Origin of the sequence: Streptomyces sp. NBC_01723 (genome assembly GCF_036246005.1) — a bacterium.
Taxonomy (GTDB): domain Bacteria; phylum Actinomycetota; class Actinomycetes; order Streptomycetales; family Streptomycetaceae; genus Streptomyces.
This window is the reverse complement of sequence record NZ_CP109171.1, coordinates 113,432-170,427: the sequence shown is the minus strand read 5'-3', so window position 1 is coordinate 170,427 and position 56,996 is coordinate 113,432. Positions and strand designations below refer to the sequence as shown.

Genomic DNA, 56,996 nt, shown 5'->3' with positions numbered 1-56,996 from the left:
AGCACGATGTGATGGATGGGTGGTAATGCCGCCTGGCTTTGCGGGGGTCAGGGCGGGGTGCCTGGCGATTTACGCCTGGGTGTCCTGCTGGCGGTAGCCGCTCGCGATGAGGGTGCGGAGCCGGTCGAGCGACTCCTCTTCGGTGCCGGTGCCCTTGATCCAGGCGACGGAGCAGGCCGCGAGGAACAGGTCGTTCCCTCGCACCGACGCGCGCACGCGCCCCGCGAGCTGCGCGGCTCGCACGTACTGATCGGTGGCGGAGATGAGGATGTCGCAGGGAATCGTGAGCGGGTTGTCCGGCTCCTGCGCCCGGGCTGCCGCCATGAGCGGGTCCGGCAGCCCGCTGAAGGCGCTGAAGTACTCCTCCATCGCCCGCAGCCACTGCTCCAGCGCTTCGGCGGGATCGCCGAGCTGCTCGATGTCCGCCTGGCGGGCCACCAGTTCCTCGGAGCGCGTCTGCAGCACGGCCGCCAGCAGCGCTTCCCGGGTGGGGAAGTGCCGGTACAGGGTGCCGGGCCCGACACCCGCCTCCTTGGCCACCGCCTCAAGGGAGGTGCCGACCCCGTGCCGCAGGAAGTGACGCTGCGCGGTCTCCACAAGGGCTGCGCGGTTGCGCTGAACGTCCGCGCGAGGCTTGCGTCCCCGCTGTTCGCCGGCACTCATGCGCCCTCCTGCCTGCCGTGATCCTGCGGCCGCAGCAAAACGGATGCTGCCTCCGTACTTGGTCGAGAGTAAAACGGAGGCAGCGTCCGGTCAAATGGGAGGCCTGAGCGCGGAGCCCGGACATCGCAGGGGACCGACACATTTGGCCGTAATGCGCGGGGCAAAAGCCGATCGGACTGCACCATTTCAGGGTGCCCATGTCCGGCCCCTCCAGCGCCGAGCCCGGCCCAGTTGCCCGTCCCAGGACGTCAGGAAGTGAGCTGTTGGTGTCCGACGACGGAGAGCAGTTCGAGTTTGCTGTGGCTCTCCGTGCCGGGGCGAGTGGTCAGCACCACCAGGGACTGGGCGCGGTTCTCGGTGAACAGGATCTGGGCATCGACGTCGATGCGGCCGAGTTCGGGATGGAGGATGGTCTTGCCGTCGTCGTAGCTTTGTGCGACTTCCTGAAGTTCCCACATGCGGACGAACTCGGGGCTGTGTTCCTGGAGCTCGGCGAGGATCCGGGCGGCTCGCGGGGTGTCGCTGCCGGCTGTCGGCGCGGCCCAAAGGCGCGCTGCCTGGGCACGGCCGTAGCGTTCGCGGGCCTCCTCGGGAACCATCAGGTGCTCGGCCGGGTCCATGAACCAGCGGTAGCAGCCGCTGCGGGCCAGACCGGTGTGGCGGGTCTGGTCGCCGAGCAGCGCGACGGACAAGGGGGTCATCGCGAGGGTGTCGACCAGGTCGGTCTGCACCAGGGCCGGGGAGTCGTCCAGGCGGTCCAGGACCCGCATCAGTGGCGGGCTGACATGTTCGGAGCGGTGGAAGCGGGCCGGGGCGTTGTGGCCGATGAGGACGAAGAGGTGGTCGCGTTGTCGACGGCCACGGCTATTTGTCGGCGTCGACCTTGGCGGTGTCCAACTCGGCCTGCGGCGGCGTGGTGCTGCGGGAGTGCAGGACCTTGCGGGCCTGTTCCGTGTCGAAGTCGTTCTCCCACTTGCCGATCACGATGGTGGCGACGGCGTTTCCGAGGACGTTGATGAACACGCGGCCCTCGTTGAGGATGCGGTCGATGCCGACGATCAGGGAGAGGGCGGCGAGCGGGATGTGGCCGACCGCGGTGACGGTGCTGGCGAGGACGATGAACGCGCCGCCCGCGATCCCGGCGGTGCCCTTGCTGGTGAGCATCATGACGCCGACCATGATCAGCTGCTGCTGCCAGGACAGGTCGATGCCCACGGCCTGGGCCAGGAAGAGGGAGGCCATCGTGAGGTAGACCGCGGAGCCGTCCAGGTTGAAGGAGAACCCGGAGGGGATGACGATGCCGACGACGGGCCGGCCGATGCCGAGGATCTCCAGTTTGCGTACCAGCTGGGGCAAGACGGCCTCACTGGAACAGGTGCTGAGGGCGACGAGCAGTTCGGCCTTGAGGAAGCGGATGAGGCCGAACAGGCTCAGGCGGCAGGCCCGCATGATGGCGCCGAGGACGACCAGGACGTAGACGACGCAGGTCGCGGTGAACAGGACGATGAGGTAGCCGAGCTGTTTGAGGCTCTCGGCGCCGTAGGTGGCGACCACGGTGGCCAGGGCGCCGAAGGTGCCCAGGGGCGCGAGGCGCATCACCCAGCCCACGATGCGGAAGACGACGTCGGAGAGCGCCTTGATGCCGCGGGTCAGCGGTGCCCCTTCCTCGCCGGCCATGTTCAGGGCCGCACCGAAGACGATCGAGACCATCAGCGCGGACAGGATGGCGTCCCCGGTGATCGCGCCCAGCAGGGAGGCGGGGATGAGGGAGGAGACGAAGCCGGTGAAGGTGGCGTGCTCGGTGGCGGTCTTGGGCACGTCGTCGGCGTTCAGCGACGAGGGGTCGACGTGCAGGCCGGCGCCGGGCTGGAAGATGTTGGCGACGACCAGCCCGATCAGCATGGACACCAGGGACAGCACCAGGAAGTAGCCGATCGCCTTCACACCGATCCGGCCCGCCTTGCGCAGGTTGTCCATGGAGGCGATGCCGGTGGTGACCACGCAGAACACGACCGGGATCACGATCATCTTGACCAGCGCGATGAACCAGTCGTTGAGCGGCCTCAGGTCCTCCCCCAGCCCGGGCGCGAGGATGCCGACGGCGATGCCGAGGACGGCGGCCAGGACGACCTGGAACCACAGCTCACGTATGAGACGGCTCAGCCGTGACCGCTGCGGGCGGCCGGAGGTGGTGGTGCTTGTCATCGTTGGTGCTCCTTTGCACGACGATCGTGTGTAGCCCTGTCCCGTGGGGGGTGCGGGGACGGCGACGCGGCTCGCGCGCCCCCGATCTCGTGTGTGGCGCCCGTTTCCGCGGCGCCGGCCGACGGCGCCCGCCCGGTGGCGGGCGCGTCCGCGGTGGGGTGGCGGTCAGCTGTGCAGGGCGCGCAGCACCTTGTAGAAGGCGTCCTTGCTCTCGAAACCGATGCCGGGGGTGTCGGTCAGGCCGACGCGGCTCTTGTCGACGACGGCGTCGTCGGCGAAGCCACCGGTGGGCTGGAACTCGCCCGGGTAGGACTCGTTGCCGCCGAGCTTGAGGGCGGCGGCGATGTGCAGGGAGAACTGGTGCCCGCCGTGCGGGATGCAGCGGCGCGAGGACCAGCCGTGCTGACGGAGCATGTCCTGGATGCGCAGGTACTCCACCAGTCCGTAGGAGAGCGCGGGGTCGACCTGGATGGTGTCGCGGTCGGGGCGCAGGCCGCCGTAGCGGATCAGGTTGCGGGCGTCCTGGAGGGAGAAGAGGTTCTCGCCCGTGGCGATGGAGCCGGTGTAGTGCTCGGCGACGGTGGCGTTGAGATGGTAGTCGAGCGGGTCGCCGATCTCCTCGTACCAGAACAGGCCGTAGGGCTCGATGGCCCGCCCGTACTCCAGGGCCGTGTTGAGGTCGAAGCGGCCGTTGACGTCGACGGCCAGCCGGGAGCCGTCACCGTCCAGCACGTCGATGACGGCCTCGATACGGCGCAGGTCCTCCGCCAGGTCGGCGCCGCCGATCTTCATCTTGACGACGTCGTAGCCCAGGTCGAGGAAGCCGCGCATCTCGTCCTGAAGGCCGGCGAGGGTCTTGCCCGGGGCGTAGTAGCCGCCGGCGGCGTAGACGAAGACGGAGTCGTCGGGCTGCCCGTCGCCGTAGCGCTCGGACAGATACCGGTACAGCGGCTTGCCCTCGATCTTGGAGGCCAGGTCGAACAGGGCCATGTCCACCACACCGACCGCGACCGAGCGCTCGCCGTGCCCGCCGGGCTTCTCGTTGCGCATCATCACGTCCCACGCCTTGGCGTGGTCGAGGCCGCCCTGCTCGTCGAGCAGGCTGCCGGGCTCGGCATCGAGGAGGCGGGGCAGGATCCGGCGGCGCAGGATCTCTCCGGCGCTGTAGCGGCCGTTGGAGTTGAAGCCGTAGCCCACCACGGGCTTGCCGTCCCGGATGACGTCGCTCTCGATCGCCACGATCGAACAGTCCATGGAGCTGAAGTCGATCCAGGCGTTGCGGATCGAGGAGCTGATCGGAACGACGCCCTCGTAGACATTGGTGATCTTCACTGCGAGCCTTTCTCATATCTTATAAGATGCGACGGCTGTTAGGGTGAGCTGGTTCGCTGCGGGATGTCAAGGGGTGGAGCAGCTCCGGAAAGGGAACGGTCAGGGGCTATGGCAGGACAGAACCTGTTCTTCAGCAAGAGCGACCTCGCCTACGCAGAACTCCGCGATCGGATCCTCTTCGGCACGCTGCCTGCCGGGTCACGGCTCGCCCAGTACGACCTCGCCGAGTCCCTCAACATGAGCATCACGCCCCTGCGCGAGGCCATCCGACGCCTCAGCAGCGAGGGACTCGTCACCGTCGAAACCCACCGCGACGTCCGGGTCTCCGTCATGAACTCGAACGAGGCCCGCCAGCTTTTCGAAGTCCGCCTGTCCCTGGACCCGACCGCCGCCGAACTCGCCGCCCAGCGACGCACCGACGACGACATCGCCATCATGCAGGCCGCCGTCGACAAGCTCCTCCCCGTCACCCGCCAATGGGGGGAAGAGGCACTGACGGCCCACCGCGCCTTCCACCAGGCGCTGTACCGGGCCTCGCACAACGACGTCCTCATCCGTCTCCTGGACGACCTGTGGGACAAATCCGACCGCTACCGGCGCCTCGGCCTCGAACTCCCACCCGGTGACGAACCCCGGACCCGGGACCTACAGGAGCACCACCAACTCGTCTCCCACATCGTGGACGGCCGCGCCGCCGAAGCTGCCCAGCTGATGCGAGGCCACATCACCCACAGCCTCACCGCCACCGCCATCAGCGCCCTCGAAGACCGCGAGGGCCTTCGCGTGAAGTGACACGCGGCTGCATCGCCGCCGAGGCCGAGCCGCGCTGGTCGCAGCCCGACGCGCCGGCGCTCGTCGGCGTCGACCGGCACGGCAACGTCACCGGCGGCATGGCCCCGACTCCGTCACCCGGGCCGTGAAGCGGATCAGCGCCCGCGCTGGCATCCCGCTCGCCTGGACCGGCCACTCCTCCGCATCGGCCTGGCCACGACCGCCCACAAGAAGGGAAAGGACGCCGTGGCTATCACCGACCAGGGCGGATGGGCCCGCCACTCCCGCTCCATGAACGGCTACTTCCAGCGGGTCGACGGCTGGGAGGACAACGCCACGGCCGGCCTCACTGACCACTGGACGGCGAACGGGAGAGGGGCCGCTGACAAGACCGACAGCCCCGACCCAGTCGCTCCACCGCTCTCCCTTGGTGCGCCGGAGGGCGTACTCGTCACACCGGTCAGCCTTGTTCTTGTTCACCGGGGCGGGAGATGTCGGCAGATGCTGTACCAGTGGTCCTTCAGTCGGTCAGAGAAGCGGATCCAGCCCGCGTATCCAGGCACCGTGGATGCCGGTGGTGGGAAACGGGGTCCTCCACTGACCGGTGCCGTAGTAGAACGTCACGGTCGCGTTGCCGACGTAGCCTTCGGGCACGGTGAGCACGTCGCTCCAGCCGTCGCCGTCGATGTCTCCCGGGCCGATCATCTGGTACCCGCTCCAGCCACCGCTGATCCGTGTCCGGGGCGCGAAGGTGCCATCGCCCTTGCCCAGGTAGAGCCAGAGCACGCCGGACTTGTCCCGCGCGACGAGGTCTCCGGCGGGGGCGCCCGCCAGGTTGCCGGTGGCGGTCAGCTGGTTGTAGACGCTCCAGCCGCCGCCGACCCGCTTGCGCGCGGAGAAGGTGCCGTCGCCCTTGCTGGGATAGAGCCACAGCACGCCGGTCTTGTCCGTGGCGAGGAGGTCGTTCCGTCCGTCGCCGGTCAGATCGGAGCCGCTGGTGAGCTTGTCGTAGATCTTCCATCCGCCACCGACGCGCTTGCGTGGGGTGAGGGTGCCGTCGCCCTTGCCCTCGTAGGACCACAGGACGCCGGCCGTGTCGCGGGCGACGAGACCGGTGGCGGCGGGGACGATCCTGTCGTAGGTGTTCCACCCGCCGCCGATCCGGGCCCGGCGCGGCGTGTCGTCGGACGTCAGGTGCCGCAGATGCCCGACGTCGTACAGAGACAGAACGCCGGTCGAGGAGCGGCTGAAGATGTCCGGCGAGCCGTTGTCGTCGAAGTCGTGCGGCCGGGGTGCGCGGGTGACGGTGAACGAACCGGTGCGCTCGAGGGCCGGGCCGATGCCGTTGGCGGGTTCGGCCCGCATCGTCCATGTGTACGCGCCCCGGTACGCCGGGAACTTGCCGAGGAGGCCGTCCCAGTTCAGGCGGAACTCCGTCGTGTCCGGCTCGGGTGACCATGCCGACACGGTGTGGGACGTGCCCGTGGCGGTGTGCACGAGCTTCAGGTGAACACGCGCGTTGGCGCGGCTGAGTGTCCAGGCGACCGGTACGTGCCCGTCGGCCTGGTCGAGGTCGATCACGCCGGACGGCGCCAGGGGCTCGGACAGGCCGGTGACGGCGGTGGGGACTCCGGTGGTCGCCAGGACGGACACGGTGGGCCGCCCGCCGTCCGGGCCCGGCGTGATCCGGTACACCCCCTCGCCGTGTTCGACCGTGCCACCGGTGGCGATCAGACCGCCGTCGGCGGTCGGGACAAGGGAGGTGGCGTGCGCGAGGAACTGGACGGTCTCGCCCGTCGTCAACGACCGGGCGGTCGGCGCGGGCCGAACCTCCGGGCCCAGGGCGGTGAAGGCGTGAGGGTCGGCGGACACGGCCCAGTCGCCCGCCAGGCCGAACGTCCCCGGGGACCCCTTCACCATCCCCTCCCACGTGCTACGGCTGACTTCCCGAGAACCTGGCCGGGTCACAGCCAGGACCGCCTTTCCTTCGGCGTCCCGGTCCTGCCAGACCACGTGGGTCCGCGACCCGCTGACGGGACGGACCTCATTCTTGTTGTTCAGGACGTCATACGTTGCCGTCACCGAAGCCGAGGCCAGGTCCACCAAGGCCAGCCGCTGCTCCCATACGCCGTCCGTGTGCTTGAAACCGTGGAGCAGCAACGTGTCCGGGTCCGAGTTGTCAGGGGCCCGCCACGTCATGCCCTGGGGCAGGCCGGTCAGCGTCCGGTCCACGACCCGGCCTTGGGCGTCCTTGTCGAGCAGGTGCAGCTCCTGCCGGTTGTCCACGCGTTTCGAGGCGATGAGCGTGGTTCCCTGGAATCGGAGGGCGACGTACACCCCGCCGAGGTCGTAGGAGACCAACTCCTCGCCTGTGGCCATGTCGAGGAAGGTGCGGTTGGTGCCGTCGGTCCGCACGACGGTGTCCGTGCCCGGGTTCGCCCCGTACGGGCCACCCGGCAGTGTGGTCCGGGTGCCGTCGTACCGCGTCCACGTGTAGACGTCGCTCCCGTCCTCCTTGTGACGCGAGAGGAAGCCAGTGGGCCCGCCGGAGAGGGCCACTGCGCCGGGCGGCAAGGAGGCCGCCCGCTGCAGGGACGTGGCGGGTGCGGTCACTGCCGGGCCGGCCGCGAGGGCCGGGGCGGCCAGGCCTCCGGCCGTCACGGCGAGGACGACGGCAGTGGCAACGCCGAGGCGCAGACCGGCGGAGTTGAGGCGGTTCAAGGGGAGTCCTCCTGGAAACTGTGGTGGCGCGTCCCAGCGCCGTGATCACAGCGACTCGTGACAGCCGTTCAAGGTTGTACGGTCATTCGGAATGAGCAATCGCGTCCGTCACGCGGCCGGTCCGGCTCGCATGACCGGACGCTGCCGCCGACTAAGTCGGCGGCAGCGGTGCCCCACACGGAGGCGACATCGACGCGGCGGGCTGGCCGCGGCGGAACGTGGTCACCAGGTGTGTGCCAGCGGGGCGCGGCCCGGGCCCGACGGGCAGCGTCTCCGTGCTGATCCAGGCAAAGTCGGCCTCGTCGAGGAGCGTGGTCCACACCTGTTTCTGGAGGACCAGCGGTGCATCGTGGCGGCTCCGCCTTCGGGGGTCTTCGCTCCGATTTCGGTGTGCTGCACGTCGAGGTGGGCGGGCTCGCCGCCGAGGTGATGGGCGAAGGCGGAGAACACGAGGCGGCCGCCCGGGCGCAGCGCGGCGGCGGTCGCAGGCAGCAGCTCGCGCGGCTCGACGAAGTCGACGGCGCCGAAGACGCTGTAGAGCACGTCGTAGGTGCCAGCCGTCGCATGCAGGTGCCGGAGTACGCCGGAGCTGACCAGTCGCAGTCGGGAGGCGGGGTGGCCGTACAGGTCCTCGGCCATTGTGTGCTGGGCGGGCGAGGTGTCGACGGCGATGATCAGGGCTGGATGGTGGTCCACGGCGACGTGGGCGCCTGCCGGGCTGCGACGGCACCGAGGTCGCCGACGCAGCGGCCGCTGATCTCGCCGAGGGCTTCGGTTCCGGGCCCTGTCTTGACCTCAGCTCCAGAAGAAGCGGTCGGGCACGGCGCGGTCAGTGGCGTGACGGGTGCGACCGTAGTGATGCCAGGGGTCGGTAGGGCGGATGGACATCTTGCCTATCCTGGCGGGCCCCACCGCATGGCGGGCCGGTCACGGGCACCTCGACCCCGGAGGGGCGATGACGGCGATCGTGAAGGGTTGGATCGTCCGGCGAGCGACCCGGACTCCGCCGTACGGTCTCCGGAACGTCCGGAGATGTGCCGGACGGGTCTTTGCTCTCCGAGAGTCAGGGTCATGAACGAGATACTGTTCTTGCCCGCATTCCAGCAGTCGCCGGCGTGGACGTAGACGGGCGGGGCTTCCCATTCAGGCCCTGTTGCAGGAGCCAGTCGGGCGGGGCGGGCCGTGCCTCGATGCCGCGCTGCCGTTCGGCGGCGCGGCGTTCCTCGTCGTGGACCCACCGTCGGGTGCGGGCCGGGTCGCGCAGCTGCACGCGCTCGAGGAAGCGGAGCACTGCTAGGACTGTCCGGCGGATCACGTGACTAGGAACCGGAACGGCATCCTGCCCGGCACCGGATGGCACGACAGCCCGTTCAGTTCTTGCGGATGCGGCGGGCCTTGGCAACGAGTCTGCGAGGCAGCTTCGGACCCGCACATGCGTAGTCGATCAGCAGGTGCGCAGGTGCAGGTGCAGGTGCAGGTGGACGGTGTAGAGGAGGGGAGCGGCGTCGGTTTTGTTGGTGTTGAGGTGCGGGATTCGTCGGCCGGCAGGCTCCAGCGCAGCTTCGTTGCAACCCATTCGGCGATGTACCGGCACACCGACCGTCTGGCTGGCCGCAGGCTCGACATCATCACTCCTGCGGCGGCGGACCGCGCTTTCGTCCCCTAGGTCATTTTCAGCGGAAGCACCCGGAGGTGTGCGTCAAACCAGGCGGTTTGGGTGTTGTCTCAGTCCGGACGAGGGAATATGCGCTCGACTGCGGTCACCAGTGCGGCGCGGCGGGCGGTGATAGAGGGGTCCACGGCCTGGTCTGTGGCGGCGGCGATTTCGGGCTGACCTGCCCAGGTCATGGCGATCTGGTTGATCAGGGCGAGGACGTCGACCGGGTCCCAGCCCGGGTCGAGCAGCCCGGTGCGCTGAGCGTCGCGGAGTTTGTCGAGCTTGCCGGTGATCGTGGCCTGGAGGGGGCTGGTGGTGCTGTCTGTGGACTCGGCCAGTTCCAGGCGGCCCCACGTGATCAGGCGGTAGTGGTCCGGACGGGCCGTGAAGTGGTCGAAGAGGATGCCGGCATAACCGGGCAGGTCGGCCGGATCCAGCTGAGTCGCCTCGACGAGTGCGGTCGTCTCGCGTTCGGCGACGTGCGTGTAGAGGGCTTCCTTGCTGCGGAAGTAGGCGTAGACACGTTCCTTGCTCGTCCTGGCCTGCTTGGCGATGCGGTCCACGCGGGCGCCAGCGATCCCGTGCCGGGCGAACTCATCCTTGGCTGCGGCGACGATCCGTTGGCGCGTGGAGTCGGTGGACTCGCCCGAGGCGGCGGCGTCCGGGGTCTGGCCAGGGCTGGTGGAGCGAGGCATGAGCCCAGGATAGGCCACCGAACCGTTCGGTTTTGCGCGGCGCTCGGACAGGCGTAGGGTCACACCAAACAGTTTGGTTTGGTCGGCCACGGGCTGCCGACATGACACGAGGAGCGATCTCATGCAGTACCGCACTCTGGGACAGCAGGGACTGCGCGTCTCCGCGCTCGGACTGGGCGTGATGGGGATGTCCCTGGCCTACGGCCCCTCGAACGACGAGGACGGCACCTCCACCATTCACCGTGCCCACGAACGCGGAGTCGACTTCTTCGACACCGCAGAGCTGTACGGCCAAGGCACCGGCAGCAACGAGACGCTGCTCGGCAACGCAGTCCACGACTTCCGCGACGAGGTCGTCCTGGCCACCAAGTTCGGCTTCGACATGACCAGCAAGACGTTGGGGAGCGGCGTCAACAGCCGCCCGGAGAACATCCGCGAGGTCGCCGAGAACAGCCTGCGCTACCTCCAGACCGACCGCATCGACCTCTTCTACCAGCACATCTCCGACCCCGACGTACCGGCCGAGGAGGTCGCCGGCACTGTCGGTGACCTGATCACCGAAGGCAAAGTGCAGTACTTCGGCCTGAGTAACGTCGGCCCGCAGTACATCCGCCGCGCCCACGCCGTCACCCCGGTCACAGCCCTTCAGTACGAGTACTCGATCTTTGAACGCGAGGTAGAGGACCAGATCCTGCCGGTCCTACGGGAGTTGGGGATCGGCCTGGTGCCGTACGCGCCGCTCGGACGCGGCTTCCTCTCCGGTGTGGTCAAGCCCGCCGACGAGTATGCCGAGGACGACATGCGCCGCTGGGACGAGCGCTGGCAGGGCGAGAACTACGCCTACAACCTGAACGCCGCCGAGCAGCTCCGAAAGCTCGCCGCCACCAAGGGCATCACCCCCGCCCAGCTCGCCCTGGCATGGCTGCTCGCCCAGGGCGAGGACGTCGTCCCGATCCCGGGCACCCGCAACGCCACACGTCTGGAGGAGAATGTCGGCGCCACCGACGTAGAACTCACCGAGGCCGACCTGGCCCGTATCCGGGAGGTCCTCCCTCAGGGATCCGCAGGCAGCCGCTACCCGGCCTCGGTGATGGCCGGCTTCCGCACCGACTGACAGCCCGTACTCCAAGTTGGGCCGTCCTGGGCAAGCGGCGGCGAGCAGCGGCAGCGTGTCCTCCCGGGTGGAGCTTTGACCGGGAGGACACGCCGACGCGCGCACCAGCCACAGCGCGCCCTGCTCCTCCCGGTCATCCTCGGGGTCCACCACTGACGGAAGAACCGGCGGGGTTTCCGGCGATGCGACAAGCAGGCCCTCCCAAGATGCGGGCAAAAAGGGCCTGCGATAGCCCCGACCCCCGCCGAGCGCGAGCGGCTGAAGAGAATGGCCTACGGTCAAAAGCCGAGCACCGGCTGCGCATGCGGGCTCAAGTGGCCCTGCACGCGGCGCGTGGGCGCTCCAACGCGCGCATCGCCCGTGAGACCGGATTACACCTGGACACCGTGCGGACCCGGCGAAACCGATTCGCTGCGCTGGGACTCACTGGTCTAGCCGACCGCAAGCGCTCCGGCCGTCCGCCCCGCTTCACCGCCTTGCAGGTCGCCCCGGTCAAGGCTCTGGCTAATCCACTGCGCAGCGCCGGGTTCTTGCACCGAACGATATGGGGCTGTGCGGAGCTGAGTGCGTTCCTCGAGGGGAACGCCCCTGAAGGCGGGCATGCGCCACAGCTGCTGATCGGTGATCATATGGTGGCGTTCGTTGCCGACCAGCGTCCCGTGCCGCCAACGGTCTCCCGCCGTTGGGCCGCCGGTGCAGCACCCGCGGCCCTCACGCGCGCCGTGCGACGGTGGGGACGGACGCGACTCCGGGCAGCCCGGACGCCCACGGGTGGCGCAGTTCGTCGGCGACGCGGGTACGACGCTGGCCTTCCATGCTGAGGGCGATGAGCTGGTCGTTGATTGTCGGGGCCGTCGAACTCGTGCACATCTCTCGGTCACTCGGCACAGAGCGTCACAAGCTCGATATGACGTCTGCTGACGACCTCAAAGAAAGCGCGATGGCTCACCGGACCGGCGTTCCCATCCCGCCGCCGAGGCGGCGGACCGCGGCTGGGCGAGTACGCCTGTACATGCTGCTCCGCGGCGCGGTGCACCGCCGCCTATTGGCCCTCTACGCCCTGTGGGGGGGGGCTTACCATCGTGGTCGACCTGGCGGTCCTGCAAGTCATTCTCCTCTGGGCCGTACGAGCGGGCCCCGGCCCGAAGCCCTGCCTTGCATGGCTCACCATGCAAGGCACCCAGCTCGCCATGTCCTTCAGCACCTTCAACTTCGGGCTGCGGCTCAGGTCTCTGCAAACACTGACCCGCTGGGAGAGCGAGTCGAGCTGGCTGCCCGGATGAGCCTGCGCCCCGCCGACCCAACCGCCGGCCCCGGCCAGCTGTGGTCGGAGCCGCGCGCCGACGGGCAGAGTCTGGTCGGCTCAAGCCCCGTTCTGGTGCGGGCGATACGAAAATTTGTGGCGGCGGGCTCAGAACACAGCCTGCATGGCGTGGAACAGGGCCCCACTGGCGCGTTCGCGGTCGAGTTCTGCGCCTCGGCGAACACGTCCACGATGCGGTGGCCAGCCCTGAGCAGGTCGTCCGCTTCGAGGCGCGTCAGCGCGCGGGACTTCAGCAGCGTACCGCCGCCGTGGACGGGGTCTCCCGCCTACCCCTCGGGGGCGACGGCTGTCAGGGGCTCGCCGCTGGCACGCAGGATGTTCCGGGCACCATGGATGAAGGTGTCGGCTGGGTGCGGCCCAGCTCCCGGACGGTCGCCGCGGCGGCATCCAGCACCCGGCTCGACAGCGTGTGCGTCAGCTCCCCGCAGGTGGCTTCCTGCCTCTGGCTCTTGAGGTTCAGGGGGGCGTGTTGTCGCGGGCGGCGAGTCGAACGCGTACCTCGGCTGCTTGGTTCATCGCGGCGCGTGCTTCCTCCTCCCGCCCTCGTTCGTGGAGGACCTGCGCCAGCGTGTCCAGCACGATGGCGAGGTTGGGCTCGTGTCTGGCCGGCTGGTCGCGTGCCAGCCTGCCCAGGATCTCGACGGCCTGGCGTGCAGGCTGCAGGGCATCCGCCGGGCGTAACCGCCGGAGGTTGACCGCCAGGAGGTGCCGCGTCGCTGCGAGGGCCGGCCCGTGCTTGGCGAAGTCGTCCCGCGCGAGACGCCCGTAGATGTAACCCGCCTCCTCTGCTTCGGCTGCCGCCTCTGTGTACCGGCCGCACCTTTCCAACTTCTCGGCGTGGTATTTCAGCGCGAGCGCGAGGTGATCGTGGTGCTCCGCACTTTTACCGAGTGCCAGCCGACGGCGGATCTCGACTGCCTCTGCACCAGCGGCCAGAGATTCCCTCGATCGGCCCAGGTTCCACAGCGCCTCGCTCAACAGCTTCAGCGTGACGGCCAGGCCCTGGTCACGGTTATGCGCGTCGCCGCAGGGCCGCTGACGGTACGCTGCCGCTATCCGGCTCAGCATGGCGACGGTCTTGTCCTGCGCCACCCCGTAGGCGTCGTCAGGCCGCTCGTCCTGCGCCAGGCTTGCCCCGTCGTTTGCCACCAACGCCAACGTCGCTCCCAGGCACGCTTCCAGCAGTCGACTACTGGCGTGATCCCGCTGGAGTTCCTCGGCAAGCTCGCCAACTACGTCCAGAGCCTCGTCACACCGGCCCAGCATCACCAGGATGCTGCCCCTGGCTGCCAATATGCCGGTGAGGTAGTCGTATCGAAGGGTGCCGTCGTCAGAGGATCGGAGCCAGCCGATGACATCACGCTGCCCGGCGAGGACAAGCTCCCATCGTTCCAACCGACGCAGCAACTCGTCAGTCACGAAGAAGGCGTTGAGCAGCGTCGGCCCGGTGGCAGCGGGGTTGGCCCGCGCCTCGCCGAGGAGCGCCTGCAGGAGCCCCTCCATGCCTACCGCCGTATCGTCTTCGGAGCCCTGCACCCAGACCAAACCGAGCGTCAGGTTGACCGTCTCGCTCCAGGCGTCGCTGTCATGCGGTCTCTCCCGCTGGTTGCGGAGGGTCCGCACTGCCTCGTCGAGAGCGGCAAAGGCCGGTTCGGCACGCCCGAGTCGCAGCAGCGTCGCTGTCTGGCTGGCCAGCGTGAAGTGAAGCACTTCTTCGTATTCCTGTTCGGCGGGGTTGTCTCGGGCCAGCAGCCGGGCGCCGTCAACCGCCTCGCCGGCGAGAGCCGCAGCCTGCTCCGGCTCCGACGCCGCCAGGTTGCTCGCGAGGTTCACCAGCGTCATCGGCATTGCGCTCGCGTACTTGCCCGGGTCCTTGTGCGTCAGTCGACGGCAGATGTCGGCGCACTCGCGTGCGAGGGCCAACGACTCGTCCGCCGCTCCCAGATGCGGACCGAAGACGGTGGTCACGGCAAGCGCGGCGGCGAGGGCCTCCTCGTGTTCGTCGCGGTTGTCGTGGGCCAGCCGGCGGAAGATTGCGACGGCCTCGTGGAACGCCGCCAGAGCCTCGTCCGGACGGGCGCGGGCGGGCCGTAACGCATCGCCGCCGACCGACAGGGGCATCGTGGCAAGCTCGTCCGGCAGGTGCACCATGCCCAACGTGACCAGGATCTGGGCGAGGGTCAGCAGCGACCAGGCGAGCCTCAGCTCGAATGCCTGCGGGTCGGCCTCGGCCAGTGGTCGGTACAGTTGTGTGGCCTCCCTGAGCGCGGCGGCTGCCTCCGTCTGCCGGTTGGCCCGGTCGAGCCAGTGACCCAGGACGTCGTGCAGCTTGGCGCGGTCGGCGGGGTCGGCGACCGTCGGCAGCCGGTGCCGGGTGAGGCGGTCGGTGAGATCTGCCGCGGCGACAGTGAGATCGCCGACCGCATCCCTCGGGTCCTGCGGGAGGAGGCGCTCAAGTCCCTCCAGGGTGGCGATCAGGTGGGGCCAGCGTTCGCTGGCGGCGGTGAGGAACGTGATCGCGCGGGCGGCATACGGCGGCAGCGCCCCCTCGCCGGCCGACGGGGTGAGCAACACCTCGGGGGCGCTGTCGGCCCAGGCGTCAGGTCTGTGGTGGGGCAGGTCATGGCCGGGCAGGCACAAGGCCAGGAAGTCCTCGGCGAGACGGTCGGGGTAGAGGGGTTCCAGTACTGTGCGGGGGTCGGTGGGCGGGTAACAGAAGGTGTGGTCCGTGAGCGCCCGGTCGACCTCGCCACCGATGCCGACGGCTTCCAGAGCGGCCCTGGCGTCCCGGTAGCCCAGAGGGCCGGTGAGGGCGGCGGTGAACACGGTACGGCGCATTTGGACTGGCGGGGTGTTGAACGCCGTGCGCCCGCCCGCCAAGGTGTCGTCGGTGCCGTGGAGGGTGTGCCAGTGCAGGCTCTCCCGCTCCAGCAGGTAGGCGGTCAGGGCCATCATGTCCTCGCGCGACGCCTGCGGCTGGGGCGCGCCGCGGGCGTGGCGGTCAACAGCGACCAGCGCCGCCATGTGCACGGTGAGGGTGAGGCCGAACTCTTCTCGGTCCAGCCATTCGGGAACGCCGATCGGCACCGTTTCCGGTAGCCCGTAGTGGCGGGCGAAGCAGTCGCGTGCGGCGACGAACATGCTGCTGCGAGCGTCCCGGGCGCTGGGCAGAGCGCCCAACGACTGGCTGGTGCTGGCCTCGGGCGGCCAGCCGGCTTGGGTGAGAGCGTGGCGCAGGGCGGGCCACACGTGCTCGTTGCGCGCGACGAGCAGCACCCGCACCGGCACGTTCTGGTTGAGTACCTTGTTGCTGAACAGCCATGTCAGGTGGGTCAGTGGCCAACGATCGGCGTAGTCAACCAGCATGAGCAGCCCGCGGGCGGACCCGACGCGCAGGTCGTGGTTGGTCGGCTCCTTGGCGTCGACCACCCGGGCCGGCGTGTGCTCCGCGACGATCACCTTCCACCCGTCATGGGCGGCTAACCCGGCGAGGTGGCCGGCCAGGCGGGTCTTGCCCTGGCCGCCGAGGGCGTGCAGCCAGCGGACCGCACGCCCACCGCTGTCCCGCCAGGCGGTCAGATCGCCGACCTCGCCGCCCCGGCCGGTGAAGTCCACGACGGCGTGACGGGCGTTGAGCAGGTGGCTCGGCTGGGCCGGCAGGCCCTGGCCGTCCGTCGCGAGTCTCAGGTCCGCCTGCCCACTTGCCTCTTTGAGCAGGTAGACCGGTCTGCCGTCGCCGAAGACATGCAGGTCCGCGCCAATCACTCCGTAGCCGAAGCCGCTTTCGACCCACACTTGCTGGTGTACGCCCTGTGGTCGCCCCATCGGGCCGAACGCGCCGTCCAACACAGTCACGGTTGGCTGTCCGAGCTGTCGTCTGCCGCACCCGGTTGCTGTTCGGAGTGTTGCCTGCCGAACGCGGAGGAGGGGGACTCGTGATAGATGATGTCGCCTCCTTGTACCGCGAACTGCCGGGAGTTGTCGCGGGCGATGTTGTTCTGCACCCACTGCTGCTGAGGGGCGGGCAGCTCATCACGTACATGGGTGATGAGTTCCTGCAGTTCGGCCTCGGTCCCGGGGTGCTCTTCCAGTAGCCGGTGCAGTTCCATCTGCCATAGCGGCACCAGCGCCTGCCGGGCCAGGTCTGGATCGTCGGCCCGCTCCACCAGGATGACGTTGCCGTCCAGTTGCGCCTCGATGGCTGTCTGACGCTGGGCCCCCTGGCGGCCGAACAGCCGTGCCGTGCTGTCGCGGGCAGTCTGCCAGGCATCGGTAGCCATGGCCCCTACCAGGGCCGTCCCGCCGCTGGCGGCCAATGCCGCTAGGGCTTCGGTCAACATCGGGCGCTCCTCTCGCTCTCATCGGTGATCTTCCGGTTTCGCCGAGTTCTCGGCAGCGGTCCTGCCGATGTCGACTTCCGTACAGTTCGGGTGGTCGGTCGACGTGGCTCAAGACCTTGCGTTCGTCGTCGGTGGGCTGGTTGCAGGCCCTCAAGTTCTCCAGCAGGCGTGGCCGACGAGCTCCGCGCCGGTGACGAGGTCTTCGCCGTCGCACAGCCGGGCCAGCACCCGGTTCTGGATCAGCTCGTCTTCATGGACAACACGAGCCACGGCACGTCCGCCTCTCTCGCACACCCTGCGACGACCACACCAGCACACTCAACAGGGAAACCAACGAAACTCACCCAATGCTGGACGCACACAATGCAACCCGTCCCGCAAACGACAAAAAATCCGTGAGTCTTTTCAGCCTTGCCTCTGCAGGGTGAGGACGGCTCTGGCGATGACGCTCATGCGGTTGGGCTTGATGCGGGACCGAGGAGGTTGTCGCGGATTTCGACAAGCCGGGGACGTTCTGTCGCGTGGACGATCAGGGCGGGGCACCGGACACAAGCTTCTCTGAACTATCGCTTGGTTTCCGCCGAATGAGCTGTCGAGCTCATCCATGCCGGTAGGCGCGGGCCTCACGACTTCAGCACATCTTCCCGATCTTCAATGCTCGCGCCCGCTCTCCACTGTTCTCCGGGCGGATGCGCTCGGCCAGGCAGTGCCGGTGGGAGATGATGGTGTGGCTTCCTGGACCGTCGCTGCTGCGCGAGTCCAGGACGAGGGCGTCTCCACCTGGGCCCAACGTGATCGGTTCACCACAGAAGTCGCAGCTCCAGACCAGCGACTCCAGGTCGGCAGGTCGGATGCTGAGCCGCACTGACACCGGCGGATGCCAGCGGTGGATTTGCTCGATCACTGCATCGATCTGTGAACCGATGGGTGGAAAGAGCGCGAGTAGTTCGTCGTGACTGCTCGTGGTCTGGGAGAACTGCTGGATCATGTCGACAGAGGCCGACAGGCCAGCGTTCTCGTAACCAACAATCTCAACGAGCACACCCCATGGGTGATGGCTGAGGACCCTGGCCTGCACCTTCTGGCCAGGCATGAGCGCCAGACTCTCTGTCTCGAATCTTCCCATGAACCGCTTCCCCATCCCTTAGCCCGGCAGGCCGCGCCTGGTGGCGCTCATGCGCGCGCGTCGTCGATGTCGGAGCCGATCACGGCGCTCAGGGCTTGCAAAGCGTCATCGTATTGGTGACGGCCGAACTGGAACGGACCGAATGCCGCATAGTCGCGGGCCTTGCGGTGAGGTTGCTCAAAGGTGTCCCAGGTCACGAAGTTGGCCGTCGCGGTGATGCGGGCCATGAGGGGCCAGCATCCCCACTCGCCGCATTCACAACCGAGACCGGGTGTCTTCGGCCCCATCGCGGTGGTGGACCGTCCGAGGAAGTGATCCTGCATCGGTCCGAACCGGCAGAACTCCGGGATCAGACCGCCGTAGGCGTCGCCTGCTGGCTGCATCCCGGCGGCGATCTCGAACCCGTCGATCAGCTCGGTCAGTGGTGCTCCGTCGATGCGGGAGACGATCACGAGCGGGCCGCCGTCGCCACGGTGCTGGCAGTCGAACCGGATGTCATGGCTGGTCATCCAGTGATTGTGTCAGCGACCCCGTTCCCTCCGCCTGGGTTGGTTGAGCTGGGGCAATGCGTGGCATGAGCCAGGTTCATAGAGCGGCGGCATCGCGCATGCTCTTCAGCACGTACAACTTGACAGAGAAACGGCTGGGTGGGGCAGCCGAGACGTCCTAGAGGTCACACTCGTCGCCCCGCAACTGGGGCGTACCGGGTGGCGCCACCGGCCGGCCGCATCGCGGGCGACGTCCACGGCGACTGCCACGCACCGGACACGCCCCGACCTGTCCGCAGGATCCGTGCCGCTGTTCGGCGCGTAGCGGAGGCGTGGTCAGGGTTGTGGTAGATGCTGCACGTCCCCGCGTGCTGAGCACAGGCCTGGATGATCCGGCGGGGGTGGCAAGACGGCCGATCCGGCCGATCTGTGGGATATGTGCAGCCATCCTCACGGAACGCTGAGGTCTCGGCCATGCGTGCTGGCTACAACCTCCCTGGGGGTCGTTCTCTTCAGGGGGTCGGGTGTGCTGACGGTCAACGTAGCGGTGCTCCTGGCGGTCATCATCGTGGTGCGGCTGCGTCGGCGGACTCAGGCCCGCAGCCGCATTGACGAGAAGCTGACCGTGCTGACCGTGCTGATCGTTCTGGTCTTCGGCATCCTCGTTGCCCCGACCGCGTTCGGGCAGGGCGTCTTGGGCATCGTGGGACAGCTCGCCTCCGGCATCAGCGACTCCAGCCGCTGACCGCCAGATCGGCAGCCGCACACGCTCGCCTCGCCTCATGCCCTTAAGGGGGTTTCATCCTTTTTCACGCGTTTTATCTCAATGTGGGATGCTATTGGCCCATGAGAGGGGCAGTGAGCCTTTCCCAACCTGACTGGGATGTCTGAGCGTTGGAGGTGGAGGCTCTACGCAACGACGAAGCTCCTGGTAGACGGGTTCTCGACCAAGATCACCCGTGTCGCCAGGAGCTTCCGTGCTTGTCTACCCGTCCTCGATCGGTCTGTCCAGCAGCACGCTTCGGCACCTGACCAAGCAACTCGCAGCCCGGCGACGGGAGATCGGTACGCGCTGGCGGCGACTGCCTGCCGGCCGCCAGGCCCTGCTGGCCTTGGCCCACCTGCGGTGCGGCGACACCTACGCCCAGCTGGCCACCTGGTTCAAAATCGGCATCGCGACCGTCTACTGGTACATACGCGAGGCGATCGAAATCCTGGCCGCTCTCGCACCAACCCTGGCCAAGGTGATGGAGGCGGTCCGGAAGAAGGCTTTCGTGATCCTGGACGGCACCCTGCTGCCGATCGACCGGATCACTGCGGACACGCCCTACTACTCGGGCAAGCACAAACGTCACGGCATGAACGTGCAGGTCCTCACTGATCCGTTCGGCCGACTGCTCTGGGCCTCGGCCGCCCTGCCAGGCTCCACCCATGACCTGTCGGCCGCCCGAAAGCATGGGATCGTCGACGCGCCCGCCACCGCAGGAGTGAAATGCCGGGCGGACAAGGCGTACCAAGGGGCCGGCCCGCACATCCGTGTCCCCTTCCGGGGCCGCCGGCTCAAGCGGTGGAAGCGACGTCACAACGGCAGCCACGCCAAGATCCGGTGCGTCGGCGAGCAGGTCATGGCCGCCCCGAAGAACTGGCGCCTGCTAGCGACAACTCTCTGACCAGCCCCAAAAGCCACGACCACGACCCATCCACTGACACCAACCCGAGGGATCGCATGCTGTCAGGCCTGGAGGAGCTTGAAGACGTCCTCGAAGCGGTCGAGGTCGCGTCGTCGATCTGGGCGAAGAACTCGTCCTGATCGCGGGTGAGCTGATGTGCCGGGCCGACGTAGTCGATGGGCCGGGGACCATAGGCTTCGCGGTTCTGCTGCGATGGTCCCAGTGGTCGCAGAGCCCCAGGCGGGCTCCGGTTGGCGACGAAGCTGCCAGAAGTAGCGGATGGGGAGTCGACCGTGCGTCTGGCAGGAGTGGCCGTCGCTCAGGCGCCGGAAAGTGTGCTGGGACCGCCCGTCAAGGTGATGTGCAGGCCGTCTGGTTGAACGTCTGCGACGCTGGCCTTGAGGCCGAGGGGGTAGGTCTGCTTGACGCCGGAGGCCCTACCGAGGTCGCCGTCCTTCATCCCGAGTCGGCTGGTGGGGACGGTGCGCCCGAAGACGGTGAGCCCGTCGACGGCGAGGGATGCCTTCCCGTCCTTGAGGACGGGGTGCAGCGTCAGCAGTCCGATGCCGCCTGAACCGACGGCGGCGGTAATCGTGCCCGAGCCGGGGTCGGTGGTGACGGAAGAGACGGGCACGGACGGGGCGGTGGCCTGGATCGCGTCCGCGATGGACTGGGTGGGGACGGTGACCTGGACGTGGGTGCTGTCGACGGTGGCTTTGCTGCTGTTGAGGCGGACTGCGTTCAGTTGTGCCTGCACGGCGACCTGGGACAAGGGCCCGAACTTGGCGCTGTCGCTGCTGATGTCGAGCTGCGGGATGTGCTGGTCGACCACCAGGCTCCACAGCGCCCAGTCGCCGCCCATGCTGACTGTCATGTTACCCGCCAAGCCGGGGGCGGCTTTCGCGACGCGATCGTGGATCACGCCACGGGCCGCGAGTTCGCCGGCGCCGGCGGTAATGGCGGCGGCGAGGAGGGTGCATGCGGTAATCGTGGCGGTGCGGTGTCGGCGCGCCATCGTCCATATCGTGGATGTTCGCTGGTTCATCACTTTTCCGCTCGGGTGGTGCGGGCTGCGGTTCGGGCGTGCGGGGTGGGGCTTTCTGGGGTGATCTCGGAAGGATCCGGCCTTCGACGACCGGCACTGGGCCCTGGAGAATCCGTCATCGCTGCCTCTCTCATTTGCTCATCGTCGGTTCCTTGTCGGGCGGCGGTGCGAGCCGTGCCTCGGTCGCGGACGCGGCGCCTCGGTCCGTCGGCACCTGGTGCAGGCTTTCGCCCTCGATGTCGAGGTCGGGCAGTCGGCGGGCCAGCCAGCTGGGGAGCCACCAGGCCGTGTGACGGGTCAGGGTGAGGATGGCCGGGACGAGGGTCATCCGGATCACGAATGCGTCCAGGAAGACGCCGGTGGCCAGGGCGAAGGCGGTCTGCTTGAGCATCTGGTTGTCTGTGGTGAGGAATGCGGCGAACACCGCGACCATGATCAGGGCCGCTGAGGTGACCACCCGCGCGCTGTGTCGGGCGCCGCTGTGCACGGCGCCGATCGCGTTCCTGGTGCGGACGTAGTCCTCGCGCATCCGCGAGACCAGGAAGACCTCGTAGTCCATGGCGAGTCCGAACAGGACGGCCAGAAGGATGATCGGCAGGAAGCTGCTGACCGGCCCGGCGCGGTCCACGCCCAGCAGGTGACCGAAGTGGCCGAACTGGAAGACCCCGACCACGGCACCGAGGGTCGCCGCGGTGGAGAGCAGGAAGCCGACCGCGGCCTTGAGCGGGACCACCAGCGAGCGGAAGACCAGAAGCAGCAGGAGCAGGGACAGGCCGACCACGACGGAGGCAAAGGGGATCATCGCCGAGTCGAGCTTGGCTGAGACGTCGATGCCGACGGCCGTGCTGCCGGTGACGCTGATGCTGGCGCCGGTCTTCTGCTGGATCGAGGCCTCGTCGGCGCGGATGGTGTTGACCAGCGTCTTGGTGGCCTCGTCGCTGGGCGCGCTCTTGGGGATGACCTGGATCAGTGCGGTGTGCGTGGTTGGGTTGGCGATCGGGTTCCCGACGGCGGCGACGTCGGGCAGGGCGCGGATCGTGGTGGCGATGTGGTCGGCGGCGGCAGTGGGGTCTGTTGTGTTTCCGGTGTCGGCCAGGACGAGGAGCGGGCCGTTGACGCCAGGGCCGAGTTCCTGGCTGATCTGGTCGTAGGCGAGGCGCTGCGAGGAGGTGGCGGGCGCGGTGCCGTTGTCGGGCAGTGCCAGGCGCAGGCTGTGTGCGGGCCAGGCGAGCGCGAGGAGGGCGGCAGCCACGGCTACGACGGTCACCAGCGGGCGGCGAGTGATCAGCCGGAACCAGCGCTCTCCGGTGTTGGCGGGCCTGCCGTCGGTGCGAGCCAGCGCCTGCTCGCGGCGCAGCGCGCGGGTGCCGGGCCTGGGGGTCAGGCGTGCCCCTGCGAAGCCGAGCAGCGCGGGCAGCAGGGTGACGGCGACCAGGACGGCGGTGAGAACGGCTCCGGCAGCGGCCAGTCCCATGACCGTCAGGTACGGGATGCCGACGACGGAGAGTCCGGCCATGGCGATGACCACGGTCAGCCCGGCGAAGACAACGGCGCTTCCGGCGGTGCCGACGGCCAGGGCGGCCGATTCCTCGGGCTCGGCTCCGTGCGCGAGCTGGGATCGGTGGCGGCTGACGATGAACAGCACGTAGTCGATGCCGACAGCCAGTCCGATCATCAGGGCCAGGCTCTCCGCGGTTGAGGAGATGGCTGTCAGGCCGGTGAGTGAAAGCATCCCAGCGATGGCGGTGGTCACCCCTGCCAGAGCACTGACCAGCGGTATCCCGGCGGTCAGCAACGAGCCGAAGGTCAGTGCGAGGATGATGAGCGCGACTCCGATGCCGATGAGTTCGGAGCTACTGGACTCCGACGTGGCCGAGCCGAGGGCCGTACCGCCGACCTGGACGTCCAGCCCGGACGTGTGTGCGCTGCTCACCGCGGTCTTCAATGCGTCGACGGAGTCGGTCTGCAGGCCGCTCTGCGGTACTTCGTACTGGATCTGCGCGACGGCGGTGGAGCCGTCGGCGGAGATGGTGTGGGCGGAGACGGGGTCGATGACCTTGGCGACCTGGGGTGCGGATTTGGCGGCGTCCAGGGCGGTGTTGATCGCGGCGAGGCTGGCGGGGTCGGTCACCTTCTGCCCGGCGGGGGTGGTGAACACGACCTGCGCGCTGGTGCCGGAGAAGGAGGGGAAGTCGGTCTTCATCCGGTCCAGTGCCTGCTGGGACTCGGAGCCAGGGACGGAGAAGGTGTCGTCGAGCTTGTCGGTACCGCCGAAGGCGATCATGCAGCCGACGACGGCGGCGATCAACGCGAGCCAGAGCGCGAGGACGCGTCGTCGATAGCGGAAGGCCAGGCGTCCCAGACGTGAGAGCAATGCGGGCATGACGGTCTCCGTAGCAGGGGTGGTGAGCCGGTCTCAAAAACTGGCAGTCCTGCCACATTAACAGAAGTGACAGGACTGCCAATTCTTGGGATCATCCGGGGATGGAGACGTCAGCAACCGACCCCGGACGCCGGGAACTGAACAAGCGGCGCACCCGCCAGGCCCTTGAACGGGCGGCGGCTAGGTTGTTCGAGGAAAAGGGCTACGAGGCAACAACCGTGCGTGATATTGCCGAGGTCGCAGGTGTGGGCGAACGCACCTTCTTCCGCTACTTCCCCTCGAAGGAGAGCCTGATCCTGCAGCAGGCTCAGGACCTCGTGCTGCTCGTCGGGGACGAGCTGCGCTCCCGCCCGGCGACGGAGCCGCCCCTGGTCGCCCTGCGCAACGCCATTTTGGAACTCGCTGCGCGCCGCGGGAGCGCCCCGGCGATCCTGTTCACCGGCGTCCAGCCGCCCGGCCCGCCCGGCCGCGGTGAGCGCTTCCTCCTGTTCGATCTGGAGGAGGTGCTCGCAGCCGCCTTCCTGGACCGGCTCGCCGCCGCCGGTTCTGATCCGGCGGATCGCGAGAGCCTGCTCCGAGCGTCCGTGCTGGCCCGCGCGGGTGTGGGAGTCCTGCGCGCGGTCCGGCTTGCCTTCAGTCGCCTGCCCGAGGCGGAACGCGACTCGGCCGAGGTTGTCGACCTGGTACGCAAGGGGTTCGCGGTACTGGAGAGGTAGCGCGTGCCGGGTGCCACGTGGTGGGAACGCTCTGCCGGGTAGTGCCGGATGCGGGTTGACGGCACCAGTCACGGGTTCAACCGGCGGGTTCCGCTGCTACCGGCCGGGAGTGCGCCTCGGCGAGGGGTGGACTTCCGCGTGTCCGGCTTCATGGCGCCGCTGCAGCACGGGCCCGCCCAGCGCGATCGCGAGGAACAGGCCGGCACCGATGACCAGATGTGCGTTCGAGGTCCACCGGTGCAGCAGATACTCCGCAGCGAGAGCGGCCACGACCAGCAGCAGCTTGCCAAGGACCAGCTGCCGCAGCGGCAATCGGAACGGCTGACCGCCTCCAGACCTACCCTGCCCCCGCCGGGAAGCCCGCCGCTGGAGCAACTGGACCACCGCCGACAACACCAGCATCTGGACCAGTACCCCGGCCGCGTGTTCCCAGGCCGGGCCGTGGGCATCGAAGGCCCAGCGCCAGCCGAAGTAGCCGCCGGCGAGGAGATAGAGAAGGCGGTATCTGCGGCTGGACCTCACCCGAAGCACCGGGTCCGTACCCGCCATGGCAACTCCTTCGTTCGGGACCGCGGGAGCGGGCGTGCACTCAGCCCACAGAAAGGTGGTCAGGAGACAGAACGCGGCATGACCGCCGCAGAGGCGCGGGAAGCCGAGCCGTGCACCCGAGGGAGAGGCCGACAGCCGGCTTCCCTGGCGAGCGCGGGTGTGGACTACTCGCCCGCCATCTCCCGGGCGGCACTCGCCGCTTCAGCCTCGAGGCTCACAAGCCGAGCAGTCGGAGCAGCCATCGTCCCGGGATCACCGACGCGTTGACGCGATTCAGCGGCGGCCCAGGTGAAGATTCCGCGCGCCATCAAAGAGGCCTCGGCTGCGGCGCGGGCCTCGTTGACCTCGGCGCGGGCGGCATGCACGGCCGGGTCGTCCGGAGCTGCCTGGACCGCCAGCTCGGCCAGGTGACCAGCCAGCCGGAGCTCACCGGCATCGGCGTAGCGGCGGGCGGCGTCAGTGAGGATTGCCGGACCGCCGGTCAGCTCGGCGACGGCGGCGGCGATCCGAGCGTCGGGCGCCGGCTTGAGATGGGCCGGGTTTCCGTCGTACCAGCCGGCATAGCGCCGCCACAGGTTGCGGACGATGAACTCCGGCTCGTCGTACTTGGCCTGGAGGTACACCCGGTCCGCGAGGTGCGCCGGCGGGCGCACTGAGTGGATGAGTTCGTCCAGCCGGGCACCGGAGTTGATGCCCGCGAGAGTCTGCTCTATCAGGCTCTCAAGCCACTCGGCGGTATCGGTGAGCGCCTGACAGATCCGGTCAGCGCCGAAGACGGGTGCGCCGTGTGAGGGCAGCATGATCTCTGCGCCCAGTGCCGCCATTCGGCGCAGTGCGAGGGCCCACTCGCGCGGGTAGCGCTGGACCTTCTGCGGGTTGCCGCAGTTCGGTGTCACCCAGATGAACATGTCACCGGGGCAGAGGATGCGCTGCTCGGGCAGCCAGGCGACGGTGGCGTCGTCGGTCTCGCCCCGGACATGGAAGAGCTCAAAGGTCAGGCCGCCCCGGGTCAGGGTCATCGCGTCCCGGTAACTGACGTCGGGCCTGCGGTACTCGCCCGGCCAGGTCAGTTCCGGCATCTGGAACTGCCTCTGGTTGATCACCGCGTTGTAGCCGTTGGTGAGCACATACCGATCAAAGCGTTCGCTGATCCTTTCCTGGGCGACCACCATCGGCCGGGCATGTTCCTCCGCGTCGAAGGGCGCCATGCCGAAGACGTGGTCTATGTGCCCGTGCGAAAAAATGGCGGCGCTCACCGGGAGCGTGCTCCACGCGCGGACAGCGCTGTGCAGCGCACCGGCGCCCAACGGGTTTCCACTGTCGAACAGAACGATCTCGCCGTCGCCCTGGAAGGCAATGACGTTTCCAAAGCCGGGGTGGAAGCCAACGCCGTCCATCACCTCCAGTATCCCGGCGCCAGCCAGCCCCGTGTGCACGATGCTTTCATCGGCAGTCCCACGCCAAACCTGGTCGGCGTAATTCGTGAGGGAGAGACTCATGCCACTTCCCGATGCAGTAGGCCGGGCAACCCCGGTGAATGTCCGCTTGGGCCCCCACCCTCACCCAACCGAGAGGCCCGGCCAACCACCCGGAACGACACCCGCTCCCACCTATCCTTGTGACATGTCACAACAGGTGCCCGAGGGGGTGGCCCGGCTGGCCGCCCGGATCGAACCACAGGTCAACCGCCTGGCCCGGCACATAGTCGAACGCCAACGAGCCGAAGTGCCCGGCTTTGACCGGCTGCCCAGCAGCATGCAGGATCTCGAGATTGCCGCGACCGCCCGCCACGCAGTCCGCGGATTCCTTGACCGCATCCAGGGCCAACCTGATGCCGACACCGAACTGTTCCGCAGGCGCGCCGTCCAACGCGCCGAGGAGGGCATACCCCTGGCCCGACTGCTCCGGACCTACCACGTGGGCGTCGAGGTGCTACTGGACGCACTGAGCGCGGAGACCCACCCCGGTGAGGAGGCCGACCTGCTGTGGCTCGTCCGGCACCTGTTGCGGGCACTCAACGTCACCGTCGAGGAGGTCACCGAGGCATATCTTGCAGGACTTGCTGTGGAACACGCCTCCATGCGGGAATTGGCCTGGGCGCTGATCCGCGGCGAGCAGCCCGAGGAGATGGCAGCGCGCTGCGGTCTGGCACTCGAACCCGCCTACCTGGTGCTCAGCATCCGCACCACCGAGCCTCCCGAACCACTGATCGCGCGACGACTGCTGCGCCAGGTTGTGGCACAGTTGGCTCCGCTGACCGATAGTCGCGTGCTGAGCCTCCAGAACGAGTTCGGCGGCCACGTACTGCTGCCGGCAGGCCTCCCACCGCAGGACATCGCACGGCGTCTGGCCACCGGGCCTGGGCAAGCCCCGGTCGTCGGCGCCGCACCCGCCGCCACTCCGGGCGACGTACCTGCCGCAACCGAACGCGCCGACCTCATCGCGACACTCGCCGGACGGCCCGGCGTGCACCAGCTCCAGGACGTCCTCCTCGACTACTGCATCGCCCGCCCCGCGGACAGCGCCACCGAACTGGCAGCGATTCTGGAACCGCTTGATCGCCATCCTGAACTAGCCGTGACGCTGGCAGCCTTCCTCGACTGCGATCTCGACCGACGCCGCGCCGCCCATGCACTAGGCGTGCACCCCAACACCGTCGACAACCGGCTTGCCCGAACCACCGAACTGACCGGCCTAGACCCGCGCACCACGCGCGGCGTCCAGCTCTTCGGAGCCGCCTTCGCCATCCGCCGCCAACCCCAGCCGAGACTCGAAGCTCCTCGCCACACAAACGTACGCTGAAACGCCGACGACGAGTCGCGGGCCCAGGTTACTGAGCCCTTTCCAACTTCACGTCGCGCTTCTAGGTCGGCACTCACCCCGTGGGTGGCGCTGTCGAATCTGTAGCGGGTTATGCAGGGGCCGCTGACTTGGGAGGATCCGCTCATGGGGGACAGTACGTTTGGGTCGGCCGGGGCGAACGCAGGCCTTGAGTGCCAGATCTACGTCGCCGCTCCCAACCGTGATCGGTTGATGGAGCGGCTGGCAGCGGCACTGAGCGTGTCGCTCGGACCAGATCACATGATCTCGTACGGATGCGTCGAGGTGGAGTGGGAGCATAACGACTACGAAGGCACTGGCGCTCACGTGGAGTTCCTGGACTGGCACTCGCTCCTTGTGTGCCAACCTCATCGCGACGCCACAACAACTGCTGTCGTGTCGGACACGGCAACGGTTCTGGAAGCGGGCCGGGGGGCCGGTTACCGGGCCGTCCCCGTTTGCGATTACGAAGATCTTCTGCAGAAGCCGGGCACTGAACCTCGGCCAACCTGATGGGTGGTTGGATCGGTGTCCCCGGCGGGGGCATGAAGAAAGCTCCTGGTAGACGGGTTCACGACCAAGATCACCGGCCCGCCAGGAGCCGTACTACTCGGGGAAGAAGCACCACGGCATGGACGTGCAGGTCATCGCCGATCCGGCCGGGCGTTTGATCTGGGCATCGGACGCGCTGCCGGGAGCCACGCACGATCTGACCGCGGCCCGGATCCACGGCATTCCCGCCGCTCTCGCCGCTGACGGCGTCAAGTGCTGGGCGGACAAGGCCTACCAAGGTGCGGGTGCTGCCTTCCGCGTCCCGTTTCGGGGCAAGAACCTTCGCGCCTGGCGCCGGCGTCACAACCGGGACCACTCTCCAGTATCCGCAGTCTCGGCGAACGTGCCATGGCGATCCTCAAGTGCTGGCGACTCCTGCGGAAGCTCCGTTGCAGCACCGCCCGAATCACCGCGATCGTCCGAGCGGTCGTCACCCTCGAACTCGCCAGCTGATCAAGATGGAAGAGGCTCAGTGACAAGATGTGCTTACGTTGACCCCCACGTCTACGACGATGAGATCAACCCTGGCGCGGCGGCATGGTTCAAGCCGTCGGCCACTCATCTCCTCGCTCGCGTCTCCGGTTATCTGGAGATCCTGTCCGCGCACGGCGTCGAATGCCGGGCTCTGCGTTCCGTAGACCCGGCGCGCGTCATCTACGAGGACGACGTGCAGATCGTGGTCGTGCCACATGCACTGGACGCGAGTGACGCCGATGAGAGCGCCAACACCCAGACGTGACGTGGCACGCGGCCGGGTTGTGCGTCTGTGTCGCGCCAGTTCGGGTGGATTCTCGGGTGAGTCTGCGGCTTATGAGGTCGATCATGGCGATGTGGATCATAGCTTCGGAGCGGTTGGGGGGTGGGTTTCGTAGTAGCGGGCGAGTCGGCGGTGGTGCATGAGCCAGCCGAAGGTCCGCTCGGCCACCCACCGTCGGGGGATCACCTTGAAGCCTTTGATGCCGGCCTCGCGCTGGACGACTTCGACGTCGATGCCAAGGTGGGCGCCGTGCTCGATGGCTTTGGTGCGGTAGCCGGTGTCGGCCCACGCCTTGGTCACACGCGGGTGGGTGGCGGCGATGTGGGACATCAGGTGCATGCCGCCGACGTTGCCGGAAACGCTCGCCGCGGTGACCCAAACGGTCAGGAGCAGGCCGAGGGTGTCTACCCCGATATGGCGCTTGCGGCCTGCGATTTTCTTGCCGGCATCGATTCCCTGGCTGGCCGCTTATTGCTGAAGGTCATCACGCTCGGCGCGTCCAGCACGCAGGCACTCGGCTCGCCGTCGCGGCCTTCGGCCCGACGGGCCAGGCGTCGCAGGAGACCGTTGAGCTGGTCGAAGACACCTTCCTTCTGCCATGTGGCGAAGTAGCCGTAGACGGCTTCCCAGGGTGCGAAGTCGTGCGACAGGTAGCGCCAGGGGATGCCGGTGCGGTCGACGTAGAGGATGGCATTCATGATGCGACGCAGGTCGTGGTCGGGCGGGCGGCCGATGTCCAAACCCTTGCCTCTCCGGTCGGCTCGCCAGGCGGTGAGTGTGGGGCCGATCAGTTCCCAGCGCGCATCGGACAGGTCGCTGGGATACGGGCGGTGTCGCGTCACGTTTCGGTAGTACCGTCCAGCAGGCCGCCGCCCCAGGGCGCAAACGAGGTCAAACGGGGGCGGGTTGGGATCAGACAGGAGCGGACGGAACGAAACGGGTTACCGACTGGCGACACGAACCCCCCAACCCCCATCAGGCACGTCTGCCCCAAAGGTCCCGTACCGGGGTTGACTCGAGAAACGTCACCAATCAACCCTGTCGGGACGAAACACTCTTTCAGTGCCTGTTCCATATCTCCGGTTCTGGGTGACGCTGGTGCCTATAGGCTGGGCCAGCGTCCGACGGTGCCGGGCGGCCCGGAGGGCGGGTGTGGGGGCTGTACTGAACGACTGAGGCCGGGAGCGAGTCCGCCACTGTCTACCTCGCCGGAGTCCACAGCGCCGCCATTTTCATGACTCTACGATCTTCGTATGAGCGAATGGGACCTGGCTGGCGATGAGCTGTCGACCGCCCGACTATCACTGCGGCGTCCGACCGAAGCCGACATCGATGCAATCTTCGCGATCCACAGTGACCCCGCAACCTGCCTGCACAATCCCTCCGACGCTCTCGCCCGGCCCGAAGAGGCCGAGGAGCTCTATCAGCGCTGGAACAACCAATGGCAGAGCTGCGGATACGGGTACTGGGTTGTCCGACGCCACAACTCTGCCCGGCAATTGGGGTTCTGCGGGGTCAAGTCCATGGACCTGAATGGCATGAACGTTCTCAACCTCTTCTACCGTTTCGCCACCTCGGCATGGGGCCAGGGCTTCGCCAGCGAGGCGGCGACCGCAGTGACCGACTGGGTATCGCGCCACGTTACCGACCTCCCGCTGATCGCCCGAGTCCGACCGGCTAACGCTGCCTCGCAGCGCGTGGCGGTACGTGCCGGCCTGATGCGGGCAGAACATCTCGACGGCCCCGGATACGACGGCTTCGACTGGATCTACGCAGCGAAACTGCCTGGCTGAGCGCACTCCGAGTGTGGTCCCTCGCCGAAGACCGTTCAGTGTTCCGAGCTGACCACGAGGTAGGCGGGCATCCGTTCTGCCGCGAGCGGTATCCGGCTAGGACGGGAAGCGTTATCCGGTCGCTGCCTGCCGACCGGCTCGCGAAGGCATGCGCTGATGATTCAGTCTGCGGACGCCGCGTCCTGGCCGCCTTCGACGACTGACCTGCGACAGGCTGAAGATCGCTTTGTCTGTCGTTGCGCGCCTGGCACACGTGCACCGCAACTGATCTACCGGCACGGCGATCTCCACGCCGCCGTACTGGCCCGCGCTGTGCAACCGTCGGCAGGCCCCTCGGGGCCCGAGGCCAGTCGCCGCTTCCTCCAGGCCGTACCTGGCTAACCTCGCCGACGCACCCGCCAGTTCCAGCAGTTCGTCGAGCTCGAACAACGGCTGTCCCATGTCCTCGGTCAGGAGGCCTGGCAGGCTGCTGGGCTCGGAGCTTTCACGACGCCGACGCTCTCGAGGAGAAGCTGACCCACTTCGAGCCGCGGGTTGCGGAGCTCAACTCGCGGCTTGGTGAACGCGATGAGGATCTGGCAGCCACTCGGGCCACCAACCGCGAGCTGATGTCCCAGCTCAACAGCACATCAGGCCGATGCCGGTGAAGCCAAGAGCGGAAGTCACCGGGTCGCAGGCGAGGTCTGGCTGCGATTGAAGATCCTGTCGAGGTGGTACTGGAGTGCCGCGGTGGCAGACTCCGGCGTGCGCTGTCCGACGAGGATGCTGGTGCCCAGGGTTGCCGTCATGGCAAGCAGGCTGATCGCCTCAGTGCGAGCGTCGGCTCCAGCATCGGCCCGGCCGGCCTCCTGTGCCTGTTGGATTAGTTGGGTGAGGGCATTCTCGGCGGCGTCAGGGTTGTCGATGAAGGGCTGGGCGGCGAGGGCCTCGTCGGTCACGGACAGGATCGAGTAGGAGCTGTAGAGAAGGTGGAAGATTCGGCTCTCCTCGTCGGTCGGCAGCGAGGCCAGCAGCAGAGCCTCGATAGTCGCGCGGGGGCCCGGGTCTTGGCCGGCAGCGGCGAGGCGGGCGCCAACGCGTGCGGTGAAGCGGTCGGTCAAGTGTTGGAGGCCGTGGAAGAGCAGCTTTTCCTTGGTCTGGAAGTAGTACTGCACCAGGCGCAGTGAGACGCCCGCCTCGGCGGCGACGTCACGCATGCCGACCGCGTGCAGGCCCTGCCGGCCTGCGACCTGGATGAGTGCTTCAGCGATCTGGGTGCGGCGTTCATCGTGGTCCACGCGCTTGGGCATCCGTGGTGTCTCCGGCCATGGTGGGTTGGTGGGATCCCTGTTCGCCGTCTGGTCCGGCTCAAGGGCTCCTTTTCATGGTACCGCCGTATCACTAATATGGTACGGTCGTATCATAAAGAGTGGATCGCACGGAGGTAGCCCATGTCCGAGAACACGCCCGGAACGCGCCGCGACATAGGGCGCTACGTCAACGACCAGTTGCGCGACCGCTACTTCGCCGCCTGCGACGTGCTGTATGCGAAGGGCGCACCGATCCGCTTCGAGACCGACGTGGAGACGAGCTTCGGGACGACTCACGTCTACCGGTACGGCCCCGCGGACCCGGCGGCCGAGTCCCGCACGCCGGTCGTCCTGATCCACGGCTCGGGCGGTTGCTCCGCGATGTGGTATCCCAACACGGCCGCGCTCAGCGCCCATCGCCCCGTCTACGCCCTTGACACCCCCGGTGACCCGGGCCGCAGCATCCACCGCGAACCGATGTGGCAACCCGAGCGGGCCGCCCAGTGGATAGACGAGGCCCTCGGCGCCCTCGGCCTCGACAAGGTCCACCTCGTCGGCTCCTCCTACGGCGGCTGGCTCGTCATCAATCAAGTCCACCGCCGCCCCGAACGGATCGTCTCTGTCACCGCCCTCGACCCGGGTGGGCTGGAGAAGGTGGGGCTCCGCTTCTTCGTCTGGATCTTCGCCAGCCTCTTCGCCACCTTCGCTCCCAAGCGGCTGCGCCCGGCTCTCGCCAAGTGGCTGGAACAGCCGGTCATATCCGATCCGGATCTGCGCGCCTGGATCCAGGCCGGCGTGAAGGCCTTCCGGATACGCCGTCCCGCTCCACTGCCGCTGTCCGACGCCGAGCTGGGCTCCATCCGGACGCCGTTCTACCTGATCATGGGTAAGCGCAGCCTGCTGGTGCACCCGAAGCGTCAGCTCGAACGCGTTCCCCGGGTGATTCCCGGCGCCCGCGCCGAGATCGTCGCCGCGACCGGACACGGGCCGCAGATCGACCACCCCGACCTCGTCAACGCCCGGATGTTGAGTTTCATGGAGGACATCGACTCCCTCCACCCGGTGACGCCCCGGGACGTCACCGATGCCTAGCCGGTGAGGAATTCGGAACCACTCGCGGAGCGTCAAAGGGAGACAGCAAAACCTGGACCTCTCGACAATCGCTGTGGGCCTTCGCCCAGGTCACGATGGCCCGTTTGCTGTGCCGCTGAGCATGGGGATCTCGATCTGGCGGGCGAAGCATTGGCCGAAGTGGAACGGATGGCAGGGCAGGGTCTGCGTGACCCCGCCCTTGAGATGTCAGGCGTTGCGTCGGTGCAGCCTGTCGCTGGCTGCGCGTTTCCAACCGTCCCCGGGTGCAGCAGGGGGAGCTACTTGTTCAGGCTGCTCGTGTGCGGCTTGGCGGGTGGTCTGCCCGTACCGGTCGCTGTGCCGGTGCACCAGATCCGGCTCTTGTTGCCCGGGCCATACCTGGAGGAGGTAGTCCTCCAGGGGCTCTGTGACGTGAGCGTCATACGCGTGGTCACGACCGCGAGCGTGGACGCGTATACGGTAATGGCCAGGCCCGAACGGTGTCAGCACCGGCAGTTCGGGACGGTCATCCATCAAAGCTGCAACTCTCATGTCGCCGGAGACGGACTCGACGCTGTACTCCACCACCTCGTCCCACGCCTCGACGGAGCCTGGGGGCGGAACGGCGCGCCGGAATACTTCCACGGTCAGACTGACCGGGCCGCCGTTGACACCCGTGAGAACGACGGCCAGCCCGGGCCTGGAGAAGATCAGTCCGTTCTCCGGTTGGAAGGACGGCTGTGCGTATTCTCCTGAATCAGCCAGGTGGAAGGCGTGGTACTCCGCTTGAACGTGCCCGGACGCCTTCGCGAAGAGTTCGCTCATAGCCGGCATGGTAGGGGCTGTCTGCTCAGGCGAAGATGCGGATGCGGATGCGGAACCGTTCGGCGGGCCTTGTCGTACGTCGTTCCTGCGCAGCGAAGACGCCGGGCGCGCTGCGGACGCCCATCACGCGAAGGCCGGCGCGGAAGCGCCCGCGTCCGGTGCGCAGGTCGTCGAGGAAGGCCTCCACGGCCTGGTGGAAGCGGCGGTGCTGCTCCGGGGTGAGGCGGTGAAGGTCGGCGGTCAAGCGCGGCAGGGTCTCGTAGGTGGGCACGGTGAACTCCTCCAGGACGCACGAAGCGCCCGGCCGGTGGTCGGGTAGCGGTCGTTCATCAGGTCGTTGAACCTCTGCACGTTGGGCAGGTCGTTGGCGCAGGCGGTGCAGTGGGGCAGGTAGTCGGTCCGGGTGGGGTACGGCACGTTCGAGTGGACGGTGACGGTCGGGCGCAGCGTGAGGGGCCTACCGCACAGCGGGCAGGGGGCTCCGTGAAGGGGGTTCGTGTTCATGCGGCGGACTGTGCACACACCGGCGGCTTACCGTCTCGGGCTGGCCCGGCGGCCCGCCTGGCGGGCGCTCCGGTAAGATCTGGTGATGCCCTCCCGCCCGGCGGGACGTACCCGGGATCGCGCTTTCTCGCAGGTCAGCGCCGGGTTTCCAGGGGTCGATGATCAGCATGTCGGAGGTCCGCCCGGGGAACGGGTGGCGCTACCTTTTCCGCGGTGTGATGGTCGGCGACGGCCGCCGCACGGCGGGCACGCCGCTGCGCGCCGCCCAGGACGAAGCCGGTGTCCCGCCCGGCGTGTGGAAGGGCCGGGGCCTGGCCGCGCTCGGCCTGACGGCTGGGGACGTGGTGACCGAGCGGCAGGCCGAACTCCTCCTGGGGGAGGGCCGGCACCCGGACGCCGACCGGATCGAGCGCGAGCTCCTGGCGCAGGGCAAGACCCCGGAGCAGGCGAGGCGGGCGACCGTGCTGGGCAGGCCCATCGAGCACAACCGCTCGCCGAAGACCGACAAGGCCAAGGAGCGCACCCCCTGGCTGGCCTTCGACCTGACGTTCCGGCCCCGCCGACCGCCCACATCGCGTGGGTCCTGATGGACGACCGGCACCGCCGGGTGCTGGAGCTGTGCAACGGCATCGCCCGCGACAAGACCCTGGCGTGGCTGGAGGATTCGGTCGCGGAGATTCGCTGGAAGGCCGGCGGCAAGGAACGCGACCAGGTCAAGGACGGGCTGGTCGTCGCGGTGTTCCAGCACTACGAGTCCAGGGCCACGGAATCGAGGCCGCTGCTCCACGCGCACGCGGCCGTGTCGATCCGCACCCATCACCCGCGCCTCCGGCAAGAAGCGGTTCGTCGGCCGCCGCTTCGTCAAGAACAACCGCCTCATCAACGCCGGCTTCCTCTGGGCCTTCGCCGCCCTCACCGCCTCACCCGGAGCCAACGCTCACTACCGACGCCGACGCGACCACGGAGACTGGCATGCCGCCGCACAACGGCACTTGCTGAACCTGCTACCTCGGCCAGCTCCATAACTGCCTCAAGACCCGGCAGTTCTTCGACGAACAGCACGCCTTCGCGCCGATGGCTCTGCCTCCGGAAGCATCGAACGCTCAGACATAGTCAGGGCCGCTGTCGGCTTGCCGCTCACCCGCCTGCCCTGTCCGCTCCGGTTGCCTTGCTCAACTGGGCGGCGAGACGGACGGCGGTCTTCTCCCCGGCTCGCTGCCTGATCAGACCCTCTTTGGCAGCTGTACGAAGCCAGACCTCAGAGCTGTCCCCATCGGCCTTCAGCACTCGCGCGGTCACCACTACAGGATTCAGACCGCCGGCACCGCCGCTGGCGACGATACGGATAGTTTCATCCTCACCCAGGCGAACTGGCACGGTCTCAATAACGTGACCGGCCCTCCCGAGCACACCGGAGACGCGCTTCACCGCATCGTCGAAAGGCAAGGGAACAAGCAGATCGACCTCATGGACGTTCTTCCTCATCAGCTTGGCCACCGACCGGACCAAGCGACCACTACCCCCACCCACTGCGCCGAGAGCAGCAAGCTCCTCAGCCAAGATCTGGTCTTCGCTCTGATCCACGGACCCCACCCTCACCGACAGACCGCTCCTACACGCGACTTCACCGCATCCCGCCCGAACGAGCGGTGGTTGCCGACTTCACCTACGTCGCCACCTGGTCCGGCATCGTCTACGTCGCCTTCGTCGTGGACGTGTTCTCCCGAACGAACGTCGGCTGGTCGGCCGCGACCAGCATGCGGGCCAAGCTCGTCCTCGACGCACTCGACATGGCCCTGTGGCGTCGCGACCGGGCTGGCATTCCAGCAGGTCCCGGGCTCGTTCATCACTAGGACGCGGGCAGTCAATACACGTCCTTCGCGTTCACCGCCCACCTGCTCGAGGCCGGCATCGACGCCTCGATTGGCACCGTCGGCGACGCCCTGGACAACGCACTCATGGAGTCCCAGATCGGCCTGTTCAAGACGGAGCTGATCAAGCCCCGCAGGCCCTGGCGCGGCTTGGCCGACGTCGAGCTCGGCACCGCAGAATGGGTCGACTGGTTCAACAACCAGCGCCTCCATACCGCTATCGGGCATCCCTCCCCACGAGCACGAGGCCAACCACTACGCTCAACACCGGCCCCAACCGGCGGCTGGAGTCAACGCATAGAGCCTCTACCGATCCCGGAGCGGTTCACCCACACGTAGTGCCACTTGCCGCGCGTGCGTTTGGGTTTGGTGCTGGCGAATTCCTGGATGGTCGGCCACAGGCTGGCGCCGCCGGCTGTGATCGTCAAGCTGGCGGTGAGCGTACTCTGGAGGGCCTCTGGCTGGACCGCGGTGAGTACAGCGCTTGCTGTACTCAGCACGGCACCAGGGCTGCTGAGGGCCCGAGTCCGGGCCGCGCTGGAATCGTTGCTGCACCGTGGCCGTCGGCGAAGCGATGTGCTTCCTGCCCGCGGCCGCCCGTGCCTACTTCCCTCGCCCGGGCGTCACGTACGTCGACGTGACCGACCTCGCACCTTCCACGTCCGCCCTCGCCTGGTTGACGGCGAGGCGGAACGAATCCGCCGTCATAGCCGTCCGTCAGGCCGCCCAAGAGGCCACGAGACGCAGCCGCAGTTAGGCGAGCACGATGCCTGCCTGATCCGCGCGCTACGCCTCTTCCAGCACGGCATCGGCCACCGGCTGGTCCAGCCAGCGCTAGTAGAAGTGTCTGGCGAGCTTCAGCACCCGCCACGCAACCGTGACGGGCACCCCGCCTCCGGCCAGCTCTTTCACGAGCGGGTAAATCCTCTTCCCGGCAGATCCGCCTGCGATGGGTAGACCGCGGCCCGCCGCACAACCTCGTTCTCCTGCTCCAACAGCTTGATCTGCCAGCGCCTGCATGCCGACCAAGTTTACAAGCGTGCTGACCTGCGCAGATGGCTGCGCGGGAAGCGGAGCGGCGTGCGCATCTCCCGTGAGGGAATCGAGTCCAGCGAGCGATTGGGGCGGCGCCGCTGGGTGATCGAGCCACGATGTCGTGGTTGTCCGGCTACCGCCGCTTGAGCCCTCGCTGTTGCGGGGCAGGAAGGGCGGCAGCGCGCGATAGCGAGCCGCCGGCAGCCAGTCCTTCTGTTACGGCACGCGGACAAACTCGGGTGAACCCGCGCCGGCCGAAGTGCCTCTTCCAGGGTGCAACGAACAACACACGGCCGAGATCTCAATAACCCGTAGGAGGTTTCCCTCATGACCACTCGCCGTACCGTACGTTTCGCCGGCCTGACCGCCCTCACCGCCGCCGCGGCCTTCTCACTGACCGCGTTCCAGGCCGGGAGCGCCGATGCCTCCGCCAGCCCGGCATCGAAGGACACCGTCTCCCTCTCCCACTCCACCGGCGACGGTGGTGCGGGCAGCGCGAAGATCCAGGCGGGATCAAAGGCCGACACAAAGACCCTGGTCGACGGAAGCACGGCCAGGATCAGCAAGCTCGGCGACCTGCACTACAGCGCCGAGATCGTCAGCGACGGCTCGGTGGTGGCCACGCTCGAGGCCGACCAGCACGACGCCGGGCTCGACGCCAACGGCATGTACGTCGTACTCGGCGTGGACGGCGAGATCCACTCCTGGATGGGCGGCGAGCACCACGGCCCGGGCACCTACGCGCTCGAGGGCGGTTGGACGGCCGAGGTCACGAAGCTCGGCGAGCTGCGCTACCACGCGGACATCCTCGATGACGAGGGCGCCGTGGTCGCCACGCTGGACGCGAACGAGCAGGACGCCGGACTGGACGCCAACGACTCGTACATCGTGCTCAGCACCCGCGGCGTGATCAGCTCCAGCATGTAAGCGCCGGCTCGGCTGCGGCGGCGGGGCCTCCGGCCCCCGCCGGGGACCCGTCCGCCAACGCGGCGATCTCCTGCACGGTCGTCGCGAAGTATCCCCGCTCGGCGAACAGGCGGCCGGCCGCGTGACAATCGCTTCGTGCGTGCTCGCCGCGAGCCTGGCTCGCCTCTGCTGTGAAGGCCACGCCATCCGGCCAACGCTACCTCCGCGACCTGCCGCGTTGTCCCGCCCCCCGGCCTCCTGGAGTATGACCCCAACTGACTGGATTGAGGCACCAGTTGGGGGGTAGCGGGAGCTGACCCCCCCCACGCGTCGCACAGAAGGCTCCCCCCATGATGAAGTTCCTCGTATCCGCACTCGTCGTCATCGTGGTGGCGACGCTCTCCTCCACGGGGTGCTCGTCGGCCAACGCGGGCGAATCAAAGCTCGGCTGGGGAGAATGCCCGAAGGACGTCGCCGCGCCGGGTGTCGAGTGCACGACCCTGAAGGTCCCCCTCGACTACAAGAAGCCGGACGGCAAGAAGATCGAGATAGCCGTGTCCCGCCTGGCGAGCAAAAACCCCGACAAGCGCCACGGTGTGCTGCTGACCAACAGCGGCGGCCCCGGCGGGCAGACGCTCACGATGCCCGCCACCCTCAAGAAGATCGGTGTCCCTCAGAGCGTCCTCGACACCTACGACGTCATCGGCATGGACCCCCGGGGTGTCGGCCACAGTACGCCGGTGACCTGCGGCCTCAAAGCCACGGACCACCCCACCAACATCCCGACGTACGCCCGCACCGACGCGGACGTCACCGCCGAGGCCAAGCGTGTCGCGGCCGTCGCTGACAAGTGCGGAAAGTCCAAGACCGCGGACATCCTGCCCTACATCACCACCGCGAACACCGCGCGCGACATGGACCAGGTCCGCGAAGCGCTCGGCGAGTCCAGGATCTCGTACTACGGGATCTCCTACGGCACCTACCTGGGCGACATCTACACCACCCTGTTCCCCGAGCGCAGCGATCGCGTCTTCATCGACAGCGTGACGGGCCCTGGAGGCTGGGACGAGTCGTTCGTGCGCGAGTTCGGCGAGGGCTTCCAGAACCGCTTCCCGGACTTCGCTGAGTTCGCCGCCGCCCAGGACGAGAAGTACGGCCTCGGCGCGACGCCGGAAGCCGTCGAGCAGAAGTACTACGAGATCGCCGAGAAGCTCGACGCCAAGCCGAGCCCGGAAGGGTACACGGGGCAGGTCTTCCGTCAGGTGACGTTCAGCAGCTTCTACTACGACAGCGAACTCCCGAACCTCGCCGAGATCTGGAAGGCCCTCGACACCGGCCAGCCGGTGCCCACCCCGTCGGGCGGCGCGGAGGGCGGGGCGGCGGCCGGCTCGTCCGACATCCCGGCGGACAACCACATCGCCAGCCAGATGCACGTGATCTGCAACGACTCCAACTGGTCGGAGGACGTGGCGACCTACGTGCGCAACGTCGAGCAGGACCGCACGCGCTTCCCGATGTTCGGCGCGGCCGGGGCGGACATCACGCCCTGCGCCTTCTGGCCCTCGGAGCCCGTCGAGCCTCCCGTGAAGATCACCGACGAGGGCCCCTCGAACATCCTCATGCTCCAGAACCTCCGCGACAACGCGACTCCGCTCTCGGGAGCGCGCGAGATGCGTGCCACCCTCGGTGACCGGGCCCGGATGGTGACGGCCGACCAAGGCGGCTACCTCGCCTACAAGTACCTCGACAACAAGTGCGCCGACGCCATCGTCACCAAGTTCCTCCTCACCGGCGAGCGCCCCGAGAAGGACACCGCCTGCGAGAAGAGCTGATCCGCACCCGGACCACCTCCGTAGCAGGTCGCCCATCAAGGCGTCCCTGCGCAGCCTACTCAATGGAAAGTGTGCCCGTAACGGGCGGGTTGTGACCTTCTTGTGCACGTGTATCCCATAAGTACATCAGGCGTGTCACCACCTCGTTACTGCCCTTCCCGCGCGATCACCGTGGCAGCCAGGGTGGTGATCGACCAAGCACACAGCCAGACCAACCGGCAGACCACACATCAGTAACACCCTCGGGGAGACACACCATGCTTCGCAGCCACCGCAAGACCGCCTTCACCGCCGCCGCCCTGATGGCGACGACCACGCTGCTGACGGCCTGCCAGAATGGCGACTCGGAAACCAAGAACACCAACCCGCCCAGCGCCTCTGCCTCAGCCTCGAGCACGAAGGAGGTGTCCGGCAGCGACGACAAGGCTCCGGATGGTGACGAGGCGCCGTCGGACAGCGCCACGGCGAGCAAGTCCGACAGCAAGAAGGTCACCGGTACCTGGTTCGGCACGGTCTCCTACCTCGCCCCCGGCAAGTACACCGTCACCGACCTCAAGGACACCAAGCAGCAGTTCTTCACCTCGACCGACACCGACATCCAGGGAGCCGGAAAGATCTGCGGCGATGCAGCCGGCCAGGCCGCCACGCCCTGCAGCGAGGATGAACTCGAAGCCGCCGCCAAGGACGGCGTATCCGCCACCGTCAAGCTCAAGAACGGCATCGCCGTCAGCGTCGTCGAAGACCACTCCAGCAACAACGACGACAAGACGTCCGGCCTCTGGACCGGCAAGCTCGCCTACCTGGCTCCGGGGAAGTACTCCGTCGCGAGCGACAAGGGCGAACAGGCATTCCTCACCTCCACCAAGACCGTCATCAACGGGGCGGGCCTGATCTGTGGCGATCGTGAACAGATCAAGCAGTGCAGCGAGGACGAGCTCGAGGCCGCAGCCAAGAAGAGCATCGACGTCGTCGTCAAGGTCGACCGCGGCATCGCCGTCACCATCGATGAGAACCACAACTGAGCTGTTCACAACAGCAGATGAGGGCTCGCTCTGCTGGTCGTCTTCTGGGCGTTCCGCCGTACGGGCAAGCGCCTGGTGGAGCCGGTGAGCGGCTGAGCGCGACATTTCAGGGAGGAGCAGAAGACGATGAAGAAGTTTCCCATGGCCGCAGCGGTCGCCGCGCTGGCGTTGGCCGGTGTGCTCGTCGGCCCCGCTGTCGCCAAGCAGTCCGAGGACTCGGCGGTGGCCACCGCCGAAGACGCGGTGGCGCACAAGGACAACGACCGCGTCCCCGAGGGCGCGGTCTGGACACAGCACTACTTCCCCTCCTCGGACGGCTCCGGCGCCGAGCTCCACGCCGACGTCCTGCGGCCGGAGAAGCTGCCCAAGGGAAAGAGAGTGCCGGTCATCCTGTCCGTCGGCGCCTACTTCGGGCACTCCGGAGAGCTCACGGACGAGAAGTGGTCACACACGGGCCCGTCCGACCGCTTCAAGGACCTCGTCGAGGGCGGCGATCTGTTCGACCGGGGTTACGCCCTGGTGATGGTGGACCTGCGCGGCTTCGGCGGCTCCACCGGCTGCCTCGACTACATGGGCAAGGGCGAGCAGGCCGATGTCAGGGCGGCGATCGACTGGGCGGCGAAGCAGCCGTGGTCCACCGGCTCCGTCGGCATGTACGGCAAGTCCTACGACGCGACGACCGGCCTGGTCGGCAACAATCTGGACCAGAAGGCGCTCAAGGCCGTGGTCGCCCAGGAACCGGTCTGGGACATGTACCGTCCCACACGCTCCAACCGGGTCCCGAAGCTGGGCGGAATCCTCGCACCCGACACGTACAACCGGATCGCTCAGCTCGAGCAGTTGCCGGACGACCAGGAGCGCTACCGCAAGAACTCCCGGTACGAGCAGAAGCACCCCGAGTGCATCGCCCAAAACACGGACAACAATCTCAAGGCCGACCCACAGTCGCCGTACTGGCAGCAGCGTGACCTGGCACGGCACGCCGAGGGCAGCGACACCCCGCTGTTCGTGACCCAGGGCTTCATCGAGTCGAACACCAAACCCGAGGCGATACAGGAGTACCTCGCCCGTCATAAGGGCCCCGAGCGTGCCTGGCTCGGCCAGTGGGATCACGTAAGGGGCAACGAACGCGCCGAGGACGGACGTCTCCAGATGGGGCGCGAGGGCTGGTTCAAGGAGGTGATGTCCTTCTACGACCACTATCTCAAGGGCATCGCCCCGAAGACCGGCCATCCGGCCTACGCCATCCAGGACAGCACCGGAACCTGGCGTGCCCAGGACACATGGCCGCTCTCGGACCGGTCCACCGACGTGGCACTGCGCGACGGGTCCTACGTGGACAAAGGTGAACCCGGGGCCTCTGCGGGCTTCTTCACCTGGTCTGAACCGGTCGAGCGCGACGTCCGCGTCACCGGGACGCCGCGGATCGACATGAGGACCGAGGGCAGCGGCAACGTCATGGTCAAGCTGTACGACGTCGCGCCGGACGGCTCGGCCGCCATGTTCGACGAGCAGGTGTCACTCGTGGACTCCTCCGGTCGCGTGGCCATAGATCTCAAGTCGACCGACTGGACCCTGGAGGCCGGGCACTCGCTTGCCGTCGAGATCGGCACGATCCAGGACGGCGCCTGGGTCGACACCCCGACCGGCGACCGGATCAAGGTGAAGGACGCCCGGCTGCACCTCGCCGTCGACTCTCCCGCCGACGACGTGCCCACCGCCGGCGAGCGCTCGCCGTATCTCGACACCTACCTGAAGGCCTACACAAAGAAGCTGAGCCCCGGCTCCCCGTCCTTTACGGTCCCCTCGCCCCGCACCTGACGCCGGGCAGCTGCATCGTGCGAGGGCGGTCCCTTCCGGCTCGTCGGGCTGGCGGGGACCGTCCGGCCGTGTCACCCCGAGCATCGTGGTGGTCGGTGCCACCCCGGTCCCCAACCGCGATGGCGGCGTGAGCGCAGGCACGTACTGGTACAGGCGGGCGTAGGCGCCGAGTTTGGCGGCGAGGCGTTCGGGTCCCATGGTGCCCCGGTCGACTTCGACGAACGCCCGCAGCATCGACCCGCTGTCCTCACCGCCGGTACCGCGGCTGCGGTAGTAGAGCAGAGCGTCGGGGACGACGGCCGTACCACTGCCGAGGGATGGTGGACCTCAGGGATCCAGTCCAGCGGCTGGCACGCGTCCCTACGCCGGCGGGCGTCCTGGACGAACGCCAGCATGGTCTCCGTCACCGTCAGCGTGTGCCCGACCCGCAGCCGGGCGGCGGTCCGGTCGGACACCGTCCGCGTGGGGGGCCAGTCCCGCAGCTCCGGCCACTCGGGGGGGCGACTTGTTTCTCAAGGCGGTCTCCCGCCCCCCCCGCAGCCAAGGGCTTCGTTGTCCTGCCCGCCTCTGGAAAGTCGAACGCACCCTCGACTGGATCATGAAAGCCGGCGCAATGTCTGCGACTAGGAACGTCTCCCTCAGCACTCCAAAGCGCACCTGACCTTGGCACTCATCACGCTGATGACCGCAGACTCACCCGGCGGGGACCTTATCCCCAGTGGGCGAAGACGAGTGGCATCAGCCCCGAATCTTGAGTAGGTACTGGGCAAGGGTTCGGCCAGGAATCGACCCGGAGGGGACCCGGCTGGCGAGGACGCCTCCCATGGCCTCATAGAAGGGCTCGGCGTTCGGGTCCGCATCGATGGTGAACTGGGTGAACCCCAAGGCCTGAGCAGTCTCGACAGCATGGGTGAACAACAGACGTCCGATGCCCTCTCCGATCGCATCCGGGTCGACGAACATCATGCCCAAGATGCCCTGCGGCGGCTCACCCTCCAAGGTCGTGAAGCCCACGACGCTGCCGTCTCGCTCCGCAACAGCCGTTCGGCGGGCGGCGAGCTCTTCGCGACTGAGCGTTAGTTCCCCCCGGCACGACGCGAGGAACTCAGCGTCATACCCCCAGTGAGCCTTCGAGCGGAGCGCGAGATCAGATAGAAAGCTTGCTTCCTCGGGCTGAGCAGGCCGGATCGAGATAATCACTCAGCACCTCCACGGTGTTGTCGTCATCACCTCATGATCCACCCACACGGTTTGGGAGGTCGGGCAATCCAGGGAACACGTCCGCAGATGTCAGACAGACACTAAAAACTCCTAACGGAATGACTCACAAGGCATCGTCGGGCCCTGGGGCAGTGGGTAGCAACCAGGTGCGAGGATGCTGTCGTGTTGGATGCGATCAACGCGGTGGACTGGGATGCCATACCAGGCCATCCCAACTGGTATGAACCGGCTCGTGCCGCCCACGGTCTGCGCGCGCTGGCGGATGCAGCGAATCTGGTGGAGGCGGCTGAGGCCAGCTCACTGCTCGGCGGCGGCGGAATCGTCCATGGCCACAGTGCCGCGGTGTTTCCGGCGGCGGCGGTCGCGACCCCTCTGCTCCTGGACATCGCGCAGCAGGGTCACCCGGCGGCGCGGGACGCCGCGTTGGGGCTGGTCGATGAGGCCCTGTCGTCCTATCCCCACGGCGAGTACTCGCGGGTGACGACGTCCTACGGCACAGCGGTGCCGATCTGCTGCGCCATCGCCCACCAGTTGCAGGCTCGCTCAGCTCTCCTTGCTGGACTGGGCAAGCGGGGCAAGGCACTGCTTGCCGATGCGGCCGAGCACTGGCGTTTCAAGATCCGAGAGTGCGTCGCCGAGAGCAATGACACGGCAGCCTTCGGGGCTCTGGTCGGCTGTTTCCCGAGCGGCGTACACGCAGCGGAACTACACGTCGGCGGCGAGATCGCCGTGCTGGACGAGGTTGCCCTCGAATACGCACCCGAAGACGGCTCTGCTGAAGCGTGCCTGCGGGTGACGGGACGGCGACCAGCCGAACTGCCGCCCGGCGCCGCCCTGTTCCCAGCAGAGTGCGGTGAACGCATGCACTGACCAGCCTCTACAGTTCACAGTCCATGCGGTACAGGGGCCGTCTGCCGGGCTGAGATGAGACGCCTCCAGCAGATGAGTGCGCATCCCAAGGTAAGGAATGCTTCGTGGATGTCGTCGCGTATCTCCCAGCGAATCCGTAGGCGGCGGAACCAGTGCAGGTGAGCGAAGGCGCGTTCTACGACCCAGCGTTGGGTGCCCAGACCGGAGCCGTGTTCGGTGCCGCGGCGGGCGATCAGTGGTTTCACTCCGAGCCCCCAGACCAGGCGGCGGTACTTGTCGTGGTCGTAGCCGCGGTCCGCGAGGACCGCGTCCGGGCGGCGCCGAGGTCGGCCGCGTTTGCCCCGCACCGGCGGCACTGCCTGGAGCAGTGGGATCAGCTGGGTGACGTCGTTGCGGTTGCCGCCGGTCACGGTGGCGGCGAGCGGGATGCCGGTGGCGTCGGTGATCAGGTGGTGCTTGCTGCCCGCCCTGCCCCGGTCAACGGGGCTTCGTCCGGTCTTGGAGCCCCTTTTAACGCGCGGATGTGGGAGCCGTCGACGGCCGCCCGGGAGAAGTCCAGGGCGTTCGCGCTGCGGAGCTTGGCAAGGAGGACCTCGTGCAGCTGGGACCACACGCCGGCTTCGGTCCACTCGGCCAGGCGCCGCCAGCAGGTCATCCCCGACCCGAAGCCGAGTTCCTGCGGCAAGTGTTCCCGGGAGATCCCGGTGTGCAGCACGAACAGGATGCCCTGGAGCACCAGCCGGTCCGGGTGTCGCTTGCGCCCAGGATGCCGGGTCCGGCGCTCGGCCTTGGGCAGCAGCGGCTCTATCACCGCCCACAGCTCGTCGTCGACTTTCCACGGCTTCGGACGAGCCACCCAGCACCCCCGGATCATTGGTCCCGGAGTGATCCAACCACCTCGAAGATCATTTTGTTAGGAGTTCTAAGACCGTGTCCTACGTGGTGAGGCGTCGTTGACCTCGGTATGGGGCGGGGTACGTGGAGTTGGATTGTTCCGGACGGGTGTGGGAGATCGCGAAGCCGCTGATCCCGCCCTCGAGGGTGCGGCCGCAGGGCGGCGGAACGCAGGACACCCCTGATGAGACGATGTTCGCGGCCATCATCTACGTCCTGGTCAGCGGCTGTGCCTGGCGCCAACTGCCGCCCTGCTTCGGTATATCGAAGTCGACCGCCCACCGGCGGTTCTTGATCTGGTCGAGAGCCGGCCTCTGGGGACGGCTGCAGGAGGCCGTGCTGCACCGGCTCGACGACGCCGGCCTCCTCGACGTCACCCGCGTCGTCCTGGACACCGCCCACGTCAGGGCTAAAAAAGGGGCGAACATACAGGTCCGAGCCCCGTGGACCAGGGCAAGCCAGGTTCCAAGATGCATATCCTGTCGGACACGAACGGACTGCCCCTCCTCGTCGGTGTCTCGGCCGGCAACACCCACGACAGCGAAGGGCTGAAGCCGATGGTGGAGGGTCACCACACGAGACACGACCCCCATCGCGGCCGGTACTTCAAGCCCCAGCGCCTGCACGCCGACAAAGCCTACGACCGGGCTGACCTGCGCAGATGGCTGCGAGGGAAGCGGACCGGCGTGTGCATCGCCCGTAAGGGAATCGAGTCCAGCGAGCGATTAGGGCGGCGCCGCTGGGTGATCGAACGCACCATGTCGTGGCTGTCCGGCTACCGCCGCTTGAGCCCTCGCTACGAACGCGATCCCCGCAACTACCTGGCCTTTCTCGGCCTCGCCGCTGCCCTCTGCTGCTACAAGCGACTCATCCGCCTCACCGCGTAGGACACGGTCTTAAGGATGTAGGCTGCTATGCCTTTCATGGGGTGGTGGGGTGTCTGGCATTGTTCTTTTTGTGCGCCTTTTGCGCTGGTCGTGGGCCGAAAGGAGAAGGGGAGGGGAGGGGGTGTTGGGGGGTTGGTGTGTGGGGTCGGGGGGTGGGGTCGGGTCTTGGTCTTGGTGTGTGTTGGCGGGTGCCTGGGTGCTGGCCTGGTGGGAGGTGGGTGTTGTTCTGGGCTATTCGCTGTTTGCCGATGCGGCTGTGGGCCTGGTGGGCGTGGTGGGTGTGGTGGGTGGGGTGGTGGTGAGGGTGGTGGTGAAGATGGGTTGGTTGTTTTGGTGGCCGGTGATGTGGATGGTGTGGGGTTGGTGGGGGTGGGGGTGGGCGTTGATGAGGCAGGGTTGGTCGAGTTCGGCGTATTTGGTGAAGTGGGTGGTGAGGTGGTGGGGTTGGGTGGTGGGTTGGCCGAGGAGGGCGGTGGCGGCTTGGCGGGCGGCTTCGAGCAGGAGCATGCCGGGGATGTGGTCGACGTGGTGGTCGAAGAGGATGGGGTGGCGGGTGTCGGTGCGTAGTTGCCATTGGTGGGGGTGGGGGGTGGGGGTGAGGACGACGTCGGCGGGGGAGTGGCGTCCGACGGTGTGGGGGGCGGTGGGGGTGGTGAGGGGGATGGGGGTGTGGTGGGGGGTGAAGACGTGTGGGGGGCGTAGTCGCCGGTATACGGCGGGGGTGACGACGCTGAAGGAGATCTGGCCGTGTCCGGCGGGCTGTCCGTGGCGCTGGAGGGTGGTCTCGTAGCGCAGGGCGGCCAGGCGTCGGCCGTGTCGGGTGATGTCGGTGCAGGTGATGTGGAGGTCGAGGTCGGCCGGTGCGTGGCCCACGTGCAGCTGGCCGGGTTCGACGGTGAGGGTGAGTTCTTCCAGCAGGAAGTGGTGTCCGAGGGGGACGCCGAACTCGGCGTGTGCGAGCAGGGCTCCGGCCTGGCGGATCGTTTCAGCGGCGATGAGGGGGTCGTGGTTTCCGTTGAGGGGGGTGAAGAAGCTGTGGCCGCGCGGCCATTGTGCGCGCATGGTGTAGCGGGTCTCGGTCAGGCGTTGCCAGTCGGTGAGCATCACCTCGGCGACGGCTGCCCGGTGGACCAGTTCGCTGGGGACGGTGGAGGTCCAGGGTCCGTGGCCCGGGACGGCCGGCAGGTGCGGCAGGTGCGGCAGGTGCGGCAGGTGCGGCGGGTGTGGCGGGGCTGTGGGTGGTGCCGGCTGTGCGGCCGGCGGTCTGACGGTGTCGAACGTGCTCGCGGTCATCGCTCCCCCAGAACGAGATCGGAGATGGTCTGCGGAGGCCCAAAAGATAGAGACCACCCGGTTTGATTTCCAGAGGAATCGCAGCCTCCGCCCGGGAATGTTGCGAGCCGGCGTCGAGGGCCGGTCCGGTGGGCGGCCTTGGGTGCCGGCCCGCTCGTGGGGGTCGTTGCAGTTCACGCCGTGCCGGTCCGGGCGGGTGTGGGCGGGTGGCGGGCCGAGTGGTTCTCGAGCGGGGCTGAGGCGGTCCTGCAGCGGGGCGGGGCACGGTGGCTGCAGTGGAGAGGAGCGGACATGGGTGAATCCGGTGCCCGGGCCCCGGTGTTGCGTATCGAGCGCGGCCGGGCCGGCGAGCAGGAACTGGCCGCGCTGACGGCGGTGCTGTGTGCGGTACTGGCCCGGCGGGCGCGGGCCGCACACCGCGTGCCGGCCGCGGGGCAGGAGCCGCCCGGCGCGGCGTCCTGGCGCCCGGAGAGCCCCCGGGCGGCCCACCGCCCGCCCCACTGCTGGCAGTAACACCCCCGGCCCCCCCCGGCCGTCCGCCGCCCCGTCCGTCCTGCGGCCGACGGCACGAACACCCCCCACCCCCCACCCCCCTCGTCCCCGTCCGCCGCACGACCGGTGAGCAGGGCCGCCAGACCCCAGACCCACGCCCAGACCAAGACCCCCAGACCCAGACCCCCAAGCCCAGACCGGGACCCAACCCCCAACCCCCAACCCCCAACCCTCAACCGCAGACTTCAGGCCAAGACCGAACCCAGGCACAGGCCCAAGCCAAGACCCAAACCTCAGACCCGGACCCCCCTAGCCCAGACCGGGACCCAACCTTCAACCCTCAACTGCAGACCTCAGGCCAAGGCCGAACCCAGGCCCAGGCCGAGGCCGAAACCCAAACCTCAGAGCCAGGTGCCGAGACCGCAACCCAGAACCAAGCCCAGAACCAGGCCCAGAACCAAGCCCAGAACCAGGCCCAGAACCAGGCCGAGACCCAAAGCCCAACCCCAGGCCCAGAACCAGGCCCAACCCCAGGCCCAACCCCAGGCCCAGGCCAGACCCAAGCCCAAACCCATGCCCAAGCCGAGGTCCGGGCCCATGCCCAGGCCGAGGTCCAGGTCCAGGCCAGGTCCTGCCGTTTCCTCCGTCCCTGGTGTGTTGTTCGGCCGGGGCCCCGGGAGGGTGGGTCGGGGGCAGCCCCGGCCGGGCGGCGGGTGGCGGGCGGGGGGCGGGGGGCGGTTGCGGTTGTGGCGGGTGGCTGTGTCCGGCGGGTCATTTTTCAGCTGATGTGTGTGCGCACGGCACCCACCCCCCTGTAAACCGCACAGACGGTTTGTTAACCTGGTGGTTCGTGCCGGTCGCGCCCGGGAGGGAGGCATCGTGACAGTCCTCAATGACGTTTCTCAGGTGGCCGCGGGGCCGGCGGGCGGGCGGGGGTGTGTCGCCGAGCTGCACGGGATCCGTGCGCGGGCGCTGGCCGGGCCGGGTGATCAGGCGACGGCGGCGCAGCGTGCGCGGGGGAAGCTGACGGCCCGTGAGCGGATCGGGCTGCTCCTGGATGCGGGTTCTTTTTGTGAGGTGGAGCAGTTGCGCCGGCACCGGGCGTCGGGGTTCGGTCTGGAGGGCAAGAGGCCCTATACCGACGGGGTGGTGACCGGGTGGGGCACGGTTGAGGGCCGGACGGTCTTCGTCTACGCGCATGATTTCCGTATCTTCGGCGGTGCGCTGGGGGAGGCGCACGCCGCGAAGATCCACAAGATCATGGACATGGCGGTTGCGGCGGGTGCCCCGCTGGTCTCCCTCAACGACGGTGCCGGGGCCCGTATCCAGGAGGGCGTGTCCGCGCTTGCGGGGTACGGCGGGATCTTCCAGCGCAACACGCGGGCGTCCGGGGTGATCCCGCAGATCAGTGTGATGCTCGGCCCGTGTGCGGGCGGCGCGGCCTACAGCCCGGCGCTGACCGATTTCGTGTTCATGGTCCGGGACACCTCGCAGATGTTCATCACCGGCCCGGACGTGGTCAGGGCCGTCACCGGTGAGGAGATCACGCACAACGCGCTGGGCGGTGCGGACGTGCACGCCGAGACGAGCGGCGTGTGTCATTTCGCCTACGACGACGAGGAGACCTGTCTGGCCGAGGTCCGCTACCTGCTGTCCCTGCTGCCGCAGAACAACCGGGCTCATCCGCCGCGCGCGGAGTGCACCGATCCGCCCGGCCGGCGCTGCGAGCGCCTGGCCGCCCTGGTTCCCGCGGACGGCAGCCGCCCCTACGACATGGCGGATGTGATCGGGGAGATCGTCGACGACGGGGAGTACCTTCAGGTCCACGAGCGCTGGGCCCGCAACATCATCTGCGCGCTGGCCCGCCTGGACGGCCAGGTCGTGGGCGTCGTCGCCAGCCAGCCGCAGGCCCTGGCGGGCGTCCTGGACATCGAGGCCTCCGAGAAGGCCGCCCGCTTCGTGCAGATGTGCGACGCCTTCAACATCGCGGTCCTCACCCTGGTGGACGTCCCCGGTTTCCTGCCCGGCGTCGGCCAGGAGCACGGCGGCATCATCCGCCACGGCGCCAAACTCCTGTACGCGTACTGCAACGCGACCGTGCCCCGCATCTCACTGGTCCTGCGCAAGGCCTACGGCGGCGCCTACATCGTCATGGACTCCCAGTCCATCGGCGCCGACCTCACCTACGCCTGGCCGGCCAACGAGATCGCCGTCATGGGCGCCGAGGGCGCCGCCGGCGTCATCTTCCGCCGCCAGATCGCCGCCGCCGAGGACCCCGCCGCCGTGCGGGCCCGCATGGTCAAGGAGTACAAGGCCGAGCTGATGCACCCCTACTACGCGGCCGAGCGCGGCCTGGTCGACGACGTCATCGACCCCGCCGAGACCCGCGAGGTGCTCATCGCCTCCCTGGCGATGCTGCGCACCAAACACGCCGACCCGCCCTCCCGCAAGCACGGCAACCCGCCGCAGTAACGGAGCACTCCGCATGGCCCGACAGCAACGAGCGCTGCGCACCCGCCAGGCGCTGATCACGGCGGCCGCCACGGTCTTCGACCGCGACGGCTTCAGCGTGGCCTCGCTCACCGCGATCAGCTCCCTGGCCCAGGTGAGCAACGGAGCGCTCCACTTCCACTTCGCGAACAAGGCCGCCCTGGCCGACGCGGTGGAACAGGCCGCCGCCCAGCGGCTTCAGACCATCGTCACCGCCCACGAAGGCAGCGCCGGCAACTGCCTGCAGCTGCTCGTCGACACCTCCCACGACCTCGCCCGCCGGCTCGCCGCGGACGTGGTGCTGCGCGCCGGCTTCGAACTGGGCCGCAACCGGGTCCGCGGAGCGGGCCAGGCACTGCACCGCCAGTGGCACGCCTGGGTCGCAGCCGCCCTCGAACGCGCGGCCGGCGAAGGGGTGCTGGGCGAGGTCGCACCCGAGACGGTGACGTCCTCCGTGGTGGCCGCGACGACCGGCTTCGAGGTCCTGGGCACCCGCGACCCCCAGTGGCTCTCGCACGCCACCCTCACCCGCTTCTGGCAGCTCCTGCTGCCCCGGCTGGCCGCCGCCCCCGCCCTCACCTCCCTCACCGCCGCCGGCACCCGCCCCCACTGACCCCCCCCGGAGAGGGCACGCGGCCCCCCCGCCCCCACTGACCCCCCGGAGAGGGCACGCGGCCCCCGCCCCCGGGGACCCGCACCCCCGGGGATTCGCACCCCCGGGGATTCGCACCCCCCGGGGACCCGCACCCCCGGGGATTCGCACCCCCGGGGACCGGCCTCTGCTGACTCCTTGTCCCGGCCCCGGGCAACCCCCGGCACCCCGCCGGCCCCGGCCGCCTCGGTAACCCCGGCCGCCCCGGGGCGGGCAGCCCTGCCCGGGAGGCACCCGCAACCCGCAGCCGACCTCCTCGGTTCCGGCCGCCCCCACCCCGCAACCCGTGGGCGGCGGAGCCCGGTCCCGGCCGCCCACACCCCGCAACCCGCAGCCCGCAGCTGCCGGGTCCTCAGCCTTCGAGCCGACCGTGCCGGCCGCCTGCGGCCGCCGTCCCGCCCGCGCGCGCCGAGTGCCCTGCGGCTTGGGCCTGCCACCGCCGCAGCGGCCTCCCGTCGCGGCTCCGGCTCCGGCCGGCACGCACCCCCAGCTCTGCCCCGCCCCCACGCCTGCCCACTTCCGCCGCGTCCGGACGCCCTCCGGGCCTGTCCCCCCGGTACGTCCTCGCGGCCTGTCCGCCGTCCCCGTACGCTCGCCCTCCCGCCGCGCCCGGACGCCCTCCCGCCGCGCGCGGGCGGACACTGCCCCGCCCTCGCCCATAACAAGACCATGCGCCCTGTTCTTTGGGGGGCCGTGCCCGGGCGGCGGTTCCCGTCCGGGCGTCCGTGCCCCGGACGGAGCAGCCGCCGGGAGGCCGGAACCTGCCCCTCCAGCGTGGCATACCGGCCTCGACTCCACCTGGAACATCGCCCCCGCGGGCGCGGCAACTCCCCCCGTATGAAGGGCTTTCCGTCCTGGTGGCACGAGCGTGCGCCCGGCGTCCGCCGCCGTCGGCCCCGGGCGCCGGGATGGCCGGATGTGCGCCACCCCCATTGACAAACCGACTGTGCTGTTTTTTTAATCGTCTTCGAGCCAGTGTCGTCGAGAGCCCTCCGGGTGTCCAAGCGGCGGCCCTCGCGGCACGGACCCGCAGCAACCGGCATGGGACTCCAAGGGGGACAAGACAGTGGACATCGAAGTTCTGGGCGCGCTGTCCGTACGCGAGCACGGCGTCTCGATCACACCGACCGCCCCGAAACCGCGTCAGGTGCTGGCCCTGCTGGCCCTGCACGCCGACCGGGTGGTCCCCGTCTCCTGCCTGATCGAGGAGCTGTGGGACGACGAGCCGCCGCGCAGCGCCCGCACCACCCTGCAGACCTATGTGCTGCAGCTGCGCGAGCTCATCGGCGCCGCGCTGGCCGCCGGCGGCGAACGCGACGTCACCGCCAAGGACGTCCTGGTCACCCTGCCCGGCGGCTACCGCCTGGACAGCCGGGGCGGCCGGGTCGACTTCCGCGAGTTCGAGCAGCGCGCCGGGGCCGGCTACCGGGCCGTGGACGCCGAGGACTTCACGGGCGCCGCACGCAGGCTGCGCGAGGCCCTGGCACTGTGGACCGGCACCGCGCTGGCCGACGTGAGCGCCGGCAGCCGGCTCGGCCTGGAGGTCAAGCGCCTGGAGGAGTTGCGGCTGTGCGCGCTGGACCAGCGCATCGAGGCCGACCTCAGACTCGGCCGCCACCGCGAACTGCTGTCCGAGCTGACCGTCCTGGTCAACCGGCACCGGATGCACGAGAGCCTGCACGGCCAGTTCATGGTGGCCCTGCACCGCTCGGGACGGCGCGGCGAGGCGTTGAGCGTCTACCAGCGGCTGCGGGCCACCCTCGTGCACGAGCTGGGACTCGAACCGTCGACGACGATCAGCCGGCTCCAGCGCTCCATCCTCACGGCCGCCGCGGAGACCGCCCCGGCCCGCGGCCCGGAGGCCACCGGCCGGGCCGTGGCCCGCGTGGGCTGACCCCGCCCCACCCCGCCCCGCCCGTGAGCGGGCAGCGGCCCCGCCACCGCCGCCCGCCGCAACCGCAGGGTCAGGCCCCTCCCGCCGGCCGCGGACACCCCGAGGCTGCTATGTCGTGTCAAGCCGCTTGAGTGAGTGCTTCGACGTTGCCGAGTTGGTTCCGGTCGGAGCGCTCAAGGATCTTGAAGACCTGGCGGCAGATCACTCGCTTGAGGCATCGCTGCGCGTCACGGGAGGTCTTACCTTCGGCGATCTTGCGTGCGACGTACGTCTTCGTAGAGGGATCGAGCCGCATCCGGATCAAGGTGATCGTGTGCATGGCCCGGTTGAGCTGCCGGTCGCCGCTGCGGTTGAGCCGGTGTCGGTTGGTCAGCCCGGACGAGGCAGGGATCGGCGAGACTCCAGCGAAGGAGGCGAAGGCGGCTTCCGAGCGGAATCGTCCCTGGTGAGACCAGCTGACCAAGATCTGGGCGGCGGTGATCGGTCCGACTCCGAGCAGGTTGAGAAGCGCGGGGGCCTGGTGCCGCACCAGCGTGAGGATCTCGTTCTCGAGCCCCTTGGCCTCGGCCTGCAGGGCCTGGACGCGTTGGGCCGTGGACCGCATGGCCCGCACCGTCATCCGGTGCTCCAGGTCCTGGGCCGGGCGGTCGCGGAACTGAGCGCAGTAGGCGATCTGTTCGAGGCGCTTGAGCTTTCGCAGCTCGGAGCGGAGGCCGTCCGGCGCGGAGACGATCAGGGCCTTAAGCTGGTTGATCGCGGCGGTGGAAGCGAGGACCGCGCCGTGACGGGTGGCAAGCAGCACCCGCAGTGCCTCGCGTTCGCCGCGGAGGCGGGGCTGGATCAGATGCTCGGTGGTCAGGGCCTCCTTGGCGGCCCGGACGGCGTCGAGCATGTCGGTCTTGCGGCCGCCGCGGTTGGCCGCTCGTTTTGGGCGGCAGACCTCGACGACCTGCTCGCCGGCCTGGTCCAGGAAGGCCGCGAGGCCGGCGCCGTAGCTGCCGATGCCTTCCAGGGCCCAGCAGCGGCGGCCGGGGACCTGCTGGCGGGCGAAGTCCAGCAGGCGTCGGTAGCCGCGGGCGTGGGCCGGGGAATCGGTGCTGGCCAGCACGGCGCCGATGGGGCTGACGGCGGCCGCGGCGAGGGTGTCGCGGTGGGTGTCGACGCCGATGACGCCATCGACGTGTTCTGCGAGCATGGTCATGCGGCTGTTCTCCTCCGGGCGGACGACCGTGACGGTGTCGGCCTGGGTGGAGTCACCACGTGGCGGAACTGTGATGAGTCACGCCGGAAGGCGGACAAGCTGCTGATCAAGCCAACGGGTGGGCCAGGCCGACGCCCGCGTCCGGCAGACATCTCGGGGGAACGGCAGCCCTTGACGGAACGCCAGTTATCTTGCGAGTCATGCCGGATCACGAGCGCCGAGCCTGGCAGCAACCCATCCCGGGCCGCAGAAGAACTCTCACAGTTGTCTTCTTCGCGGTCCTGCAAGAGGGCCGCTGGCCTCCGGTCCCGGCATGACTGTTGCCCCCTGTCGATGGGATGACCTGGGGGGTGGTGTCACCGGGTCCGAGGGGTGCCGTCACAGACGCTGATCAGAGGCCCGACCACCGCCCGGCCGGGCGCAATGCCCGGCCGCTGCGGGCGGCAGGTCTGCATACCGTGGATGCGCGAGAACGGCCTCCGCCCCTGGGGCCGGCACGCTGCGAGACCTGTGGGGGCACGGTGACCAGTATCGACGGGGTGGGCATCTTCCGTGGCCTGGACGTCGGCAAGCAGACGCATCACGGCCACGGCCTGACTCCGGCCGGGAAGACGGTGTTCGACAAGCCGCCACCGCATCAGCGTCCTGTTCGCCATGCTCCGCGACGGAACCTTCTACGAACCGGGAAGCCCCCCCGCCGCTTGACGAAAGACACAGAGGCACCCCCCGCGCGGCGGGACCGGCCGGCCGGCTTCAGCACAGCCCCCGCCCCCCGCCCCCCCCCCCCCCCCCCCCCCCCCCCCGGGCGGGCGGCGGGCCGGCCTCCCTCCACCCGGACTGCACCGGGCCGCGCCGACGGCTCCCGCCGACGCCCCCCGTGTGCCCACCCACCGGACCCAACACCGGCTGCCCAGACGGCAGTTCACCTCCCGGGGCCGGCGCCTCCCCGGCACCCCAACACCGCGTCCCGGAACGGCAGTTCACCCTCGCCCCCGGACCTCCCCGGCCAGCCCCCCGGCCAGACCTCCCTGGCGGACCCTCTCTGAGCGGACCTCCTGGTTCCCTGACCGCTCCACGCCCCCGGGACGGCGGCATCCGCGGCGTCCCGGCCGTCCCGGTCCTCCCGTCATCGCGGCCCAGCCCTGCGGCCGCGTCCTGCGCCCCGGGCGGGCCACCGCACGGGCGGGAGGGCCAGGACCGGGGAGCGGCACGGGCCGGGAGAGCCAGGATGGGCGGTCCCAGCCCGGTGCGGTGCGCGGCGCCCCCAAAGGCCCGGGCGCGGTGGTGCCGGCAGCCGACGCAGCCGGCCCGCACGGGCCGTTGCGGGCACCGCCCCTGCGTCCGCCCGGATGCGGTGCCCGCCCTGCCCCTTCCGTCCGCCGGTGAGCCGCTGCGCTGCGCTCCGCCGCCCCGGCCAGTCTTGCCCCCTGTGGGCGGCGCCCTGAGCCCCGTACGGGGAAAAGTGGGCCTGGGCGGGGCCGGCCGTTCGGAAACAGAGGGCGACGCCGCCCGGGAGGGGGGCGATTCCCGCTGCCGGCCCAAGAGCCGGCGCCCCCCTTCCCGGATTCCGGCTTCCGGACGGTACGCGTGAACAAGAAACCGGGCGCCGCGCGTCCGGTTTCCCTATCCGGCCGCCGCACCCTCACGCCGCTTTCCCGGTGTGGCCGCCCGGCCCCGGCGACGGGTAAATGGACGGCTCCGCGCACGGGCCGGCGCAACAGGGGCGCGCCGTCTTCTCGCCGTGTGCAAAACGGCGTGCCGCCCATACGGCAGGAACTGCTGGGAGGGGGGCCGCAAGGATTCCGCTCGATGCCTCCTCGACGAATGGGCGGGCGCGTGGTTGCGGCGGGATACGGCGGGCCTCGTGCATCCGTCGTGGGGTAAGGACAGCGGGCCCCCGCGTGGCGCAATATCGACCGAGCCTCGGGCACCGGTTCGAACGCCGGCTCAAAAGCCGAGTCCAGTTGTCGAGGTACGGGGAAGGAAGCCATGGAGATTCGTGTTCTGGGTCCGCTGAGTGCCGACGTCAACGGGATGTCGATCGTTCCCACGGCCGGGAAGCCGCGCCAGATCCTGGCCCTGCTCGCGCTCTACCCGGGCCGGGTCATGCCCGTGCCCACGCTCATGGAGGAGATCTGGGGCACCGGACTGCCCCAGAGCGCCCTGACCACCCTGCAGACCTACATCCTCCAGCTGCGGCGCCGG

General features: G+C 68.6%; 46 protein-coding genes and 11 pseudogenes (1 of these 57 cut by a window edge). 31 read left to right on the top strand and 26 right to left on the bottom strand.

Features of this window, described 5'->3' with window-relative positions; genetic code table 11:
• Positions 1-69: 69 nt before the first annotated feature.
• The 4 genes from OIE75_RS00805 to OIE75_RS00790 form a co-directional block, all read right to left on the bottom strand.
• The gene (locus tag OIE75_RS00805; protein ID WP_307008791.1) at positions 70-663 is read right to left on the bottom strand and encodes a TetR/AcrR family transcriptional regulator; all 594 of its coding nucleotides are present in this window, start codon (positions 661-663) and stop codon (positions 70-72) included.
• Between the two features lie 248 nt (positions 664-911).
• The gene (locus OIE75_RS00800; RefSeq protein ID WP_329473909.1) at positions 912-1,436 is read right to left on the bottom strand and encodes an MmyB family transcriptional regulator; all 525 of its coding nucleotides are present in this window, start codon (positions 1,434-1,436) and stop codon (positions 912-914) included.
• A gap of 91 nt (positions 1,437-1,527) precedes the next feature.
• Positions 1,528-2,868: a cation:dicarboxylate symporter family transporter gene (locus OIE75_RS00795; protein WP_329468984.1), complete on the bottom strand. Its 1,341-nt coding sequence runs from the start codon at positions 2,866-2,868 to the stop codon at positions 1,528-1,530.
• Between the two features lie 165 nt (positions 2,869-3,033).
• Positions 3,034-4,200 (bottom strand): mandelate racemase/muconate lactonizing enzyme family protein, encoded by a 1,167-nt coding sequence (locus OIE75_RS00790; protein WP_329468983.1) that lies wholly within the window; start codon positions 4,198-4,200, stop codon positions 3,034-3,036.
• Positions 4,201-4,308: 108 nt separating this feature from the next.
• Here OIE75_RS00790 and OIE75_RS00785 point away from each other — a divergent pair, with 108 nt between their 5' ends.
• Positions 4,309-4,992: a GntR family transcriptional regulator gene (locus OIE75_RS00785; RefSeq protein ID WP_307008788.1), complete on the top strand. Its 684-nt coding sequence runs from the start codon at positions 4,309-4,311 to the stop codon at positions 4,990-4,992.
• Complete coding sequence (locus OIE75_RS00780; RefSeq protein ID WP_329468982.1) at positions 4,989-5,120, top strand: hypothetical protein; 132 nt, start codon at positions 4,989-4,991, stop codon at positions 5,118-5,120. The genes OIE75_RS00785 and OIE75_RS00780 overlap by 4 nt, the downstream gene beginning before the upstream one ends.
• A gap of 379 nt (positions 5,121-5,499) precedes the next feature.
• Here OIE75_RS00780 and OIE75_RS00775 read toward each other — a convergent pair whose 3' ends face one another.
• Both OIE75_RS00775 and OIE75_RS00770 read right to left on the bottom strand, forming a co-directional pair.
• On the bottom strand, positions 5,500-7,692 hold the full coding sequence (locus tag OIE75_RS00775) for an FG-GAP repeat domain-containing protein (protein WP_329468981.1): 2,193 nt from the start codon (positions 7,690-7,692) through the stop codon (positions 5,500-5,502).
• Between the two features lie 222 nt (positions 7,693-7,914).
• On the bottom strand, positions 7,915-8,388 hold the full coding sequence (locus tag OIE75_RS00770) for a class I SAM-dependent methyltransferase (RefSeq protein WP_329468980.1): 474 nt from the start codon (positions 8,386-8,388) through the stop codon (positions 7,915-7,917).
• A 457-nt stretch (positions 8,389-8,845) separates the two neighbouring features.
• Here OIE75_RS00770 and OIE75_RS00765 point away from each other — a divergent pair, with 457 nt between their 5' ends.
• Complete coding sequence (locus tag OIE75_RS00765) at positions 8,846-8,989, top strand: hypothetical protein (RefSeq protein ID WP_329468979.1); 144 nt, start codon at positions 8,846-8,848, stop codon at positions 8,987-8,989.
• Between the two features lie 162 nt (positions 8,990-9,151).
• Entirely contained in the window at positions 9,152-9,358 is a 207-nt protein-coding gene (locus OIE75_RS00760; protein ID WP_329468978.1) for a hypothetical protein, read from the top strand.
• Positions 9,359-9,417: 59 nt separating this feature from the next.
• Here OIE75_RS00760 and OIE75_RS00755 read toward each other — a convergent pair whose 3' ends face one another.
• Entirely contained in the window at positions 9,418-10,044 is a 627-nt protein-coding gene (locus tag OIE75_RS00755; RefSeq protein ID WP_329468977.1) for a TetR family transcriptional regulator, read from the bottom strand.
• Positions 10,045-10,165: 121 nt separating this feature from the next.
• Between OIE75_RS00755 and OIE75_RS00750 the strand changes: the two genes are divergently transcribed.
• Positions 10,166-11,158: an aldo/keto reductase gene (locus OIE75_RS00750; protein ID WP_307008781.1), complete on the top strand. Its 993-nt coding sequence runs from the start codon at positions 10,166-10,168 to the stop codon at positions 11,156-11,158.
• A gap of 182 nt (positions 11,159-11,340) precedes the next feature.
• Positions 11,341-11,721 (top strand): annotated as a pseudogene (locus OIE75_RS00745) (helix-turn-helix domain-containing protein); the annotation flags it as partial.
• 1,217 nt (positions 11,722-12,938) lie between these two features.
• On the opposite strand, the gene OIE75_RS00740 reads toward OIE75_RS00745, so the two are convergent.
• The 4 genes from OIE75_RS00740 to OIE75_RS00725 form a co-directional block, all read right to left on the bottom strand.
• Complete coding sequence (locus tag OIE75_RS00740; RefSeq protein WP_329468976.1) at positions 12,939-16,328, bottom strand: hypothetical protein; 3,390 nt, start codon at positions 16,326-16,328, stop codon at positions 12,939-12,941.
• A 5-nt stretch (positions 16,329-16,333) separates the two neighbouring features.
• Positions 16,334-16,822 (bottom strand): hypothetical protein, encoded by a 489-nt coding sequence (locus tag OIE75_RS00735; RefSeq protein WP_329468975.1) that lies wholly within the window; start codon positions 16,820-16,822, stop codon positions 16,334-16,336.
• A 631-nt stretch (positions 16,823-17,453) separates the two neighbouring features.
• A complete protein-coding gene (locus OIE75_RS00730) occupies positions 17,454-17,915 on the bottom strand; it encodes a hypothetical protein (RefSeq protein WP_307008778.1) in 462 nt (153 codons plus the stop codon).
• A gap of 80 nt (positions 17,916-17,995) precedes the next feature.
• The gene (locus tag OIE75_RS00725; RefSeq protein WP_329468974.1) at positions 17,996-18,457 is read right to left on the bottom strand and encodes a hypothetical protein; all 462 of its coding nucleotides are present in this window, start codon (positions 18,455-18,457) and stop codon (positions 17,996-17,998) included.
• A 505-nt stretch (positions 18,458-18,962) separates the two neighbouring features.
• Here OIE75_RS00725 and OIE75_RS00720 point away from each other — a divergent pair.
• Positions 18,963-19,181: a hypothetical protein gene (locus OIE75_RS00720; protein ID WP_329468973.1), complete on the top strand. Its 219-nt coding sequence runs from the start codon at positions 18,963-18,965 to the stop codon at positions 19,179-19,181.
• A gap of 232 nt (positions 19,182-19,413) precedes the next feature.
• Positions 19,414-20,091, top strand: a pseudogene (locus tag OIE75_RS00715) (transposase family protein); the annotation flags it as partial.
• A 334-nt stretch (positions 20,092-20,425) separates the two neighbouring features.
• Here the strand turns inward: OIE75_RS00715 and OIE75_RS00710 are convergent.
• Together OIE75_RS00710 and OIE75_RS00705 are read right to left on the bottom strand one after the other, a co-directional pair.
• Positions 20,426-21,121: an LmeA family phospholipid-binding protein gene (locus OIE75_RS00710; RefSeq protein WP_307008775.1), complete on the bottom strand. Its 696-nt coding sequence runs from the start codon at positions 21,119-21,121 to the stop codon at positions 20,426-20,428.
• Positions 21,122-21,281: 160 nt separating this feature from the next.
• Entirely contained in the window at positions 21,282-23,534 is a 2,253-nt protein-coding gene (locus tag OIE75_RS00705) for an MMPL family transporter (RefSeq protein WP_329468972.1), read from the bottom strand.
• Between the two features lie 101 nt (positions 23,535-23,635).
• Here OIE75_RS00705 and OIE75_RS00700 point away from each other — a divergent pair, with 101 nt between their 5' ends.
• Positions 23,636-24,250: a TetR family transcriptional regulator gene (locus tag OIE75_RS00700; RefSeq protein WP_307008773.1), complete on the top strand. Its 615-nt coding sequence runs from the start codon at positions 23,636-23,638 to the stop codon at positions 24,248-24,250.
• A 96-nt stretch (positions 24,251-24,346) separates the two neighbouring features.
• Here the strand turns inward: OIE75_RS00700 and OIE75_RS00695 are convergent, their stop codons facing one another.
• Both OIE75_RS00695 and OIE75_RS00690 read right to left on the bottom strand, forming a co-directional pair.
• The gene (locus OIE75_RS00695) at positions 24,347-24,799 is read right to left on the bottom strand and encodes a hypothetical protein (RefSeq protein ID WP_329468971.1); all 453 of its coding nucleotides are present in this window, start codon (positions 24,797-24,799) and stop codon (positions 24,347-24,349) included.
• 164 nt (positions 24,800-24,963) lie between these two features.
• Entirely contained in the window at positions 24,964-26,298 is a 1,335-nt protein-coding gene (locus tag OIE75_RS00690; protein WP_307008771.1) for an alkyl sulfatase dimerization domain-containing protein, read from the bottom strand.
• Between the two features lie 124 nt (positions 26,299-26,422).
• Here OIE75_RS00690 and OIE75_RS00685 point away from each other — a divergent pair, with 124 nt between their 5' ends.
• The 3 genes and pseudogenes from OIE75_RS00685 to OIE75_RS00675 form a co-directional block, all read left to right on the top strand.
• Positions 26,423-27,601 carry a PucR family transcriptional regulator gene (locus OIE75_RS00685; protein WP_329468970.1) on the top strand — a complete coding sequence of 393 codons (1,179 nt, stop codon included), beginning with the start codon at positions 26,423-26,425 and terminating at the stop codon, positions 27,599-27,601.
• A gap of 607 nt (positions 27,602-28,208) precedes the next feature.
• Positions 28,209-28,624 (top strand): annotated as a pseudogene (locus OIE75_RS00680) (transposase family protein); the annotation flags it as partial.
• 37 nt (positions 28,625-28,661) lie between these two features.
• A pseudogene (locus tag OIE75_RS00675) lies at positions 28,662-28,910 on the top strand (hypothetical protein); the annotation flags it as partial.
• 37 nt (positions 28,911-28,947) lie between these two features.
• On the opposite strand, the pseudogene OIE75_RS00670 reads toward OIE75_RS00675, so the two are convergent.
• A pseudogene (locus tag OIE75_RS00670) lies at positions 28,948-29,770 on the bottom strand (IS5 family transposase); the annotation flags it as partial.
• A gap of 411 nt (positions 29,771-30,181) precedes the next feature.
• Here OIE75_RS00670 and OIE75_RS00665 point away from each other — a divergent pair.
• On the top strand, positions 30,182-30,721 hold the full coding sequence (locus OIE75_RS00665; RefSeq protein WP_307008769.1) for a GNAT family N-acetyltransferase: 540 nt from the start codon (positions 30,182-30,184) through the stop codon (positions 30,719-30,721).
• Between the two features lie 662 nt (positions 30,722-31,383).
• On the opposite strand, the gene OIE75_RS00660 is transcribed toward OIE75_RS00665, so the two are convergent.
• Positions 31,384-32,010 (bottom strand): TetR/AcrR family transcriptional regulator, encoded by a 627-nt coding sequence (locus OIE75_RS00660; RefSeq protein ID WP_329468968.1) that lies wholly within the window; start codon positions 32,008-32,010, stop codon positions 31,384-31,386.
• Positions 32,011-32,151: 141 nt separating this feature from the next.
• On the opposite strand from OIE75_RS00660, the gene OIE75_RS00655 reads away from it, so the two are divergent.
• On the top strand, positions 32,152-33,102 hold the full coding sequence (locus OIE75_RS00655) for an alpha/beta fold hydrolase (protein ID WP_329468966.1): 951 nt from the start codon (positions 32,152-32,154) through the stop codon (positions 33,100-33,102).
• 207 nt (positions 33,103-33,309) lie between these two features.
• Here the strand turns inward: OIE75_RS00655 and OIE75_RS00650 are convergent, their stop codons facing one another.
• Positions 33,310-33,906 carry a hypothetical protein gene (locus OIE75_RS00650; RefSeq protein ID WP_329468965.1) on the bottom strand — a complete coding sequence of 199 codons (597 nt, stop codon included), beginning with the start codon at positions 33,904-33,906 and terminating at the stop codon, positions 33,310-33,312.
• A gap of 25 nt (positions 33,907-33,931) precedes the next feature.
• The gene (locus OIE75_RS00645) at positions 33,932-34,177 is read right to left on the bottom strand and encodes a hypothetical protein (RefSeq protein ID WP_329468964.1); all 246 of its coding nucleotides are present in this window, start codon (positions 34,175-34,177) and stop codon (positions 33,932-33,934) included.
• A 451-nt stretch (positions 34,178-34,628) separates the two neighbouring features.
• On the opposite strand from OIE75_RS00645, the pseudogene mobF reads away from it, so the two are divergent.
• A pseudogene (gene mobF / locus OIE75_RS41395) lies at positions 34,629-35,233 on the top strand (MobF family relaxase); the annotation flags it as partial.
• A pseudogene (locus OIE75_RS00630) lies at positions 35,217-35,523 on the top strand (IS110 family transposase); the annotation flags it as partial. The pseudogenes mobF and OIE75_RS00630, both read left to right, overlap by 17 nt.
• A gap of 24 nt (positions 35,524-35,547) precedes the next feature.
• Here OIE75_RS00630 and OIE75_RS00625 read toward each other — a convergent pair.
• Positions 35,548-35,994 (bottom strand): hypothetical protein, encoded by a 447-nt coding sequence (locus OIE75_RS00625; protein WP_329468962.1) that lies wholly within the window; start codon positions 35,992-35,994, stop codon positions 35,548-35,550.
• A gap of 65 nt (positions 35,995-36,059) precedes the next feature.
• Between OIE75_RS00625 and OIE75_RS00620 the strand changes: the two genes are divergently transcribed.
• From OIE75_RS00620 to OIE75_RS00610, 4 genes and pseudogenes are all read left to right on the top strand, one after another.
• On the top strand, positions 36,060-36,263 hold the full coding sequence (locus OIE75_RS00620; protein ID WP_329468961.1) for a DDE-type integrase/transposase/recombinase: 204 nt from the start codon (positions 36,060-36,062) through the stop codon (positions 36,261-36,263).
• 42 nt (positions 36,264-36,305) lie between these two features.
• Positions 36,306-36,620: an integrase core domain-containing protein gene (locus tag OIE75_RS41390; protein WP_393566081.1), complete on the top strand. Its 315-nt coding sequence runs from the start codon at positions 36,306-36,308 to the stop codon at positions 36,618-36,620.
• Between the two features lie 669 nt (positions 36,621-37,289).
• A pseudogene (locus OIE75_RS41385) lies at positions 37,290-37,471 on the top strand (IS5/IS1182 family transposase); the annotation flags it as partial.
• Positions 37,472-37,643: 172 nt separating this feature from the next.
• Complete coding sequence (locus OIE75_RS00610; RefSeq protein ID WP_329468959.1) at positions 37,644-38,243, top strand: hypothetical protein; 600 nt, start codon at positions 37,644-37,646, stop codon at positions 38,241-38,243.
• On the opposite strand, the gene OIE75_RS41380 is transcribed toward OIE75_RS00610, so the two are convergent.
• Positions 38,227-38,424: a TetR family transcriptional regulator gene (locus OIE75_RS41380; protein WP_353608969.1), complete on the bottom strand. Its 198-nt coding sequence runs from the start codon at positions 38,422-38,424 to the stop codon at positions 38,227-38,229. The genes OIE75_RS00610 and OIE75_RS41380 overlap by 17 nt on opposite strands.
• Before the next feature lie 148 nt (positions 38,425-38,572).
• On the opposite strand from OIE75_RS41380, the gene OIE75_RS00605 reads away from it, so the two are divergent.
• From OIE75_RS00605 to OIE75_RS00595, 3 genes are all read left to right on the top strand, one after another.
• Positions 38,573-40,054, top strand: a complete 1,482-nt coding sequence (locus OIE75_RS00605; protein WP_329468957.1) for an alpha/beta hydrolase — start codon at positions 38,573-38,575, stop codon at positions 40,052-40,054.
• A gap of 257 nt (positions 40,055-40,311) precedes the next feature.
• Complete coding sequence (locus tag OIE75_RS00600) at positions 40,312-41,076, top strand: hypothetical protein (protein ID WP_329468955.1); 765 nt, start codon at positions 40,312-40,314, stop codon at positions 41,074-41,076.
• Between the two features lie 126 nt (positions 41,077-41,202).
• Positions 41,203-42,897, top strand: a complete 1,695-nt coding sequence (locus OIE75_RS00595; RefSeq protein WP_329468954.1) for a CocE/NonD family hydrolase — start codon at positions 41,203-41,205, stop codon at positions 42,895-42,897.
• A gap of 201 nt (positions 42,898-43,098) precedes the next feature.
• Here OIE75_RS00595 and OIE75_RS00590 read toward each other — a convergent pair.
• Positions 43,099-43,179 (bottom strand): annotated as a pseudogene (locus OIE75_RS00590) (hypothetical protein); the annotation flags it as partial.
• Positions 43,180-43,635: 456 nt separating this feature from the next.
• A complete protein-coding gene (locus tag OIE75_RS00585; protein ID WP_329473908.1) occupies positions 43,636-44,094 on the bottom strand; it encodes a GNAT family N-acetyltransferase in 459 nt (152 codons plus the stop codon).
• Positions 44,095-44,280: 186 nt separating this feature from the next.
• Between OIE75_RS00585 and OIE75_RS00580 the strand changes: the two genes are divergently transcribed.
• Positions 44,281-44,988, top strand: coding sequence for a hypothetical protein (locus OIE75_RS00580; RefSeq protein ID WP_307017599.1), 708 nt, complete (start codon positions 44,281-44,283; stop codon positions 44,986-44,988).
• A gap of 14 nt (positions 44,989-45,002) precedes the next feature.
• Here the strand turns inward: OIE75_RS00580 and OIE75_RS00575 are convergent.
• Positions 45,003-45,862 (bottom strand): IS5 family transposase gene (locus OIE75_RS00575; protein WP_443078254.1). Its coding sequence is split into 2 segments (ribosomal slippage): positions 45,003-45,515 and positions 45,518-45,862, totalling 858 coding nucleotides; the frame shifts between segments, so codons are not numbered across the junction.
• 90 nt (positions 45,863-45,952) lie between these two features.
• Here OIE75_RS00575 and OIE75_RS00570 point away from each other — a divergent pair.
• Positions 45,953-46,769, top strand: a pseudogene (locus tag OIE75_RS00570) (IS5 family transposase).
• A gap of 231 nt (positions 46,770-47,000) precedes the next feature.
• Here OIE75_RS00570 and OIE75_RS00565 read toward each other — a convergent pair.
• Positions 47,001-48,062, bottom strand: coding sequence for a ScbA/BarX family gamma-butyrolactone biosynthesis protein (locus OIE75_RS00565; RefSeq protein ID WP_329468952.1), 1,062 nt, complete (start codon positions 48,060-48,062; stop codon positions 47,001-47,003).
• A 291-nt stretch (positions 48,063-48,353) separates the two neighbouring features.
• Between OIE75_RS00565 and OIE75_RS00560 the strand changes: the two genes are divergently transcribed.
• From OIE75_RS00560 to OIE75_RS00545, 4 genes are all read left to right on the top strand, one after another.
• On the top strand, positions 48,354-48,575 hold the full coding sequence (locus OIE75_RS00560; RefSeq protein ID WP_307008753.1) for an acyl-CoA carboxylase epsilon subunit: 222 nt from the start codon (positions 48,354-48,356) through the stop codon (positions 48,573-48,575).
• An 858-nt stretch (positions 48,576-49,433) separates the two neighbouring features.
• Positions 49,434-51,026, top strand: coding sequence for an acyl-CoA carboxylase subunit beta (locus tag OIE75_RS00555; RefSeq protein WP_329468951.1), 1,593 nt, complete (start codon positions 49,434-49,436; stop codon positions 51,024-51,026).
• Positions 51,027-51,039: 13 nt separating this feature from the next.
• Positions 51,040-51,657 carry a ScbR family autoregulator-binding transcription factor gene (locus OIE75_RS00550; protein ID WP_329468950.1) on the top strand — a complete coding sequence of 206 codons (618 nt, stop codon included), beginning with the start codon at positions 51,040-51,042 and terminating at the stop codon, positions 51,655-51,657.
• 1,105 nt (positions 51,658-52,762) lie between these two features.
• Complete coding sequence (locus OIE75_RS00545) at positions 52,763-53,590, top strand: AfsR/SARP family transcriptional regulator (protein ID WP_307017454.1); 828 nt, start codon at positions 52,763-52,765, stop codon at positions 53,588-53,590.
• A 118-nt stretch (positions 53,591-53,708) separates the two neighbouring features.
• Here the strand turns inward: OIE75_RS00545 and OIE75_RS00540 are convergent, their stop codons facing one another.
• Positions 53,709-54,791 carry an IS110 family transposase gene (locus OIE75_RS00540; RefSeq protein WP_329468948.1) on the bottom strand — a complete coding sequence of 361 codons (1,083 nt, stop codon included), beginning with the start codon at positions 54,789-54,791 and terminating at the stop codon, positions 53,709-53,711.
• A gap of 521 nt (positions 54,792-55,312) precedes the next feature.
• On the opposite strand from OIE75_RS00540, the pseudogene OIE75_RS41375 reads away from it, so the two are divergent.
• Positions 55,313-55,438: pseudogene (locus OIE75_RS41375) on the top strand (IS110 family transposase); the annotation flags it as partial.
• Between the two features lie 1,342 nt (positions 55,439-56,780).
• Positions 56,781-56,996, top strand: the 5' portion of a protein-coding gene (locus OIE75_RS00535; RefSeq protein ID WP_307017456.1) for an AfsR/SARP family transcriptional regulator. Its footprint extends 606 nt past the window's final position; 216 of the gene's 822 nt are visible here — the first part of the coding sequence; it begins with the start codon at positions 56,781-56,783; its stop codon lies beyond the right edge, outside the window.

Bases quoted from the DNA above. Each gene is read 5' to 3' on its own strand.
- OIE75_RS00725 (WP_329468974.1), bottom strand. From the start codon at position 18,457: ATGACCAGCCATGACATCCGGTTCGACTGCCAGCACCGTGGCGACGGC.
- OIE75_RS00690 (WP_307008771.1), bottom strand. From the start codon at position 26,298: ATGAGTCTCTCCCTCACGAATTACGCCGACCAGGTTTGGCGTGGGACT.
- OIE75_RS00700 (WP_307008773.1), top strand. From the start codon at position 23,636: ATGGAGACGTCAGCAACCGACCCCGGACGCCGGGAACTGAACAAGCGG.
- OIE75_RS00710 (WP_307008775.1), bottom strand. From the start codon at position 21,121: ATGGCGCGCCGACACCGCACCGCCACGATTACCGCATGCACCCTCCTC.
- OIE75_RS00805 (WP_307008791.1), bottom strand. From the start codon at position 663: ATGAGTGCCGGCGAACAGCGGGGACGCAAGCCTCGCGCGGACGTTCAG.
- OIE75_RS00605 (WP_329468957.1), top strand. From the start codon at position 38,573: ATGATGAAGTTCCTCGTATCCGCACTCGTCGTCATCGTGGTGGCGACG.
- OIE75_RS00735 (WP_329468975.1), bottom strand. From the start codon at position 16,822: ATGTTGACCGAAGCCCTAGCGGCATTGGCCGCCAGCGGCGGGACGGCC.
- OIE75_RS00565 (WP_329468952.1), bottom strand. From the start codon at position 48,062: ATGACCGCGAGCACGTTCGACACCGTCAGACCGCCGGCCGCACAGCCG.
- OIE75_RS00650 (WP_329468965.1), bottom strand. From the start codon at position 33,906: ATGAGCGAACTCTTCGCGAAGGCGTCCGGGCACGTTCAAGCGGAGTAC.
- OIE75_RS00755 (WP_329468977.1), bottom strand. From the start codon at position 10,044: ATGCCTCGCTCCACCAGCCCTGGCCAGACCCCGGACGCCGCCGCCTCG.
- OIE75_RS00795 (WP_329468984.1), bottom strand. From the start codon at position 2,868: ATGACAAGCACCACCACCTCCGGCCGCCCGCAGCGGTCACGGCTGAGC.
- OIE75_RS00595 (WP_329468954.1), top strand. From the start codon at position 41,203: ATGAAGAAGTTTCCCATGGCCGCAGCGGTCGCCGCGCTGGCGTTGGCC.
- OIE75_RS00610 (WP_329468959.1), top strand. From the start codon at position 37,644: ATGACCACTCGCCGTACCGTACGTTTCGCCGGCCTGACCGCCCTCACC.
- OIE75_RS00540 (WP_329468948.1), bottom strand. From the start codon at position 54,791: ATGACCATGCTCGCAGAACACGTCGATGGCGTCATCGGCGTCGACACC.
- OIE75_RS00665 (WP_307008769.1), top strand. From the start codon at position 30,182: ATGAGCGAATGGGACCTGGCTGGCGATGAGCTGTCGACCGCCCGACTA.
- OIE75_RS00655 (WP_329468966.1), top strand. From the start codon at position 32,152: ATGTCCGAGAACACGCCCGGAACGCGCCGCGACATAGGGCGCTACGTC.
- OIE75_RS00695 (WP_329468971.1), bottom strand. From the start codon at position 24,799: ATGGCGGGTACGGACCCGGTGCTTCGGGTGAGGTCCAGCCGCAGATAC.
- OIE75_RS00685 (WP_329468970.1), top strand. From the start codon at position 26,423: ATGTCACAACAGGTGCCCGAGGGGGTGGCCCGGCTGGCCGCCCGGATC.
- OIE75_RS00785 (WP_307008788.1), top strand. From the start codon at position 4,309: ATGGCAGGACAGAACCTGTTCTTCAGCAAGAGCGACCTCGCCTACGCA.
- OIE75_RS00750 (WP_307008781.1), top strand. From the start codon at position 10,166: ATGCAGTACCGCACTCTGGGACAGCAGGGACTGCGCGTCTCCGCGCTC.
- OIE75_RS00600 (WP_329468955.1), top strand. From the start codon at position 40,312: ATGCTTCGCAGCCACCGCAAGACCGCCTTCACCGCCGCCGCCCTGATG.
- OIE75_RS00730 (WP_307008778.1), bottom strand. From the start codon at position 17,915: ATGCCTGGCCAGAAGGTGCAGGCCAGGGTCCTCAGCCATCACCCATGG.
- OIE75_RS00560 (WP_307008753.1), top strand. From the start codon at position 48,354: ATGGGTGAATCCGGTGCCCGGGCCCCGGTGTTGCGTATCGAGCGCGGC.
- OIE75_RS00660 (WP_329468968.1), bottom strand. From the start codon at position 32,010: ATGCCCAAGCGCGTGGACCACGATGAACGCCGCACCCAGATCGCTGAA.
- OIE75_RS00705 (WP_329468972.1), bottom strand. From the start codon at position 23,534: ATGCCCGCATTGCTCTCACGTCTGGGACGCCTGGCCTTCCGCTATCGA.
- OIE75_RS00550 (WP_329468950.1), top strand. From the start codon at position 51,040: ATGGCCCGACAGCAACGAGCGCTGCGCACCCGCCAGGCGCTGATCACG.